Source organism: Kineococcus sp. GCM10028916 (genome assembly GCF_042674865.1).
Classification (GTDB): domain Bacteria; phylum Actinomycetota; class Actinomycetes; order Actinomycetales; family Kineococcaceae; genus Kineococcus.
The window spans coordinates 114,858-172,244 of the sequence record NZ_JBHTFM010000013.1; the positions used below are offsets into that span (position 1 = coordinate 114,858).

The 57,387-nt window shown below is 72.6% G+C and carries 56 protein-coding genes (2 of these 56 running past the window's edge); 12 read left to right on the top strand and 44 right to left on the bottom strand.

What is annotated here, in order from left to right; genetic code table 11:
- The 19 genes from ACFQ46_RS11970 to smc form a co-directional block, all read right to left on the bottom strand.
- Positions 1-1,462 carry the 5' portion of a YifB family Mg chelatase-like AAA ATPase gene (locus ACFQ46_RS11970; RefSeq protein ID WP_380259709.1) on the bottom strand. The gene continues 92 nt to the left of window position 1, outside the view, so 1,462 of the gene's 1,554 nt are visible here — the first part of the coding sequence; its start codon is at positions 1,460-1,462; its stop codon lies beyond the left edge, outside the window.
- Entirely contained in the window at positions 1,462-1,821 is a 360-nt protein-coding gene (locus ACFQ46_RS11975; protein ID WP_380259710.1) for a YraN family protein, read from the bottom strand. The genes ACFQ46_RS11970 and ACFQ46_RS11975 overlap by 1 nt, the downstream gene beginning before the upstream one ends.
- Before the next feature lie 248 nt (positions 1,822-2,069).
- Positions 2,070-2,396 (bottom strand): DUF2469 domain-containing protein, encoded by a 327-nt coding sequence (locus tag ACFQ46_RS11980; protein ID WP_011981967.1) that lies wholly within the window; start codon positions 2,394-2,396, stop codon positions 2,070-2,072.
- Between the two features lie 7 nt (positions 2,397-2,403).
- A complete protein-coding gene (locus ACFQ46_RS11985; RefSeq protein WP_380259711.1) occupies positions 2,404-3,195 on the bottom strand; it encodes a ribonuclease HII in 792 nt (263 codons plus the stop codon).
- On the bottom strand, positions 3,192-3,935 hold the full coding sequence (lepB, locus tag ACFQ46_RS11990) for a signal peptidase I (RefSeq protein ID WP_380259712.1): 744 nt from the start codon (positions 3,933-3,935) through the stop codon (positions 3,192-3,194). The genes ACFQ46_RS11985 and lepB (ACFQ46_RS11990) overlap by 4 nt, the downstream gene beginning before the upstream one ends.
- The gene (lepB, locus tag ACFQ46_RS11995) at positions 3,932-4,591 is read right to left on the bottom strand and encodes a signal peptidase I (RefSeq protein WP_380259713.1); all 660 of its coding nucleotides are present in this window, start codon (positions 4,589-4,591) and stop codon (positions 3,932-3,934) included. The genes lepB (ACFQ46_RS11990) and lepB (ACFQ46_RS11995) overlap by 4 nt, the downstream gene beginning before the upstream one ends.
- Before the next feature lie 151 nt (positions 4,592-4,742).
- Complete coding sequence (rplS, locus tag ACFQ46_RS12000) at positions 4,743-5,096, bottom strand: 50S ribosomal protein L19 (RefSeq protein ID WP_011981971.1); 354 nt, start codon at positions 5,094-5,096, stop codon at positions 4,743-4,745.
- A gap of 134 nt (positions 5,097-5,230) precedes the next feature.
- Positions 5,231-6,070 (bottom strand): tRNA (guanosine(37)-N1)-methyltransferase TrmD, encoded by an 840-nt coding sequence (trmD, locus tag ACFQ46_RS12005; protein ID WP_380259714.1) that lies wholly within the window; start codon positions 6,068-6,070, stop codon positions 5,231-5,233.
- The gene (rimM, locus tag ACFQ46_RS12010) at positions 6,067-6,591 is read right to left on the bottom strand and encodes a ribosome maturation factor RimM (protein WP_380259715.1); all 525 of its coding nucleotides are present in this window, start codon (positions 6,589-6,591) and stop codon (positions 6,067-6,069) included. Before rimM ends, trmD begins: the two co-directional genes overlap by 4 nt.
- A gap of 90 nt (positions 6,592-6,681) precedes the next feature.
- Complete coding sequence (locus ACFQ46_RS12015) at positions 6,682-6,921, bottom strand: RNA-binding protein (protein ID WP_328292070.1); 240 nt, start codon at positions 6,919-6,921, stop codon at positions 6,682-6,684.
- A gap of 4 nt (positions 6,922-6,925) precedes the next feature.
- Positions 6,926-7,324 carry a 30S ribosomal protein S16 gene (gene rpsP, locus ACFQ46_RS12020; RefSeq protein ID WP_328292071.1) on the bottom strand — a complete coding sequence of 133 codons (399 nt, stop codon included), beginning with the start codon at positions 7,322-7,324 and terminating at the stop codon, positions 6,926-6,928.
- A gap of 139 nt (positions 7,325-7,463) precedes the next feature.
- A complete protein-coding gene (locus ACFQ46_RS12025; protein ID WP_380259716.1) occupies positions 7,464-8,534 on the bottom strand; it encodes an amidohydrolase family protein in 1,071 nt (356 codons plus the stop codon).
- Positions 8,531-10,096, bottom strand: coding sequence for a signal recognition particle protein (ffh, locus tag ACFQ46_RS12030; protein WP_380259717.1), 1,566 nt, complete (start codon positions 10,094-10,096; stop codon positions 8,531-8,533). Before ffh ends, ACFQ46_RS12025 begins: the two co-directional genes overlap by 4 nt.
- A gap of 22 nt (positions 10,097-10,118) precedes the next feature.
- Positions 10,119-12,482, bottom strand: coding sequence for a [protein-PII] uridylyltransferase (locus ACFQ46_RS12035; protein WP_380259830.1), 2,364 nt, complete (start codon positions 12,480-12,482; stop codon positions 10,119-10,121).
- A gap of 69 nt (positions 12,483-12,551) precedes the next feature.
- Positions 12,552-12,890 carry a P-II family nitrogen regulator gene (locus tag ACFQ46_RS12040; protein ID WP_328292074.1) on the bottom strand — a complete coding sequence of 113 codons (339 nt, stop codon included), beginning with the start codon at positions 12,888-12,890 and terminating at the stop codon, positions 12,552-12,554.
- The gene (locus tag ACFQ46_RS12045; RefSeq protein WP_380259718.1) at positions 12,887-14,224 is read right to left on the bottom strand and encodes an ammonium transporter; all 1,338 of its coding nucleotides are present in this window, start codon (positions 14,222-14,224) and stop codon (positions 12,887-12,889) included. Before ACFQ46_RS12045 ends, ACFQ46_RS12040 begins: the two co-directional genes overlap by 4 nt.
- 225 nt (positions 14,225-14,449) lie before the next feature.
- Positions 14,450-15,622: a signal recognition particle-docking protein FtsY gene (ftsY, locus tag ACFQ46_RS12050; RefSeq protein ID WP_380259719.1), complete on the bottom strand. Its 1,173-nt coding sequence runs from the start codon at positions 15,620-15,622 to the stop codon at positions 14,450-14,452.
- A gap of 37 nt (positions 15,623-15,659) precedes the next feature.
- On the bottom strand, positions 15,660-15,905 hold the full coding sequence (locus ACFQ46_RS12055; RefSeq protein ID WP_380259720.1) for a hypothetical protein: 246 nt from the start codon (positions 15,903-15,905) through the stop codon (positions 15,660-15,662).
- Between the two features lie 113 nt (positions 15,906-16,018).
- Positions 16,019-19,603 (bottom strand): chromosome segregation protein SMC, encoded by a 3,585-nt coding sequence (smc, locus tag ACFQ46_RS12060; protein ID WP_380259721.1) that lies wholly within the window; start codon positions 19,601-19,603, stop codon positions 16,019-16,021.
- Between the two features lie 378 nt (positions 19,604-19,981).
- On the opposite strand from smc, the gene ACFQ46_RS12065 reads away from it, so the two are divergent.
- On the top strand, positions 19,982-21,160 hold the full coding sequence (locus ACFQ46_RS12065; protein WP_380259831.1) for a multidrug effflux MFS transporter: 1,179 nt from the start codon (positions 19,982-19,984) through the stop codon (positions 21,158-21,160).
- Here ACFQ46_RS12065 and ACFQ46_RS12070 read toward each other — a convergent pair.
- From ACFQ46_RS12070 to ACFQ46_RS12100, 7 genes are all read right to left on the bottom strand, one after another.
- Positions 21,157-21,435 (bottom strand): acylphosphatase, encoded by a 279-nt coding sequence (locus ACFQ46_RS12070; protein WP_380259722.1) that lies wholly within the window; start codon positions 21,433-21,435, stop codon positions 21,157-21,159. The genes ACFQ46_RS12065 and ACFQ46_RS12070 overlap by 4 nt on opposite strands.
- Positions 21,436-21,474: 39 nt before the next feature.
- Positions 21,475-21,861, bottom strand: a complete 387-nt coding sequence (locus tag ACFQ46_RS12075) for a hypothetical protein (RefSeq protein ID WP_380259723.1) — start codon at positions 21,859-21,861, stop codon at positions 21,475-21,477.
- Between the two features lie 121 nt (positions 21,862-21,982).
- Positions 21,983-22,813 carry a D-alanyl-D-alanine carboxypeptidase family protein gene (locus ACFQ46_RS12080; RefSeq protein WP_380259724.1) on the bottom strand — a complete coding sequence of 277 codons (831 nt, stop codon included), beginning with the start codon at positions 22,811-22,813 and terminating at the stop codon, positions 21,983-21,985.
- 88 nt (positions 22,814-22,901) lie between these two features.
- Positions 22,902-25,151, bottom strand: coding sequence for a family 78 glycoside hydrolase catalytic domain (locus ACFQ46_RS12085; protein WP_380259725.1), 2,250 nt, complete (start codon positions 25,149-25,151; stop codon positions 22,902-22,904).
- 39 nt (positions 25,152-25,190) lie between these two features.
- Positions 25,191-26,030, bottom strand: coding sequence for a carbohydrate ABC transporter permease (locus ACFQ46_RS12090; protein WP_380259726.1), 840 nt, complete (start codon positions 26,028-26,030; stop codon positions 25,191-25,193).
- Positions 26,027-26,956, bottom strand: a complete 930-nt coding sequence (locus tag ACFQ46_RS12095; protein ID WP_380259727.1) for a carbohydrate ABC transporter permease — start codon at positions 26,954-26,956, stop codon at positions 26,027-26,029. Before ACFQ46_RS12095 ends, ACFQ46_RS12090 begins: the two co-directional genes overlap by 4 nt.
- Before the next feature lie 81 nt (positions 26,957-27,037).
- On the bottom strand, positions 27,038-28,375 hold the full coding sequence (locus tag ACFQ46_RS12100; RefSeq protein ID WP_380259728.1) for an ABC transporter substrate-binding protein: 1,338 nt from the start codon (positions 28,373-28,375) through the stop codon (positions 27,038-27,040).
- Between the two features lie 294 nt (positions 28,376-28,669).
- Here ACFQ46_RS12100 and rhaI point away from each other — a divergent pair, with 294 nt between their 5' ends.
- From rhaI to ACFQ46_RS12120, 4 genes are read left to right on the top strand one after another with little or no spacing between them, the layout of a single operon-like run.
- A complete protein-coding gene (gene rhaI / locus ACFQ46_RS12105; protein WP_380259729.1) occupies positions 28,670-29,833 on the top strand; it encodes an L-rhamnose isomerase in 1,164 nt (387 codons plus the stop codon).
- Positions 29,830-31,875, top strand: a complete 2,046-nt coding sequence (locus ACFQ46_RS12110; RefSeq protein ID WP_380259730.1) for a bifunctional aldolase/short-chain dehydrogenase — start codon at positions 29,830-29,832, stop codon at positions 31,873-31,875. The genes rhaI and ACFQ46_RS12110 overlap by 4 nt, the downstream gene beginning before the upstream one ends.
- 11 nt (positions 31,876-31,886) lie before the next feature.
- Entirely contained in the window at positions 31,887-33,320 is a 1,434-nt protein-coding gene (locus ACFQ46_RS12115; protein ID WP_380259731.1) for a rhamnulokinase family protein, read from the top strand.
- Positions 33,317-34,552 (top strand): alpha-hydroxy-acid oxidizing protein, encoded by a 1,236-nt coding sequence (locus tag ACFQ46_RS12120; RefSeq protein WP_380259732.1) that lies wholly within the window; start codon positions 33,317-33,319, stop codon positions 34,550-34,552. Before ACFQ46_RS12115 ends, ACFQ46_RS12120 begins: the two co-directional genes overlap by 4 nt.
- Here the strand turns inward: ACFQ46_RS12120 and ACFQ46_RS12125 are convergent.
- Complete coding sequence (locus tag ACFQ46_RS12125; RefSeq protein WP_380259733.1) at positions 34,512-34,862, bottom strand: ArsR/SmtB family transcription factor; 351 nt, start codon at positions 34,860-34,862, stop codon at positions 34,512-34,514. The genes ACFQ46_RS12120 and ACFQ46_RS12125 overlap by 41 nt on opposite strands.
- 101 nt (positions 34,863-34,963) lie before the next feature.
- Here ACFQ46_RS12125 and ACFQ46_RS12130 point away from each other — a divergent pair, with 101 nt between their 5' ends.
- A complete protein-coding gene (locus ACFQ46_RS12130) occupies positions 34,964-35,629 on the top strand; it encodes an NAD(P)H-binding protein (RefSeq protein WP_380259734.1) in 666 nt (221 codons plus the stop codon).
- Positions 35,626-36,456, top strand: a complete 831-nt coding sequence (locus ACFQ46_RS12135; RefSeq protein ID WP_380259735.1) for a sulfite exporter TauE/SafE family protein — start codon at positions 35,626-35,628, stop codon at positions 36,454-36,456. The genes ACFQ46_RS12130 and ACFQ46_RS12135 overlap by 4 nt, the downstream gene beginning before the upstream one ends.
- Positions 36,457-36,472: 16 nt before the next feature.
- On the opposite strand, the gene aspS is transcribed toward ACFQ46_RS12135, so the two are convergent.
- On the bottom strand, positions 36,473-37,738 hold the full coding sequence (aspS, locus tag ACFQ46_RS12140; protein ID WP_380259736.1) for an aspartate--tRNA(Asn) ligase: 1,266 nt from the start codon (positions 37,736-37,738) through the stop codon (positions 36,473-36,475).
- A 185-nt stretch (positions 37,739-37,923) separates the two neighbouring features.
- Positions 37,924-38,361: a MarR family winged helix-turn-helix transcriptional regulator gene (locus ACFQ46_RS12145; RefSeq protein ID WP_380259737.1), complete on the bottom strand. Its 438-nt coding sequence runs from the start codon at positions 38,359-38,361 to the stop codon at positions 37,924-37,926.
- A 46-nt stretch (positions 38,362-38,407) separates the two neighbouring features.
- Between ACFQ46_RS12145 and ACFQ46_RS12150 the strand changes: the two genes are divergently transcribed.
- Positions 38,408-39,217: an alpha/beta fold hydrolase gene (locus ACFQ46_RS12150; RefSeq protein ID WP_380259738.1), complete on the top strand. Its 810-nt coding sequence runs from the start codon at positions 38,408-38,410 to the stop codon at positions 39,215-39,217.
- Here ACFQ46_RS12150 and ACFQ46_RS12155 read toward each other — a convergent pair.
- Positions 39,172-40,638: an NCS2 family permease gene (locus ACFQ46_RS12155; RefSeq protein WP_328292095.1), complete on the bottom strand. Its 1,467-nt coding sequence runs from the start codon at positions 40,636-40,638 to the stop codon at positions 39,172-39,174. The two genes, ACFQ46_RS12150 and ACFQ46_RS12155, sit on opposite strands and share 46 nt — an antisense overlap.
- Before the next feature lie 49 nt (positions 40,639-40,687).
- Positions 40,688-41,977, bottom strand: a complete 1,290-nt coding sequence (locus ACFQ46_RS12160; protein ID WP_380161525.1) for an ROK family protein — start codon at positions 41,975-41,977, stop codon at positions 40,688-40,690.
- A 167-nt stretch (positions 41,978-42,144) separates the two neighbouring features.
- Here ACFQ46_RS12160 and ACFQ46_RS12165 point away from each other — a divergent pair, with 167 nt between their 5' ends.
- From ACFQ46_RS12165 to ACFQ46_RS12175, 3 genes are read left to right on the top strand one after another with little or no spacing between them, the layout of a single operon-like run.
- A complete protein-coding gene (locus ACFQ46_RS12165; RefSeq protein ID WP_380259739.1) occupies positions 42,145-43,509 on the top strand; it encodes an extracellular solute-binding protein in 1,365 nt (454 codons plus the stop codon).
- A 28-nt stretch (positions 43,510-43,537) separates the two neighbouring features.
- A complete protein-coding gene (locus ACFQ46_RS12170) occupies positions 43,538-44,464 on the top strand; it encodes a carbohydrate ABC transporter permease (protein ID WP_380259740.1) in 927 nt (308 codons plus the stop codon).
- A 5-nt stretch (positions 44,465-44,469) separates the two neighbouring features.
- The gene (locus tag ACFQ46_RS12175; protein ID WP_380259741.1) at positions 44,470-45,366 is read left to right on the top strand and encodes a carbohydrate ABC transporter permease; all 897 of its coding nucleotides are present in this window, start codon (positions 44,470-44,472) and stop codon (positions 45,364-45,366) included.
- Positions 45,367-45,427: 61 nt separating this feature from the next.
- On the opposite strand, the gene ACFQ46_RS12180 is transcribed toward ACFQ46_RS12175, so the two are convergent.
- On the bottom strand, positions 45,428-45,931 hold the full coding sequence (locus tag ACFQ46_RS12180; RefSeq protein ID WP_380259742.1) for a winged helix-turn-helix transcriptional regulator: 504 nt from the start codon (positions 45,929-45,931) through the stop codon (positions 45,428-45,430).
- A 99-nt stretch (positions 45,932-46,030) separates the two neighbouring features.
- On the opposite strand from ACFQ46_RS12180, the gene ACFQ46_RS12185 reads away from it, so the two are divergent.
- Positions 46,031-46,666: an isochorismatase family cysteine hydrolase gene (locus tag ACFQ46_RS12185; RefSeq protein WP_380259743.1), complete on the top strand. Its 636-nt coding sequence runs from the start codon at positions 46,031-46,033 to the stop codon at positions 46,664-46,666.
- Between the two features lie 32 nt (positions 46,667-46,698).
- On the opposite strand, the gene ACFQ46_RS12190 is transcribed toward ACFQ46_RS12185, so the two are convergent.
- From ACFQ46_RS12190 to ACFQ46_RS12245, 12 genes are all read right to left on the bottom strand, one after another.
- Positions 46,699-47,337, bottom strand: a complete 639-nt coding sequence (locus ACFQ46_RS12190; protein ID WP_380259744.1) for an HAD-IA family hydrolase — start codon at positions 47,335-47,337, stop codon at positions 46,699-46,701.
- On the bottom strand, positions 47,334-48,260 hold the full coding sequence (gene mutM, locus ACFQ46_RS12195) for a bifunctional DNA-formamidopyrimidine glycosylase/DNA-(apurinic or apyrimidinic site) lyase (protein ID WP_380259745.1): 927 nt from the start codon (positions 48,258-48,260) through the stop codon (positions 47,334-47,336). Before mutM ends, ACFQ46_RS12190 begins: the two co-directional genes overlap by 4 nt.
- 4 nt (positions 48,261-48,264) lie before the next feature.
- Positions 48,265-48,939 (bottom strand): ribonuclease III, encoded by a 675-nt coding sequence (gene rnc / locus ACFQ46_RS12200; RefSeq protein ID WP_328292102.1) that lies wholly within the window; start codon positions 48,937-48,939, stop codon positions 48,265-48,267.
- A gap of 76 nt (positions 48,940-49,015) precedes the next feature.
- The gene (gene rpmF / locus ACFQ46_RS12205) at positions 49,016-49,219 is read right to left on the bottom strand and encodes a 50S ribosomal protein L32 (RefSeq protein WP_328292103.1); all 204 of its coding nucleotides are present in this window, start codon (positions 49,217-49,219) and stop codon (positions 49,016-49,018) included.
- A gap of 2 nt (positions 49,220-49,221) precedes the next feature.
- Positions 49,222-49,815, bottom strand: a complete 594-nt coding sequence (locus ACFQ46_RS12210) for a YceD family protein (RefSeq protein ID WP_380259746.1) — start codon at positions 49,813-49,815, stop codon at positions 49,222-49,224.
- Positions 49,816-49,936: 121 nt separating this feature from the next.
- Positions 49,937-50,461, bottom strand: coding sequence for a hypothetical protein (locus ACFQ46_RS12215; protein WP_380259747.1), 525 nt, complete (start codon positions 50,459-50,461; stop codon positions 49,937-49,939).
- A gap of 41 nt (positions 50,462-50,502) precedes the next feature.
- Positions 50,503-51,018, bottom strand: a complete 516-nt coding sequence (coaD, locus tag ACFQ46_RS12220; RefSeq protein WP_380259748.1) for a pantetheine-phosphate adenylyltransferase — start codon at positions 51,016-51,018, stop codon at positions 50,503-50,505.
- 10 nt (positions 51,019-51,028) lie between these two features.
- Positions 51,029-51,586: a 16S rRNA (guanine(966)-N(2))-methyltransferase RsmD gene (gene rsmD / locus ACFQ46_RS12225; protein WP_380259832.1), complete on the bottom strand. Its 558-nt coding sequence runs from the start codon at positions 51,584-51,586 to the stop codon at positions 51,029-51,031.
- Between the two features lie 10 nt (positions 51,587-51,596).
- A complete protein-coding gene (locus ACFQ46_RS12230) occupies positions 51,597-53,252 on the bottom strand; it encodes a DUF6297 family protein (RefSeq protein WP_380259749.1) in 1,656 nt (551 codons plus the stop codon).
- A complete protein-coding gene (locus tag ACFQ46_RS12235) occupies positions 53,249-53,971 on the bottom strand; it encodes an ATP-binding cassette domain-containing protein (RefSeq protein WP_380259750.1) in 723 nt (240 codons plus the stop codon). The genes ACFQ46_RS12230 and ACFQ46_RS12235 overlap by 4 nt, the downstream gene beginning before the upstream one ends.
- Positions 53,968-56,256, bottom strand: a complete 2,289-nt coding sequence (locus ACFQ46_RS12240) for an ATP-dependent DNA helicase RecG (RefSeq protein WP_380259751.1) — start codon at positions 56,254-56,256, stop codon at positions 53,968-53,970. Before ACFQ46_RS12240 ends, ACFQ46_RS12235 begins: the two co-directional genes overlap by 4 nt.
- Before the next feature lie 9 nt (positions 56,257-56,265).
- Positions 56,266-57,387 carry the 3' portion of a GGDEF domain-containing protein gene (locus ACFQ46_RS12245; protein ID WP_380259752.1) on the bottom strand. 21 nt of this gene lie beyond the right edge of the window, so 1,122 of the gene's 1,143 nt are visible here — the last part of the coding sequence; its start codon lies beyond the right edge, outside the window; the stop codon is at positions 56,266-56,268.

The following is a 57,387-nucleotide window of genomic DNA, read 5'->3' on the forward strand; positions in this document are numbered from 1 at the left end:
CGACGGTCCACGCGACGCGCAGCACACGGTCGACCCCGCGCAGGGTGAGGACTCCGCGGTCCAGGGCGCGGTCGAGGTCGGAGGTCACGGCGGGGGGCAGCCGCAGGGGGCCCCGCAGCAGCGGGCCGCGCAGTTCGCCGTTGGTGGCGACGTCGTGACGGCGCAACCGCTCCGCCTGGACGGCGCGCGCGGCGGCGACCCGGGCGGCGACGACGGCACTGGACTCCCCGGGGCGGGCGTCGGCCACCTCGGCCCGGGTGACGGCCTGCACCTGCAGCTGCACGTCGACGCGGTCCAGCAGCGGGCCGGAGAGCTTCGCGGCGTAGCGGCGGCGGGCCTGTGAGCTGCACGTGCAGTCCAGGCCCTTGCCGGTGCTGCGCCCGCAGGGACAGGGGTTGGCCGCCAGCACGAGCTGGAACCGGGCGGGGTAGCGGGCGGCACCGCGGGTGCGGTGCAGGACGAGCTCGCCCTGCTCCAGCGGCTGGCGCAGGGCGTCGAGGACGCGGGCCTCGAACTCCGGGGCCTCGTCGAGGAAGAGGACCCCGCGGTGGGCGCGGGACACCGCACCGGGCCGCGGGATCCCGCTGCCGCCGCCGACGACGGAGGCCACCGACGCCGTGTGGTGGGGGTCCTCGTAGGGCGGGCGGGTGATGAGCGCCGTCCCGGCCCGACCACGCAGGGTGCCGGCGACGGAGTGCACGGCGGTGACCTCGAGGGCGGCCTCCTCGTCGAGGTCGGGCAGCAGCCCCGGAAGACGGGCCGCGAGCATCGTCTTGCCCGCTCCCGGGGGACCGTTCATCAGCAGGTGGTGAGCGCCGGCCGCGGCGACCTCCAGCCCGAACCGCGCCTCGGGCTGGCCGACGACGTCGGCGAGGTCGAGGACGCCCCCGGGACGTCGCGGTGCGGGAGGCGTGAACGCCCGCGGCGCGTCCGGGAGTTCCAGGGCCGGGTCGCCGCGGTAGTCGGCGACGAGTTCGGCCAGCCACCGGACCCCGCGGACGCTGATCCCGGGGACGAGGGCGGCCTCCTCGGCCGTGGCCTCGGGGACGACGACGCGCCTGACCCCGGCGCGGGCGGCGGCGAGCACCGCGGGCAGCACGCCGTCGACGGCGCGGACGCTGCCGTCCAGGCCGAGTTCCCCGAGGTGGACGACCTCTGCGGAGGGTTCCGACGGCAGGACCCCGGCCGCGGTGAGCGTGGCCACCGCGACGGCGAGGTCGAACCCGCTGCCGGTCTTGGGCAGCGTCGCCGGTGAGAGGTTGACGGTGATCCGTTGCTGGGGCAGCGGGAACCCGGAGTTCGCCGCGGCCGCGCGGACGCGGTCCTTGGCCTCGTGCAGCGACGCGTCGGGCAACCCCACGAGCACGAAGGCCGGCAGCCCGGTGGAGATGTCGGCCTCGACCTCGACGAGGTGGCCGTCGAGGCCGACCAGGCCCACGGCGAGGGAGCGCGCGAGGGCCATCAGGACACCCCGCGGACGTGCTGGACCCGGGCCGGTCCCCGCGGCGGCAGGGTGACCGCGACGACGTCGAGGCGCACCTGCCCCGGGTGGACGCCGGGGTGGGCCTTGAGCCACTCCCCGAGGAGGCCGCGCAGGCGGGCGACCTTGTCGGGGGTGACGGCCTCCAGGGCCGTGCCGGCGCTCTCGCTGCGGCGGGTCTTGACCTCGCACACGACGAGGCAGTCCCCGTCCCGCGCCACCAGGTCGATCTCGCCGAGCCGGCACCGCCAGTTGCTCTCGAGGACCGTCATCCCGGCCTCGGTCAACCGCCGGGCGGCCACCCGTTCCCCGTACTGCCCCACGGCGTCCTTCGCGCGCACGTGCACCACCTCCGGCGAGAAGGGTGCGTGCCGGGGAGGGCGGGCGTGGGCCGGGCAGGACGACGGTGTGGACAACGTCGGCGCGGGGCGTCCTGTGGAGACGGCGACGTCGGCGACCGTCGCGTCGGGAGCTGGGACGCGCCCCGACGACCCCCCGGCAGCGGAGCGCGTCCCACCGGTCCATCGGCACGGGCGGCAGAAGTGTTACGGATCGGACCATCCACCGCGCGGATGGGCGGTCCCGCGCCTCAGCGGTCGCGCAGCTCCGGGGTGTCCGGCACCTCGATGTCGCGCTTCTGCAGCTCCTCGACGTTGACGTCCTTGAACGTCACCACCCGCACGTCGCGCACGAACCGGGCCGGACGGTAGACGTCCCACACCCACGCGTCGTGCAGGGTGACCTCGAAGTACGTCTCGCCGTCGGCCGTCCGCACCTGCAGGTCGACCGAGTTCGCGAGGTAGAAGCGACGTTCGGTCTCGACCACGTAGGAGAAGAGCGACACGACGTCCCGGTACTCGCGGTAGAGCTGAAGCTCCATCTCGGTCTCGTAGTTCTCGAGGTCCTCGGCGCTCACGGGACCATCATGCCTTCCGCGACAGCGTGGTGTCGGAGGTGAGGTCCGAGAGCGCGTCCTGCGCGTCGGCCTGCGCGGGCACGACGGCCCCGAGACCGGGCAGGCGCCAGCTCCGGCGGTGCTGCTCGCAGCTGCCGTGGACGACGAGCGCCTCGAGGTGGTCCGGTGCGCTGTAGCCCTTGTTGCCGGCCCAGCCGTAGTGCGGGAAGTCCTCGTGGCGCGCGGTCATCATCGCGTCCCGGGTCGTCTTGGCCAGGACGCTGGCCCCGGCCACGGCCGCGCACGACACATCGGCCTTGATGCGGGTGGTCACGGGTGGCGCCGCGCAGGGCAGCAGCGTGGACGGGCCTTCGAGCTCGTCGAAGAGCGACGGGTCGCGGGGGTCGCTCAGCCAGTCGTGGTTGCCGTCGAGGATCACCAGGTCCGGCAGCACCGGCAGCTGGGCCAGCGCGCGGCGCCCGGCGAGGCGCAGGGCGGCGATGATGCCGATGGCGTCGATCTCGTCCGGCTCGGCGTGCCCGACGGCCGAGGCGACCGCCCAGCGGGCGACCTTGGGGGCCAGGACCTCGCGGACGGCGGGGCTGAGCAGCTTGGAGTCGCGCAGCCCGGTGGGTGCGGTGCGCGTCTGCGCGTCGACCACGAGCACTCCGACGCTGACCGGCCCGGCCAGCGAACCGCGGCCCACCTCGTCCATCCCGGCGACGAGCGTGCGCCCCTCGCGCAGGAACTGACGCTCCAGGCGCAGCGACGGCGGGACCGAGGACGACGGTCGGCGCGGCCGGGGCGCGGTGGGGCTCACGTCGTGCCCCGCTCGCCGCTGACCTGGTCGAAGTCTGACGGGGTGGAGAGCCACGTCCAGTGCGAGAGGGGCCAGACGACGGCGTAGGCGCGGCCGACGACGAGGTCGATCGGCACGAAGCCGTCGTAGGGCTTGTCCTGGTTGTAGCGGGAGTCGGCCGACTCGGCGCGGTTGTCCCCCATCACCCACAGGTCACCGGCGGGCACGGTGACGTCGCACGTGGTCTCCAGCGGCGACGTCGAGGACACGTACGGCTCCTCGACCGCGGTCCCGTTGACCGTGACGGTGCCGTCGGGGGCGCACACCACGCGGTCCCCGGGCAGGCCGACGACCCGCTTGATGAGGTGGTCGTCGGACTCCTCGGGGAGCAGGCCGACGAACGTCAGGGCCTTCGCGACGGCGGTGCCGACCGGCCCGCGCGGGGTGGGGGCCGTCTCGCTCAGCCAGCCGCCGGGGTCGGCGAAGACCACGACGTCACCGCGGTGCAGGTCGAAGGGCCCCGGGGTCAGCTTGCTGACGATGACCCGGTCGCCGATGTCGAGGGTCGTCTCCATCGACTGCGAGGGGATGAAGAAGGCCTGCAGCAGGAAGGTCTTGACGACGAGGGAGACCACGAGGGCCACCGCCACGACCAGGACGACCTCCTTGACCGCGGCGAGCACCCCACCGACCGCGGAACGCCGCGGCGGGGTCCGCACGGACCTCGTCGTCCCCTCCTCGGCGTCGCGTTCCCCGGTCACCGGCCGCTCACCCGCTCGACCGTGCCGAGGGAGCCGAACGGCCAGGTGACCGCGACCACGCGCCCGATGACGTCGTCGACGGAGACCGTCCCGCCGCCGGGCGAGCCGAGGTGCGAGCGGGAGTCGACGGAGTCGCTGCGGTGGTCACCCATCAACCACAGCCTGCCCTCGGGGACCTCGATGTCGAAGGGGAGCTCGCTGGGCGCGTCCCCCGGGTAGAGGTACGGCTCCTCGAGCGGGACACCGTTGACCAGCAGCCGGCCCTGCGCGTCGCAACAGGTGATGCGGTCCCCCGGCAGCCCGATGACGCGTTTGACGTAGTCGGACTCCCCGGGCCGGAACCCGAGCAGCCCCGCGGCGGCCGCGCCGACGGCGGCCAGGCCCTCGGGGTCCGACGGCGCGTCGTTGAAGGTCCCGGTGCCGTCGAAGACGACGACGTCACCGCGCTGGACGTCCGCCGCGTCGACGCGCCAGACCAGGACCCGTTCCCCCGGTTCCAGGGTGGACCGCATCGAGTCGGAGGGGATCGAGAACGTCTGCACCAGGAACGTGCGCACCAGCAGGACGAGCAGCAGGGCGATGGCCAGCACGAGGACGGCCCGACCTCCCCGGGAGCGCTGCCGCCCGCTCGTCTGGGGCGGCTGGGTGGTCGTCACGGAACTCCTGCCTGGCGGGGTCGTCACCGCGGGTCGCAGGGGTCAGCGAGGCGGCTGGGCGATTGTAGTCAGCCGTGACGGGGCCCCGCCCCGAACGACACGAGCCGGGCCCCGCGAGAGCGGGACCCGGCTCGGGTGCTTGCTGCTGAGGTCAGCCGCGGGGCTCGCGACGTTCCTTGATCTTGGCGGCCTTGCCGCGCAGGTCGCGCAGGTAGTAGAGCTTGGCGCGCTTCACGTCACCGCGGGTCACGACCTCGATCTTGTCGATGATCGGGGTGTGCAGCGGGAACGTGCGCTCCACGCCGACGCCGAAGCTGACCTTGCGGACGGTGAAGGCCTCACGGATGCCGCCGCCGGTGCGACGGATGACGATGCCCTTGAAGACCTGGACGCGGGAGCGGTTGCCCTCGACGACCTTGACGTGGACGTTGAGGGTGTCGCCGGCGCGGAAGTCCGGGACGTCGGTGCGCAGGCTGGCCGCGTCGACGTTGTCGAGCAGGTTCATGGTGGTACTCACTTCCCCTGGTGACGCCACAGGTCATCGCTACAGGCATCTGGTCCCGTGACGGGTGCTCCGGCGGGGCTCGCCCCCTGTGGCAGGCGCACCCTCCACTGCCCGAGGGCAGCAGTCACCGGCCGTCACGGCTCGTTGGTGTCGGCCCAGTCTGCCACAGCGGCGGGCTCGACCTGGAATCCGTGCTCGCCGGGGGTCCAGCCGAGCTCGGCGAGGACGGCGAGGTCGCGCCGGTCGCAGCGCGCGGGGTCGAGGCGGGCCAGCACGTCGGGACGGCGGGTCGCGGTGCGGCGCAGGGCCTGATCGCGTCGCCAGCGGTCGACCGCGCCGTGGTTGCCGCCCGCCAGGACCGCCGGCACGTCAAGCCCCCGCCACGAGGCGGGTTTGGTGTAGGCGGGGTGCTCCAGCAGCCCGTCGTGCTCGGGGGCGTGGCTCTCCTCGGTCAGGCTGGCGGCGTTGCCGATGACCCCGGGCAGCAGCCGGGCCACGGCCTCGGTGATCGCCAGGACGGCGACCTCGCCACCGTTGAGGACGTAGTCGCCCAGGGAGACCTCGCGCACCCGGATGCGGGTGCCGTAGTGCTCCACGACCCGCGCGTCGATGCCCTCGTAGCGGCCGCAGGCGAAGACGAGCCACGGCTCGGCGGCGAGCTCGACGGCCGCGCGCTGGCTGAACACCTCCCCCACCGGTGAGGGGACGACGAGGACGGGTCCGCGTGGGTCGGCGCCCTCCGGCGGGTCGGCGAGGATCGCGTCGAGCGCCTCGCCCCACGGCTCGGGCTTCATCAGCAGACCGGCGCCGCCGCCGTAGGGCGGTGCGTCGACGGTGCGGTGCCGGTCGTGGGTGTGCTCGCGCAGGTCGTGGACCCGGACGTCGAGCAGACCCTCCGCCTGCGCCTTGCCGATGAGGGACAGCTGCAGCGGCTGCAGGTACTCCCCGAAGATCGTGACGACGTCGAGCCTCACTCCTCGGGCTCCCCCGGGAGCTCGACGAACAACCCGCCCGGCGGGGACAGCAGGACCTTGCCGCGCTTCACGTCGACCTTGGGGACGAGCGCGGTGACGAAGGGGACCAGGACGTCGCGGCCGTCGGTCCCGGTGACGACGAGGACGTCCTGCGCACCGCCGGTGAGCAGGTCCTTGACCGTGCCCAGCGGGGTGCCGGTCATGGTCACCGCGGCGAGACCCTGCAGCTGGTGGGGGTACCAGGCGTCGTCCTCGGGGTCGGCCTCGTCCTCGAGGTCGACGACGAGACGGGTGTTGCGCAGACCCTCCGACCCGGTCCGGCCCTCGACCTCGGCGAAGGTCAGCAGCAGGGTGCCGTTGTGCCAGCGCGCGGTCTCGACCGTCAGCGGCCCGCGGTCGGGGTCCGTGCGCAGGACCGCACCGGGCGCGAACCGGGTGTCCGGGTCGTCGGTGCGGACCTCGACGGTCACCTCACCGCGGACACCGTGCGGTCGCCCGATGCGGGCGACGACGTACTCCACGTCTGCTCCTGACTCGTAGGGAGGCTCGGGGGGAAAGCAGCAGCGCCGGGGTCGCCCAAGGCGACCCCGGCGCTGCGGGTGGTGCTCAGCTCAGCGCTTGTCCACGTCGACGAGGTCGACGCGGACCGGCTTGCCGCCGGCCAGCGCACCGATGACGGTGCGCAGGGCCTTGGCCGTTCGACCGGCCCGGCCGATGACCCGGCCGAGGTCGTCGGGGTGCACGCGAACTTCGAGCAACGCACCGCGAGACAACGTCTTCGACGTCACCTTCACGTCGTCCGGGTGCCCGACGATGCCGCGCACCAGGTGCTCGAGAGCGTCCGCGAGCACGGGCTCAGGACTCTTCGGCCGGGGTCTCGGCAGCGGCGGCGGGCGCCTCGGCCGGGGTCTCGACGACCTTCGCGGTGCCGCCGCCGGGGATGCGCGGGGGCTTCGTGTTCGGGGTCGGGACGCGGTAGGTGCCCTCGGCGCCCGGCAGGCCCTTGAACTTCTGCCAGTCACCGGTGACCTTGAGCAGCGCCGCGACCTGCTCGGTCGGCTGGGCGCCGACGCTGAGCCAGTACTGGACGCGCTCGGACTTGATCTCGATGGTCGAGGGGTCGGTCATCGGGTTGTACAGCCCGATCTCCTCGATCGAGCGACCGTCGCGCTTGTTGCGCGAGTCGGCGATGACGACGCGGTAGAACGGCGCGCGGATCTGGCCCATGCGCTTGAGGCGAATCTTGACAGCCACGGTGTGGGGTGTCTCCCGGTTCTGGTGTGTTGAGCGGAACCCCTCGGTGTGGGGACGCCGAGCGGTGCAACTCATGGACGCGTAGGTCCCGGGTGAGAGGGTCCCTGGACGAACGAGTGCACCGCCATTGTGCCAGAGGTCAGGCGACGAGCCGACCGCGCAGCACGACCCGCGGTCGGCGCAGCACCCCGAGGTCGGCCCGCGGGTCCCCCTCCAGCACCAGGAGATCGGCGCTCGCGCCCTCGACGAGGGAGTCGTGCCCGAGCCAGGAACGCGCCGACCACGTCGCCGCGTCCAGCGCCGCGGTCCGCGACAACCCGGCCGCGACGAGTTCGTGCAGTTCGTCGACGATCAGCCCGTGCGGCAGGACGCTGCCCGCGTCGGTCCCGGCGAAGAGCGGCACCCCCGCCTCGTGCAGTGCGGCGACGTTGTCGTGGCGCCGGGCGTGCAGCGCGCGCACGTGGGCCGCGTAGCGGGGGAACTTCTCGGCCCCGCGGTCGGCGATCCCGGGGAACGTCGCGATGTTCACCAACGTCGGCACCACGGCCACCCCGGCGGCCGCGACCCGGGCCAGGAGGTCCGGCGGGAGCCCCGTCCCGTGCTCGATCCCGTCGACCCCCGCGTCGAGCAGGTCCTCGACGCCGTCCTCACCGAACTGGTGGACCGTGACCCGAGCACCCAGCGCGTGGGCGGCGGCGACCCCCGCGGCCAGCACGTCGGCCGGCCAGCAGGGCGCGAGGTCACCCGTGGAACGGTCGATCCAGTCCCCGACGAGCTTGACCCAGCCGTCGCCGCGCCGGGCCTCGACCCGCACGTGCTCGACGAGGTCTTCGGGTTCGATCTCGTGGGCCAGCCCGCGCAGGTAGCGGCGGGTGCGGGCCAGGTGCCGGCCGGCGCGGACGATGCGCGGCAGGTCCTCGCGGTCGTCGATCCAGCGGGTCTCCGACGCCGAGCCGGCGTCGCGCAGCAGCAGCGCGCCGACGGCCCGGTCGGCGAGGGCCTGGGCTTCGCTGACCTCGTCGGGAACCTGCCCGTGCGGCCCGATCCCGACGTGGCAGTGCGCGTCGACCATCCCGGGGAGGACCCACCCGCGGACGGTCGTCGTGACCCCGGAGGGCTTCGAGAAGGTCAGCCGGCCGCCTACGACCCAGGCCTGTCCGACCACCTCGTCCGGGCCGATCAGGATCGGCCCGGTGAGGTGGAGGGTCACTGGCCGAGGTACTTGTCGAACCCCTTCGGCAGGTTCAGGTCGGCGGGGTCGAAACCCTTCTCCGGGTCCGGCGTCCCGAACGCGGACCCGGGCGCGCTGACCGCCTTGGTGGCGGCCTCCTGCTCCTGCTGGGCGCGCTTGGCGGGGTTGCCGCTCTTGCCCTTCTTGCCCTTGGCCGCGGCGACGCGGGCCTTCTGCTTCTTGGAGGCGCCACCGCCACCCATGCCCGGCATCCCGGGGATGCCCGTCCCGCCGGCCATGCCGTTGCGCAGCGAGCGCATCATCTTCTGCGCCTGGCCGAACCGTTCGAGCATGTCGTTGACCGAGGAGGTCGTCTGCCCGCACCCGGCGGCCACGCGGGCGCGACGCGAACCGTTCATGATCTTCGGCTGACGTCGTTCCAGCGGGGTCATCGAGCGCACCATGGCCTCGATGCGGTCGAACTCGCGCTCGTCGAAGGCGTCGAGCTGCTGACGCATCTGCGCCATCCCCGGCAGCATCCCGAGCATCTTCTTCAGCGACCCCATGTTGCGGACCGCGTTGAGCTGCTGGAGGAAGTCGTCGAGGGTGAAGTCCTCGTCGGCGGCGAACTTGGCCGCCATCGCCTGCGCCTGGTCGGCGTCGAAGGCCTTCTCGGCCTGCTCGATGAGGCTGAGGACGTCGCCCATGTCCAGGATGCGCGAGGCCATCCGGTCGGGGTGGAACATCTCGAAGTCGTCGAGCTTCTCGCCGGTGGAGGCGAACATGACGGGCTGGCCGGTGACCTGACGCACCGACAGCGCGGCACCACCGCGGGCGTCACCGTCGAGCTTGGTGAGCACGACCCCGTCGAAGCCGACCCCGTCGCGGAACGCCTCGGCGGTGGCGACGGCGTCCTGGCCGACCATCGCGTCGAGGACGAAGAGGACCTCGTCGGGGTTGACCGCGGCCCGGATGTCGATGGCCTGCTGCATCATCTCGGCGTCCACACCGGTGCGGCCCGCGGTGTCGACGACGACCACGTCGTAGTGGTGGTGGTTCGCGTGCTCGAGCCCCTGGCGGGCCACCGAGACCGGGTCGCCGACGCCGTTGCCGGGTTCGGGCGCGAAGACGTCGACGCCCGCGCGCTCACCGGTGATCTGCAGCTGGTTGACGGCGTTGGGGCGCTGCAGGTCGCAGGCCACGAGCAGCGGGCGGTTGCCGTTCTGCTTGAGGTAGCGGCCGAGCTTGCCGGCCAGCGTCGTCTTCCCCGCGCCCTGCAGCCCCGCGAGCATGATCACGGTGGGCGGGTTCTTGGAGAACCGCAGCCGGCGCGTCTCGCCGCCGAGGATGGCGATGAGCTCCTCGTTGACGATCTTGACGACCTGCTGGGCCGGGTTGAGGTTCTGCTGCACCTCCAGGCCGAGGGCGCGTTCGCGGATGCGGGAGGTGAACTCCCGCACGACGGGCAGCGCGACGTCGGCGTCGAGCAGCGCCCGGCGGATCTCCCGCACGGTCGCGTCGACGTCGGCCTCGGTGAGGCGCCCCTTGCCGCGCAGCGACTTGAACGTGGCGGTGAGACGGTCGGAGAGCGTGGCGAACACGCCCACAGCCTAACGGGCGGATCTAGCCCGGGACCTCCGCCGCGTCGGACAGCGCCCGGATCGCGATGGCCACCCGCGGCGGCGAGAGCCGTTCACCGGAGGCCTCGGCCAGGTAGAGCACGTCGACGGCCTGCGCGGCGTAGGTCGCGACGTGGGCGGAACGGATGTCGATCTGCTCCCCCGCCAGCGCCCGCCCGAGGGCGTGCAGCAGTCCGGGCCGGTCCGCGGCCCGGATCTCCAGCACCGTGGCCCGTTCGGAGGCCCCGGGGAGGATCACGATCCGCGGGTGCGCGACGAGCGAGCGCACCCCGCCGGCCGGTTTCGGGGTCTGCGCGTCGCGGGCGGCGAGCCGGTCCAGGAGCGTGACGTCCCCGCCGACGATCCGGTCCAGGCTCTGGCGCAGCAGGACCGCCGACGGCGGGTCGCCGCTGGGCGACTCCACCCACCAGGAGTCCACGGCCACGCCCTCCAGCGTCCGCACGAGCGCCGAGCGGACGAGGAAGCGGTGCCCGGCGAGCAGGCCGGCGAGGTCGGCGAAGACCCCCGTCCGGTCCGGGGTGACGACGGTGACGACGAAGAACCCGTCGACCTCGCGCACGGTGACCCGGGTCTCCCCGTCGCGCGCGACGGCGGCGGCGAGCGCCTGCTCGGCCTCGTCGAAGGGCGCCGGACCGGGCGCCTCCTCCCCCGAGAGGCTCTTGCGGGCGCGGGCGACGAGGTCGTCGACGAGGCGGGCCCGCCACGGCGACCAGGCCGCGGGCCCCGCGGCCCGCGCGTCGGCCTCGGTGAGCGCCCGCAGCAGCTTGAGGGTCTCGGCCTTGCCGTCGACGGCGGCCACGAGGGCCGCGACGGTCTGCGGGTCGTCGGGGTCGCGTCGGGTGGAGAGGTCGACGAGCGTGAGGTGCTCGGCGACGAGCCGCTCGACGACCGAGGCGTCCTCGGCGTCGAGCCCGACGCGTTCGGCGACGGCCCGGGCCAGCGGCGCGCCGCGGCGGGAGTGGTCCTGGACCCCGGGCAGCTTGCCGAGGTCGTGGGTGAGCGCCGCGAGCAGCAGCAGGTCGGGTCGCTCGACCTCGCGCAGGAAGGGCTGGGCCGCGACGGCGGTCTCGATGAGGTGGCGGTCGACGGTCCAGCGGTGGACGGCGTTGCGCTGCGGGCGGTTGCGGATCGCCGTCCACTGCGGGATCCACGCCTCGACGAGCCCGACCATGTCGAGCGACTCCCACACCGGCACCTGCGCGGAACCGGCGGCGAGCAGTTCGAGCATCGCCTCCCGGGCCGAGGCCGGCCACGGGACGGGCAGCGGCGGGCAGGTGGTGACGAGGTGCTCCAGCGTCACCGGGGACAGCGGCAGCCCGACGCGGACGGCGGTCGCGGCGGCGCGCAGCGGCAGGACGGCGTCGTCGGCGGGGCTGACCCCCGCGCCGAGGACGACCTCGCCGTCGTGCTCGACGAGTCCGTGGCCCAGCGAACGCAGCCGGGGACGTCGGCCGGTGGCCCGGAAGCGGCGGGTCGGCATGGACTGGCGGGCCCGGCGGGTCGTGACGTCGACGGCCGCGGAGATGGTCCGGGCGGCCTGCGCGACGGCGGCCAGCAGCAGGTCGGCGTCGGCGTAGCCGCAGACGACGGCGGTGGCGTCCTGCTCGGGCAGGATCAGCCGGTCGCCGGGGCGACCCGAGGAGGTCTGCAGTCCGTCGCGGATGTCGAGCAGGACGGTGTGGGCCTCGTCGACCGCGCCGTGCGGGCGGTCGGTGAGCCAGCTGGCGGCCAGCGCGCGCAGGGTGATGGCGTCGCGCAGACCGCCGCGGGCCTCCTTGAGGTCCGGCTCGAGGAGGTAGGCCAGCTCGCCGAAGCGCGCGGCGCGTTCGGCGAGGCCGTCGAGGATCTGGGGCAGGCGCCGGCGGGCGCCGCCGCGCCAGTCGTCGAGCAGGTGCCCGCGGGTGCGGGCCACGAGTCCGCCGTCGCCGGCGATGACGCGCAGGTCGAGCAGTCCGGTGCCGGCGGCGAGGTCCGCGGCGGCGACCTCGCGGCACTCCTTGGCGGTGCGCACGGAGTGGTCCAGGCGCAGCCCCTGGTCCCACAGCGGGTACCAGACGCGGTCCGCGAGGGCGGCCACGTCGCCCCGCGGGAGGCGACGACCGTCGTGCAGCAGCACGAGGTCGACGTCGCTGGCGGGGCCGCAGTCGCCCCGGGCCAGCGAACCGACGCAGGCCAGGGCGACCCCGGAGGAGTCGTCGAGCAGTTCGGGCGCGTCCTGGGCCAGGGGGGCCAGGGCGTCCGCCCACACGTCGCGCAGCCGGGACTCCACGAGCTCGACGAGCTCGGCGCGACGGTGCGGGCCGGGTCTGCCCGCCCGCACCGCCAGCGCGAGTCGCTCGGTGCGCAGGTCGGCGCTAACGCCGACCTGCCCGAGACGGGTTCATCAGGTGGTTCCTCCGTGCCGCTGGGTCAGGGGTCAGAGCGCGTCGGGGCCGTGTTCGCCGGTGCGCACGCGCACGACGTCCTCGACGTGCTGGGTCCAGACCTTGCCGTCACCGATGCGCCCGGTCTGGGCGCTCTTGACGACGACCTCGACGATGTCGGCGATGTCGACGTCGTCGACGAGGACCTCGACGCGGACCTTGGGCACGAGGTCGACGGTGTACTCGGCCCCGCGGTAGACCTCGGTGTGACCCCGCTGGCGGCCGAACCCGGACGCCTCCGAGATCGTGAGGCCCTGGATCCCGTAGGACTCCAACGCGGCCTTCACGTCGTCGAGCTTGTGCGGCTTGATGATGGCGGTCAGGAGCTTCATGCGGAGACCTCCGAGGATCCGGTGGAGGAGTGGCGGGCGTCGGTGGGGCTGGAGGGCGAGCCGATGACCCGGCCACCTCCCGCGGTGAGGGTGCCCCAGTCGTAGGCGGACTCGGCGTGGACGACGGTGTCGATGCCCGTGACCTCGTCCTCCTCGTCGATGCGGAAGCCCATCGTCTTGTTGATGACCGTACCGATGATCCAGGTGACGACGAAGGAGAAGACCATGACGATGACGGCGGCGTAGAACTGCTTCCACAGCTGGCCACCCCCGCCGCCGTAGAGCAGGCCGTCGACCCCGGCGGGCGCGTCGGCGGTGGCGAAGAAGCCGATGGAGATCGTGCCCCAGAGGCCACCGACGAGGTGGACGCCGACGACGTCGAGGGAGTCGTCGAAGCCGAGCTTGAACTTCAGGCCGACCGCCAGGGCGCACAGCGCACCGGCGATGACGCCGACGACGATCGAGGTCACCGGGTTCAGCGCGGAGCAGGCGGGGGTGATGGCGACGAGGCCGGCGACGGCACCCGAGGCCCCACCGAGGGAGGTCGCGTGGCCGTCGCGGACCTTCTCGGTGAGCAGCCAGCCGAGGATGGCGGCGCAGGTGGCGGCGAGGGTGTTGACCCACGCGACCGCCGCGGTGCCGTTGGCGGCGGTGGCCGACCCGGCGTTGAAGCCGAACCAGCCGAACCACAGCAGACCGGCGCCGAGCATGACCAGGGGCAGGTTGTGCGGGCGCATCGGGTCGCGACCGAACCCGCGGCGCTTGCCGAGGACGATGGCGAGGGCCAGGCCCGCGGCACCGGCGTTGATGTGGATGGCGGTACCACCGGCGAAGTCGATGACCCCGTGGCTCGCGATCCAGCCGCCGGTGGCGGAGACCACGTCGTCGAAGGCGAACACCCAGTGCGCGACGGGGAAGTAGACGATCGTGGCCCAGACCCCGGCGAAGACCATCCAGGCGCCGAACTTGGCGCGGTCGGCGATCGCCCCCGAGATCAGGGCGACGGCGATGATGGCGAAGACGGACTGGAAGGCGACGAAGGCCATGGCCGGCAGGGTGCCGACGAGGTGGTCGGCGCCGAGGAGGCCGTTGAGGCCGAAGTACTCGAACGGGTCACCGAGCAGGCCGCCGCCGACGTCGTTGCCGAAGGCCATCGAGAAGCCGTAGAGCACCCAGAGGACCCCGATCAGGGCCATGGCGCCGAAGCTCATCATCATCATGTTCAGGACGCTCTTCGCGCGGACCATGCCGCCGTAGAAGAGCGCGAGACCGGGGGTCATCAGCAGCACGAGGGCCGCGGACGTGAGGACCCAGGCGGTGTCACCGGTATCCATGGGCAACAAGGCCTTCCACGAGGCCGGCGGAGCCGGCGGGGAGCAGGGACGGCCGCTTCGCAGCGGCTGGGAGCGGCTCCACCGTGACGTTCCCGCGTTACAGACCTTCGCGCGTCGTGTTTCGGGCACGTGACGAGGGCGGGGCCGGTGTGAACATCGCGTTACGCGGACGTCCCCGGTCGCCCCTCGTCACCCCACCGTGACCGCGCTGTCACCGGTTCACGATCAGGACAGGATCGCGTCCACGAACGCCTCGGGGTCGAAGGGCGCGAGGTCGTCCGCGCCCTCCCCCAGCCCGATGAGCTTGACCGGCACGTCGAGCGAGCGCTGGACCGCGACGACGATGCCGCCCTTGGCCGTCCCGTCCAGCTTGGTCAGCACGATGCCCGTCACGTCGACGACCTCGGAGAAGACCGCCGCCTGGCGCAGGCCGTTCTGCCCGGTGGTCGCGTCGAGGACGAGCAGGACCTCGTCGACCGGTCCGTGCCGCTCGACGACGCGCTTGACCTTCCCGAGCTCGTCCATCAGCCCGACCTTGTTCTGCAGTCGGCCGGCGGTGTCGACGATCACCACGTCCGCCTCGGTGTCGATGCCCTGCTTGACGGCGTCGAAGGCGACGGAGGCGGGGTCGGCGCCGTCCTTGTCCGAGCGCACGGTCGGGACCCCGACGCGGTCGCCCCACGTCGCGAGCTGCTCGGCCGCGGCGGCGCGGAAGGTGTCGGCGGCGCCGAGGACGACGTCCTTGTCCTCGGCGACGAGCACGCGGGCGAGCTTGCCGACGGTGGTCGTCTTCCCGGTGCCGTTGACCCCCACGACCATGATCACGGCCGGGCGGCCGTCGTGCCGGGTGGTCTTGAGGCTGCGGTCGACGTCGGTGCCCACGGCCTTCAGCAGTTCCGCGCGCAGCATCTCGCGCAGCGCGGCGGGTTCGCGGGTGCCGAGCACCTTCACGCGCTCGCGCAGGGCGTCGACGATCTCCGTCGTCGGGCCGAAGCCGATGTCGGCGACCAGGAGGGTCTCCTCGACCTCTTCCCAGGTCGCCTCGTCCAGGGTGTCGCGCGAGAGCAGCGCCAGCAGCCCCTGGCCGAGGGCGGAGTTGGAACGGGAGAGGCGTTCGCGCAGGCGGACGAGCCGGCCGAGGGCCGGCTCGGGCGTCTCGACGAGCGGCCCGTCGGGGAGGTCGACGGTGTCGACCGCGCGGGAGGGGGAATCCCGAGGGAACTCGGCGTCGTCACCGACCCCGGGGAGCGGTTCGTCCTCGTCCAGGCCCGGCTGGCGACCGGGGCGCGGCGGGAGCGAGCGTCGCCGGCTGCGCGGACGGACGAGGCCCACGACCGCCCCCACGCCCCCGAGGGCGATGACGACGACCAGGCCGATGATGACTTCCCAGGTGTCCACGAGCGTCGATCCTCCCAGACGCCGGGGCCACCACCCGTCAGCGCGCTCGGGCCGTGCGGCGTTCCTCGCCCTGGTGACGGCGCTGGGCCTCCAGCCGTTCGGCGACCCGGAGGGCGACGCGTTCCCGGTGGTGGCGCACGACGGGCAGCACGCGACCCGCCCAGGCGTCGATGCGGGCGATGAGCCGGCTCCCGCGTCGGCGCATCGTCGGCGCGGCCACCGAGAGCAGCACCACGAGAGCGAGCCCCACGGTCAGGGCGAACGTCACGAGCAGAGTCGTCACCACGAGAGCACCACCACCCGGATCTTCACCCGCCCAGCGTGCCCCGTGCGTCACGCCCGCACCACTCCACGCGCGCAACGTTGCCGCCCCGTGACCAGATGCTCACCGGGGCGTCACCGGACGGAGACCTGGGCGGGTGCGGGCTCGCGCATCCGCTGACTGACCACGGTGCTGATCCCGTCGCCGCGCATCGTCACGCCGTACAGGGCGTCGGCGATCTGCATCGTCCGCTTCTGGTGGGTGATGATGATCAGCTGGCTGGAGGCCCGCAGTTCCTCGAAGAGCGTGATGAGCCGCGAGAGGTTCGCGTCGTCGAGCGCGGCCTCCACCTCGTCGAGGACGTAGAAGGGGCTGGGGCGCGCCCGGAAGATCGAGACCAGCATCGCGACCGCGGCGAGCGAGCGCTCACCCCCGGAGAGCAGCGACAACCGCTTGACCTTCTTGCCGGCCGGGCGGGCCTCGACCTCGATGCCGGTGGTCAGCATGTTCGAGGGATCGGTGAGGACCAAGCGGCCCTCACCCCCGGGGAAGAGGCGGGGGAACACCTGCTCGTACTGCTCGGCGACCTCGGCGAAGGCCTCGGAGAAGACGCGTTCGACGCGTTCGTCGACCTCCTTGACGATGTCGAGCAGGTCCTTGCGCGAGTTCTTGAGGTCGTCGGACTGGGTGACGAGGAACTGGTGGCGTTCCTCCATCGCCGCGTACTCCTCGAGCGCGAGCGGGTTGACCTGCCCGAGCTGGGAGAGCGCGCGTTCGGCGCTGCGGCGGCGCTTCTCCTGCTCGGAGCGGACGTAGGGGCGCGGTGCGGGTTCCGTCTCGGGTTCGGGGTCCCCGGGGGCCGGAGACGACGGCGGGACGAGCTGGTCGGGGCCGAACTCCTGCACGAGGACGTCGGGGTCGGTGCCGAGCTCCTCCAGCGAGCGCTGGCGCAGCTGGTCGATCTTCCAGCGCTGCTGGGCGCGGGCGACCTCGTCGGCGTGGCGGGAGTCACCCAGCCGCTGCTGCTCGTCCTTCAGCGACCCGACGGTCCGCCGGGCGCCGGTGACCTCCTCCTCGAACCTCGCCCGCGCGGCCTCCGCGGCGGTGCGCAGGGTCGCGGCCTCGGCGGCGGAGGTCTCCCAGACCACCAGCGCCCTGGCCGCCCCCTCGCGCACGCGGGTGGCGACGCGGGACTGCTCCGCGCGCCGGGCACGGCGGGCGGCGGCGCGTTCGCGGGCCGCGACCTCCTCCCTGGCCTGCCGTTCGAGGCCGTCGGCCCGCCCGGCCAGCGCGCGGGCGCGTTCCTCGGTGGTGCGCAGGGTGAGGCGGGCCTCGGTCTCCGTCGCACCGAACCCGCGGGCGACCTCGGCGAGGCGGTCGCGTTCGTCGGTGGTGACGTCACCGTCGTCCTCGGGGGCCGCCGAGGCGGCCTCGAAGCGTTCGGTGAGCTCGGCGAGTTCGGCCCGGTCGCCCGCGAGGCGTTCGACGACCTGCGCCCGCGTCGCGCGGAGGCGGTCCGCTTCCGCCGCCGCCGATCGCACGGCGGAGCCGAGCTGGCCCAGTTGTTCCGCGACCGCGTTCATCCGGGCGTCGGAGTCGTGCAGGCGGTCCAGGGTGGCCTCGACCCGTTCGGTCGCGGTGCCCCGGTCGCGCTGCGCCTGCTGGAGCGCGAACTGCGCCCGCTGGGCGCGGTGCTCGGCGGCCGAGAGCGCGTCGGTCGCCTCGTCGACGGCGGCCTGCACCTGCAGCAGGCTCGGGGCCGACCGCGATCCCCCGGCGGCGAGGTGCGCGCCGAGGACGTCGCCGTCGCGGGTGACGGCGACGAGGTCGGGGTGGGACTCCGCGATCCGTTGCGCCGCAGCGAGGTCGTCGACGACGACGACGTCGCCGAGCAGCCGGACCAGCGCGGGGTGCAGGTCGGCCGGCGCGGTGACCAGGGTCATCGCGGGTTCTGCACCCGGCACCGTCACGGCGTCCCAGTCGGACGAACCGGTGGAGGCGACGAGCATCCCGGCCCGGCCGGCGTCGTCGTCCTTGAGGTGGGCGATGGCCCGTGCCGCGTCCGCGGGGGTCGAGACGGCGACGGCGTCGGCGGCGGACCCGAGGGCCGCCGAGATCGCCTGCTCGTAGCCGTTCCGGACGCCCAGCAGCGCGGCGACCGAGCCCAGCACCCCGGAGACGGCCGACCCGGCGGCGAGCAGCGCCCCGGTCCCGTCCTTGCGGGAGAGCCCGATCTCGAGCGCCTCCTTGCGGGCCGCCCAGGTCGCCCGCTCGCGTTCGGCGGCCGACAGCTCCGTGCGGGCGCTCTCGTGCGCGGCCTCCGCGGTCTCCAGCTGCTCGGCGGCGCGCTCGTACTCGGCGTCGAGACCTTCCTCGCCCTCCTCGACCCCGGCGACCTGGGTCTCCAGCGCCGCGAACTCGGTCTGGGCGCGTTCGCGGCGACGGTCCGCGTCGGCGAGGGAGCCGGAGAGCCGTTCCAGCTCGGACTCGGCGGCCTCGACGCGGCTGGTGCGGGCGGCGACCTGGCCGCCGAGGCGGGCCAGTCCCTCCCGGCGGTCGGCGGCGGCGCGCAGGGCGGCCGCGACCCGCTGGTCCTCGGCCCGGGCGGCCGCGTCGGCCTCGGCCCGGGCGGCGAGCACCACGTCGAGGGCGGCGCGGTGGGTGGCGACCTGCGCGGTGAGCTCGGCCTCCTCGGCCCGGACGCGGTCGGCGGAGGCCTGCAGCTCCTCCGGGTCGCGCCGTCCGGTCTGCTCCTCGGGTTCGGTCGCGAGCAGCCGGAGTCGTTCCGCCGCCAGCGCCTGCACCCCCCTGAGCCGTTCCGCGAGCGACTGCAGCCGGTGGTGGGTCTCGACGGCGCGCGCGAGGTCCGGGGCGGCGGCCGCGGCGGCCTTCTCGGCGGCGTCGAGGCGCTGCGCCGCCTCGGTCAGGTCAGCCTCGACCTGGGCCTGGCGCGCCTTCAGCGCCGCCTCGTCCTGCTCGTCGCGCCGCAGCGAGCTGCTCGCCTGCACGATGTCGTCCGCCAGCAGCCGCAGCCGCGAGTCGCGCAGGTCCGCCTGCACGACCTGGGCCCGCCGCGCCGCCTCGGCCTGACGCCCCAGCGGCTTCAGCTGACGACGGATCTCGCTCACGAGGTCGGCCACGCGCGTGAGGTTGGCCTCCATGGCGTCGAGCTTGCGCAACGCCTTCTCCTTGCGGCGGCGGTGCTTGAGGACCCCCGCGGCCTCCTCGATGAAGGCGCGGCGTTCCTCCGGCGAGGCGTGCAGGACCCCGTCGATCTGGCCCTGGCCGACGATGACGTGCATCTCGCGACCGATGCCGGAGTCGGAGAGCAGCTCCTGGACGTCGAGGAGACGGCAGGTCTGGCCGTTGATCGCGTACTCGGAACCGCCCGTGCGGAACATCGTCCGGGTGATCGTGACCTCGGCGAACTCGATCGGCAACGCCCCGTCGCTGTTGTCGATCGTCAGGCTGACCTCGGCGCGGCCGAGGGCGGAGCGCCCCTCCGGGCCGGTCGTGCCGGCGAAGATGACGTCCTCCATCTTGCCGCCGCGCAGGCTCTTCGCGCTGGACTCCCCCATCACCCAGGTCAGGGCGTCCAGCACGTTGGACTTCCCCGACCCGTTCGGGCCGACCACGCAGGTGATCCCCGGCTGCAGTCGCAGCGTCGTCGCGGAGGCGAACGACTTGAACCCCTTGAGGGTGAGGGTCTTCAGGTGCACAGGGCAGGAGCCTAACGAGGCGGGCTCCGTGATCCGCGCAGGCGAACGTCGCGCGCGGCGGACCCGCCGGTGGTCATCACGACCCGGAATGACCGAAACCACGACACGCTCGGTACTCGATGCGTGACCGGGTGCCGATGTAGAACGGTGGAACACCGTCGCACACCGCGCACTCCCGGAAGGACCTCTGTGCCGACCCGCCCCACCGGCGAGCAGCGAACCAGCCGCCTCACCCGCAGTCCTCGCCCCGCCTCCCGCAACCTCCTCCGCGGCCTCCCCGCCCGGGTCCTGCCCGCACCCCGCCGGGCCCCGTCGGTGCTCGCCGGCCGGGTCGGCGACCCGAACGGCGGCGCCCAGGGCCAGGAGGTCCCGCTCAAGCTGCTCGTGACGCTGGCGCTGCTGTGCGCGATCGGGCCGTTCGCCGTCGACATGTACCTGCCGACGTTCCCCGACCTCGCGGGCGACCTGTCCACCAGCGCGGCCCGGGTCCAGCTGACGCTCACCACCTTCATGCTCGGCATGGCCGCCGGGCAGCTCGTGCTCGGTCCGCTCTCCGACCGGCTCGGCCGTCGGAGGCTGCTGCTGGCCGGCTCGGCCGTGACGTTCCTCGCCGGGATCGTCTGCGCCCTGACGCCCTCCATCGGTGTCCTCGTGCTCGCCCGCCTCGTCCAGGGGCTGGCGGGGGCGGCCGGGCTCGTCATCGGCCGCGCGGTCGTCGCCGACCTCGCCACCGGGCGCGCCGCCGCCCGCGCGTTCTCGACCCTCGGCGTCATCGGCGGCGTCGCCCCCGTGGTCGCGCCCCTGCTCGGAGGGCTCATCGCGGGCCACGGCGGCTGGCGCGGGATCTTCGGGGTCACCGCCCTCGCCGCGCTGGCGATGGTGGTCGCCGCGTACTTCCTCGTGCCCGAGACCCTTCCCCGCGAGCGCCGCCACGCCGGCGGGGTCCGCGACGTCGTGGTCACCGCGAAGGCCGTGCTGTCGCGCCGCGGCTACGTCGGCTACGTCGGGACCCTCGTCCTGGTCTTCGGGACGGTCTTCTCCTACGTCTCCGCCTCGCCGTTCGTCCTGCAGAACGTCGTCGGGCTCTCCGCCGGGACGTACTCGCTGGTGTTCGCGACCAACGCCCTCGGCATCGCCGCGGGCGGCGCCGCCTCGACCCGCCTGCTGCGCCGCCACGGCCCGTCCCAGATCCTGGCCGCCGGCGTGCTGATCCAGGTCGTCTGCGCCGCGGGGTTGTTCACGACCGTGCTCGCCTTCGACGCCTGGACGCCGGCCGTGCTCGTGCTGCTGTGGTTCACCGTGTTCAGCTGCGGTCTGGTCTTCGGCAACGCCACGGCGCTCGCGGCCGACGAGGTGCGCTTCGCCTCCGGCACCGGGTCGGCGCTGCAGGGTGCGTTGCAGTTCACCATCGGTGCGCTGGTCTCCCCCGTGGTCGGGTTGGCCGGGGAGCACTCCGCGGTCCCGATGGTGACGACGATGCTGGGCTGCACCGGCGCCGCGGCGCTGATGCTGCTCCTCGTCGCGAAGCCGGCCCGACGGGCCCACGCCGACGCTTAACGCGTCTCGAACCCCTCGACGCCCTCGGCGGGTCCCCAGTGGTCGATGACCCGGGTGACCCGCCCGGGGCGTTCGTGCGTGGAGGGGTCGGCGCGCAGCCGGGACAGCAGCGACTTCAGGGCCGGACGATCGCCCTCCGCGAGGACCTCGACCCGTCCGTCCGGGGTGTTCGTCGCGGATCCGCTCAGCCCGAATTCGCCGGCCTGACGCTGCACCCAGCACCGGAACCCGACGCCCTGGACGGAACCGGTCACCAGGGCTGTGAGTCGCTCCACCCCGTCACCGTACGACGCCACCTACGACGACCCGACCGCTCAGGCGGCCGGGTCCTGCTCACCGCGGGACTGCTCCTTGGCGGGTTCGTCGTTCTCGTGCTGGCGCTGGTGCTGCACGGGCATCGCCCGGGTGAGCATCTCGGCGAGCCGCCAGGCCTCGGAGCGGTTCAGGTGCAGACCCATCTCCCGGTGGCTGCCGAGGCCGGAGTAGATGGCGACGCCGGCCAGGTTCGGTTCGGAGCCGTCGTCCTCGATGACGCTCAGGCAGAGCCAGGGCTTGATCCCGGGCCGGAAGTGCGCGAGCCGCATCGGCGGGACGTCGCGTTCCCCGATCAGGTAGGGCACGAGCATCCGCACGTAGGAGAGGTCGTAGACCTCGGCGCGCCCGTCGGCGCGCAGGATGACGTCGTTGCCCTTGATGCTCACGGACTCTGCCGCGGTCGCTCCTAGCTGCACCGACCCAGTCCAGTGCATGCCGTGCGTGAACGCACCCCGAGCGGTGTCCCGATCTCGAACCGCGAGACGTGGAACCCGGCGGTCCAGGGGTTCACGCGTAGGTCGTACCGCCGGAGACGCCGAAGAACTCCTCCATCGTCGTGACCCCCTTGGCCGCCATCTGCGCGACGAGGTCGGCCCCCACCCAGCGCCAGTGCCAGGGTTCGGGCGCATAGCCGGTGACGTCGGTCTTGTCGTCGGGGTAGCGCCGGAGGAAGCCGAACCGGCCGGCGTTGGCGACGAGCCAGTCGTACTCGGGCGTCTGGCCGAAGCAGTTCTCCAGGAGGCACCCGGGCCGGCTGCTGCCGCTGAAGTCGACGGCGAGGCCGGTCTGGTGCTCGCTGTAGCCGGGACGGGCGGAGACGCTCTCGGCGCTCTCCACGCCGTCGCGGGCGACGGCGTTGTCGTGGACGTCCTGCTGGTGGGCCAGTGAGCGGAACCCGCTGGTGACCCCGAGGGACACCGCGGCCGACTTCGCCGCCGCCAGCAGCCCCTCCAGGTCGGCCGCGATCGTGCTCGCGACCTCCTTGCCGCCGACGACGGCGGTCTCCGGGGCGTAGTCGTGCGGGGCGATCGGGTGCTGCTTGTTCACGATGACCCACGGGCTGCCGGCCTCGGTGAGGGAGTGCGCGGGCGGGGCCGCGGGCGGGGCGGGCTGCGCGACCGCGTCGTGGACGGCGGGGTCCCCGCCGGCCACTCCCGCGACGCCGGGTGAGTCGTCGGCTCCCCCGGCCCGCGTCGCGACGACCCCGATGCTCGTCCCGGCGGCGACGACCCCCACGAGCAGCGTCCGACGGGCCACGACGGCGCGGTGGCTGTAGCGACGCCGGCCGTCGGGCAGGACGTCGGGCGCGAAGGGGGACCGCCCGCTGCCTCGAGTCATGGGGCGATCCTTCCAGCCGCGACGGACACGGCCCGGTACGGCGCGCGGGTGATCACGCCGTACCGGGCCGTTCGTCACGCTCTGCGTCTCAGGCGGTCACCGTGTGCTCACCGGCCGTGAGTTCCTGCTCGGTCCCGTTCGGCAGCCGCAGCAGCGCGGTCGTCCCGGCCGGCACCGTGACGTCGACGGTGAGCCCGCTCGGTTCGTCGCGCCAGTGGACCGCGAGGCGGCCGTGCGGGGTCTCCAGCGCACCCCGCGCCCACGCGAGGCCACCGCCGGGCTGCGGGGCGATGAGCGAGCGGGCGTAGCCGGGCTCCAGCGGGGACAGACCCGCCACCACCCGGTGCATCCAGTCGGCCACGGCCCCCAGGGCGTAGTGGTTGAAGCTCGTCATCTGCCCCGGGTTGATCGTCCCGTCGGGCAGCATCGAGTCCCAGCGTTCCCAGACCGTCGTCGCCCCCATGGTCACCGGGTAGAGCCAGGACGGGCAGCCCTCCTCCAGCAGCAGCCGGTAGGCCTCCTCCAGGTGGCCGGTCGCGGTGAGGGCGTCGGTCACGTAGGGGGTTCCCGCGAACCCCGTGGAGACGCGGTAGCCGGCCTCGGCCACGACCTCGGCGAGCCGGTCGCCCGCCTTCGCCCGCACGTCACCCTCGAGCAGCCCGAAGTCGATGGCCAGGGCGTAGACCGTCGCGCAGTCGGAACGGACCCGGCCGTCGGCCTCGACGTAGTGCTCGGTGAACGCGGTGCGCAGGCGGTCGGCCAGCGCGCCGAACTCCGCCACGTCCTCCGGCTTCCCGAGGACCTCCGCGATCCGGGCGAGCGTCCGGGCGCTGCGGTGGGCGGCGGCCGTCGACACCACGCCCTTGTCCGCCTTGGCCGCGGCCGGGTCGTCCGGCGGTGCGTCCGGGTCCAGCCAGTCGGCGAACTGGAACCCGGTGTCCCAGAGGTCGGTCGGGGACAGCAGGGACTCCACGCGGCGCACGTGGGCGACCGCGGCGGGGTAGGCCTCGGCCAGCGCCGCCTCGTCGCCGTAGGCCTGGTAGAGCGACCACGGCAGCCAGACCGCGACGTCGGACCAGAACGACGTCGAGTCGGGCGTGCCCCGCACCTCCTTGATGGGCGACCACTTCAGCACGTCCGGGACGACGTAGGGCGTGATGCCGTGGTTGTGGGCCTGCTCGGCGTCGAGGTCGCGCAACCAGTCCTGCAGGAACGTCGACACGTCGAAGAGGTAGGCGGCGCTGGGGCCGAACACCGCGAGGTCGCCGGTCCAGCCGAGCCGTTCGTCGCGCTGCGGGCAGTCGGTGGGGACGTCGAGGAAGTTCCCCTTCTGGCCCCAGACGACGTTGCGGTGGAGCTGGTTGACGAGTTCGTGGGAGCACTCGAACTCGCCCGTGCGGCGCAGTTCGGAGTGCACGACGACGGCTTCGAGGTCGGTCACGTCGAGGACCCCGGGCCAGCCCCCGACCTCGGCGTAGCGGAACCCGTGGAACGTGAACGTGGGTTCGAAGGTGTCGCGCCCGCCGGAGAGGACGAACCGGTCGGTCGCTTCGGCGGTGCGCAGCGGACGCACGCCGAGCTCGCCGTGCTCGAGGACCTCGGCGTGCCGGACGGTGATGGTCGAACCCGCCTCGCCCTGCACCGTGAAGCGCAACCAGCCGACGAGGTTCTGGCCGAAGTCGACGAGGGTCTGCCCGCTCGGCGACGTCGTCACCGCGACGGGTCGGACCACCTCCTGCCGACGCACGGGTGGCCCGAGGTGCTCGGTGAGCCGTCCGGTGTCGAACTCCGCGACGTGCACCCCGCTCCACCCGTCGGCGGGGCCGTCGAGCGCGGCCCAGCGGGGTTCCCGCCGCCGGGCGTCGATCGTCTGACCGTCGTAGATCTCGTCGGCCAGCACCGCCGAGGACCGCGCCTGCCAGTCGGCGCCGGTCGCGACGACCTGTTCGTGGCCGTCCGCGAAGGTCACCTCGAGCTGCGCGAAACCGCCGACGTCCTTCGAGTACAACCCGCTCTTGCCGCTCCACGCGAGGCGCCCGACGGCCCACCCGTTGCCCAGCGCCAGGCCGAGGACGTGGTCCCCCGCGGTGAGGCGCGACGTCACGTCGTGGCTGACGTAGCGCAACCGCCACTCGTAGCTGCTCCAGCCCGGGGTGAGGACGTCCTCGCCCACGGGTTCACCGTCGAGCTGGGGTTCCACCACCCCAAGGGCACTGACGTGCAGGACGGCCGAGGTCACCTCCCCGTGGCCCTCGTCGAGGGTGAAGCGCGTGCGCAACAACGGAGCCTGGTCGACCTCGTCGGCGACGATCATCGCCGCCTGCCAGCGTGGGGTCATGGGGGTGCTTCCTCCTGCGGTGCGACGGTGGGGGCGGGTTCAGCCCTTGACGGCGCCGGACGTCATGCCGGCGACGATCTGACGGTTGAAGAACAGGTACATGAGCAACGGCGGGATGGTGATGAGCAGGATGTCCATGAACAGCAGGTTGTAGCTGGTGCTCGTCTGGCTCTGGAAGTTGAACAACGTCAGCTGCACCGTGGCGTTGGCGTCCCCGGGCAGGAAGTACAGCGGGTTGGTGAAGTCGTTGAACACGTTCACGGACTGGACGACGATCACCGTCACCGTCACCGGACGGAGCAACGGCAGGATCACCCGGAAGAACAGCCGCAACGGACCCGCGCCGTCGAGGACGGCCGCCTCGTCGAGTTCCCTCGGGATGCCGGAGATGAAGGCGCGGAACAGCAGGACGGTGAAGGACAGACCGAACGCGACCTCGACGAAGATCAGGCCGGGCAGCGTGCCGAACACCCCGATCTTCTGCAGGACCCAGATGGTCGGGACCACCGCGGGCGGGATGATCAGCCCGGACAGCACGAGGAAGTTGATCAGGGGGGTCAGCCGGCTCGCGCGGCGCTGCAGGACGAACGCCACCATGGCGCCGAGGACCACCATGATCGTGACGCTGGCGACCGTGAGGATCGTGGAGTTGATGAACGCGATGACCAGGATGTAGTCCCGCGTCTGCAGGACCGTGACGAGGTTCTGCCAGAGCTGGAAGTTCTCCGGCAGCGAGAAGTCGAAGAGCGAGGCCTGCTGCGCGTCCTTGACCGCGGTGAGCACGATGAAGGCGAACGGCACCAGGAACACGACGATGCTGGCGAGGACGGCGAACCCGCCGACGCCCCAGCGCAGGAGGACGGAGCGGTTGCCGTTCACAGCTGCACCTCCTTCCGGGCGAGCCAGCGGGTCAACGGCACCACGATGGCGGTCACGAGCAGGAACAGGATGACGTTGCCCGCGGTGGAGAGGCCGTAGAACCCGGCCTGGTACTGCTTGTAGATGACCGAGGCGATGACGTCGGAGGTGAAACCCGGGCCACCGCGCGTCATGGCCCAGATGAGGTCGAAGGACCGGAGACCGCCGATGAGCGAGAGCGTGATGACGGTCGAGGTCGCCGGCCAGGAGAGCGGCAGGATGATGCTGCGGAACATCGTCCACGGACCGGCACCGTCGACGCGGGCGGCCTCGTAGTACTCCTTCGGGATGGAGACGATGCCGGCCATGTAGATGACGGTCGCGAGCCCGACGCCCTTCCACACGTCGACGAGGGCGACGGAGAACAGGGCCAGGGACGGGTCGGTCAGCCACCCCGGCCCGTCGATGCCGATCGAGGCGAGCGTGGAGTTGATGACCCCGCGTTGCGGGTTCATCAGGGCGGTGAAGGTGATCCCGATCCCCACGGTGCTGACGAGGACGGGGAAGAAGACCACAGAACGCAGGTAGCCGCGCCCGATGATCTGGGAGGTGAGCAGGATGCCCAGGCCGAGACCGAGCACGACCTTCGCCCCGGACGTGAGCACCGCGTAGACGAAGGTGTTCACCAGCCCCGTGGTGAGCGCGGGTTCGCGGAAGAACTGCACGAAGTTGTCGAAACCGATGAACTCGCTGGTGAAGATCGTCCAGCGCGTCAGGCTGAAGTAGAACGAGGCGAACGTCGGCACCAGGAACAGGATCGCGTAGACGACCGCCGCGGGCAGGTAGAACCAGTTCGGGTAGGGACTCCGCACCCTGCTCGTGGCGTCGTGGCCACGCTCTCGGCGCGAGCCCGTGCCGGGACGCGTCGCGGGAACTGTCGTCGACATGCTACCGATCTCCTTGTCCAGGTCCGGTGCGTCCGCCGCGTCCGGCGGAGCGGACGCACCGGGCGTGCCGGGAAACGCCGATCACCAACCCTCCAGGCCCAGCTGCTGGGCCTGCTTCTCCACGTCCTGGTCGTAGACGGCCGCGGCGTCGGCGGCCGGGCGGATGCCCGAGCCCACCTCGACCGTCAGCTGCTCGAGGTTCGGTCCCTTGACCGGGGAGAGGAACTCCAGGGCCGGGGACTGCTTGTCGTCGTCGAAGTAGGCCTGCACGTCCTTGGTCACCTGCGGGACGTCCGCGGGGAGTTCGCACCCCTCGACCAGGTAGGGACCGGTGGGCGGGGACGCCGAGGTCTGCGCCTCGCAGCCCTCGGGGCTGGCGACGAAGGCGAGCAGCTTCTTCGCCGCGTCCAGCTTGTCGCCCTCGGTGGTCTTGGGGATGTAGAGGGCGTTGGGGTACCAGGCCGTCAGGCCGTTGGTCGCCGCGTCGTCACCGGGGAGTGCGAAGAACCCGACGTTCTGGGCCGCCTCGGGCGCCGCCGTGGTCAGGGTGAGGATCTGGTTGGAGAGGATGGGGTACATCGCCCCCTCCCCCGCCGCCAGCTGCCGCATGCCGTCGGCCAGCTCGTCGGAGGCGAAGCTCGTGTTCTCGAGGCCCTTGTCGTGCACCTCCTGCAGGTGGTCGAAACCCTTCATGGCCACGGGGTCGGTGGCGTACTTGGCCTTGTTCGCCGTGTACTCCTCCGCCCAGTTCGGCTCGGTCGCCGCGACGTTGTGGAAGTCGCCCAGCACGAAGAGCTGCGAGGTCCAGGTCTCGCCGTAGGTCTGGATGACCGGAGCGACGCCGGCGGCCTTGATGGCCTCCGCGTTGGAGACGAACTGGGCCCAGGTCGTGGGCACCTGCAGTCCCAGCCGGGCGTAGACGTCGCGGTTGTACATGACACCGCCGCCGAAGGCCGTGCCGTACGGCACGCCGTAGACCGCGTCGTCGGCGGTCACCTGCTGCTTGAAGGTGTCGTCGAGGCTGCCGACGTAGGACTCGTCGGTGATGGGGACGAGGTTCCTCGTCGGCGCGATCTGCTGGAAGAGCGAGCCGGAGTTGTAGTCGAAGACGTCGTTCATGCTGCTGGTCTGCAGCCGGGTCTTGGTCAGGTTGTCGCCCTCGGAGCCGGCGGGGCGGCCTTCGATCTTGACCGTGACGTCGGGGTTGGCGGCCTCGAAGGCGTCGACGACGGCCTTGGCGTTGGCCTGGGCCGTCTCGTCGCTGCCGGTCAGCCAGGTGATCTCCACCCCACCGCCGGAGGAGTCGTCCGAGGAACCGAGACTCCCCGCGCTGCACGCGGTCAGGGGCGTCATGATCAGGACCGCCGACAGGGCGAGCGCCCGACGCAGGGGCCGGACGCGGTGCGTAGTGCGTGTCATGGACGTCTCCTCTTCGAGACCTGCTAGCCGGCGGCAGTGCCGGCACCTCACCGCCTGACACGATTCAAAGCGGCACCCTGAGTTTGCGGATCGAGGGGGTCCTCGTCAAGTTCCTCCCAGGTCTCCTTTTCAGAACGTTCTCGCAGGTCAGCCCGGAATGCGCTTACCGGACGACCTCGAGCCAGATCGACCGCGACGACCACCGTGACCCCGCACGCGCCGCGACCCGGAGTGCTTGTGAAACGTGTCAAAGTCCCGCTATCGTGACCGGACCCCCGATGGAGTGGAGTCCCCATGAACGAGACACAGGTCCTCGCCGCCCTGCGCGAGCAGACGATCGAACTCCCCAGCTGGGCGTTCGGGAACTCCGGCACCCGCTTCAAGGTGTTCGGCACCCCCGGAACCCCCCGCGACCCCTTCGAGAAGCTGAGCGACGCCGCCCAGGTGCACCGCTACACGGGCATCGCCCCCCGCGTCTCCCTGCACATCCCCTGGGACCTCGTCGACGACTACGGCAAGCTCGCCGCCCACGCCGCCGACCTCGGCGTCACGATCGGCATGATCAACTCCAACCTCTTCCAGGACGACGAGTACAAGCTCGGCTCCCTCACCCACACCGACCCGAAGGTGCGCGCCAAGGCCGTCGCCCACCACGCGCAGTGCATCGACGTCATGCGGGCCACCGGGTCCAAGGAACTCAAGCTGTGGCTGCCGGACGGCACCAACTACCCCGGCCAGGACGACCTGCGGGACCGCCAGGACCGCCTCGCGGAGTCCCTGCAGCAGATCTACGCCCTCCTCGACGACGACCACCGCCTCGTCCTGGAGTACAAGTTCTTCGAACCCGCCTTCTACTCCACCGACGTCCCCGACTGGGGCACCTCGCTGCTGCACTGCCTCGCACTCGGCGAGAGGGCCAAGGTCGTGCTGGACACCGGGCACCACGCCCCGGGCACCAACATCGAGTTCATCGTCGTCCAGCTGCTGCGCCAGGGCCGCCTCGGCGCGTTCGACTTCAACTCCCGCTTCTACGCCGACGACGACCTCATGGCCGGCGCCGCGGACCCGTTCCAGCTGTTCCGGATCATGTACGAGATCGTCCGCTCCGACGCCCTGCGCCCTGACTCGGGCGTGAACTTCATGCTCGACCAGTGCCACAACGTCGAGGACAAGATCCCCGGCCAGATCCGTTCCGTCACCAACGTCCAGCAGGCCACCGCCAAGGCCCTGCTCGTCGACCGCGACGCGCTGCGCACCGCCCAGCAGGCCGGCGACGTCCTCGCCGCCAACGACGTGTTCATGGACGCCTACCACACCGACGTCCGCCCCCTCCTCGCCGGACTGCGCGAGGAGATGGGCCTGGACCCGGACCCGATGGCCGCGTTCAAGGCCTCGGGCTACCTCGCACGGATCGCCGCCGATCGCATCGGGGGCCAGCAGGCTGGATGGGGAGCATGAGTTCTGCAGGACGGACCACGGTCGAGGAACTGATCGCCCGCTCGAACACCCTGGGGGCCGACCCGCGGTTCACCAACTACGCCGGCGGGAACACCTCCGCCAAGGGCAGCGCCACCGACCCCGTCACCGGCACCGACGTGGAACTGCTGTGGGTCAAGGGATCCGGCGGTGACCTCGGAACGCTCACCGAGCAGGGCCTCGCCGTCCTGCGCCTGGACCGCGTCCGCGCCCTGAAGGACGTCTACCCCGGGGTGGACCGCGAGGACGAGGTGGTCGCCGCGTTCGACTACTGCCTGCACGGCAAGGGCGGCGCCGCCCCTTCCATCGACACCGCGATGCACGCCCTGGTCGACGCCGCCCACGTCGACCACCTCCACCCCGACGCCGGCATCGCCCTGGCCTGCGCCGCCGACGGGGAGAAGCTGACCGAACAGGTCTACGGCGACAAGGTCGTCTGGGTCCCGTGGCGGCGTCCGGGGTTTCAGCTCGGCCTCGACATCGCCGCGATCAAGGACGCCAACCCCCGGGCCGTGGGCACGATCCTCGGTGGGCACGGCATCACCGCCTGGGGCGACACCTCCGCGCAGGCCGAGGCGAACTCCCGCTGGATCATCGAGACCGCCGAGGCGTTCCTGGCGCAGAACTCCCGCCCGCAGCCCTTCGGCCCCGTGCTGCCCGGCCACGAGGCCCTGGAACCCGCAGCGCGCCGGGCCCGGGCCGCCGCCCTGGCGCCGGTGATCCGCGGGATCGCCTCCCGCGACAAACCCCAGGTCGGTCACTTCAGCGACGCCGACGTGGTCCTGGACTTCCTCTCCCGCACCGAGCACCCCCGCCTGGCCGCGCTCGGCACGTCCTGCCCGGACCACTTCCTGCGCACCAAGGTGAAACCCCTCGTCCTCGACCTGCCCCCGAGCACCGACCTCGAGACCGCGATCGCGCGGTTGCAGGAACTGCACGAGGACTACCGGGCCGACTACCAGGCCTACTACGACCGCCACGCCGACGAGCACTCCCCCGCCCTGCGCGGGGCCGACCCGCTCGTCGTCCTCGTCCCCGGGGTCGGGATGTTCTCCTACGGCAAGGACGCCCAGACCGCCCGCGTCGCGGGCGAGTTCTACGTCAACGCCATCAACGTCATGCGGGGCGCCGAAGGCGTCTCCAGCTACGCACCCATCGACGAGGCGGAGAAGTTCCGCATCGAGTACTGGGCCCTGGAGGAGGCCAAGCTCCAGCGGATGCCGAAGCCGAAACCCCTGGCCACCCGCATCGCCCTGGTCACCGGTGCCGCCTCCGGCATCGGCAAGGCCATCGCCACCCGCCTGGCCGCCGAGGGCGCCTGCGTCGTCATCGCCGACCTGGACCTGGCCAAGGCCCAGGCCGCGGCAGCGGAACTCGGGAGCACCGACGTCGCGGTCGGCGTCGCGGCCGACGTCTCCGACCCCGACGCCGTGAAGGCCGCGGTCGATCAGGCCGTCCTGGCCTTCGGCGGCCTCGACCTCGTCGTGAACAACGCAGGGTTGTCGATCTCGAAGCCGTTGCTGGAGACCACCGAGAAGGACTGGGACCTGCAGCACGCCGTCATGGCCAAGGGTTCCTTCCTGGTCGCCCAGGCCGCGGCCCGCGTCCTCATCGCCCAGGGCCTCGGTGGGGACATCGTCTACATCGCCTCCAAGAACTCCGTCTTCGCCGGTCCGAACAACATCGCCTACTCCGCGGTGAAGGCGGACCAGGCCCACCAGGTCCGCCTCCTCGCCGCGGAACTCGGTGAGCACGGCATCAAGGTGAACGGCGTGAACCCCGACGGGGTCGTCCGCGGGTCGGGCATCTTCGCCGGCGGGTGGGGCGCCTCGCGCGCCAAGACCTACGGCATCGCCGAGGACGACCTCGGGAAGTTCTACGCCCAGCGCACCCTGCTCAAGCGCGAGGTCCTCCCCGAGCACGTCGCCAACGCGGTGTTCGTCCTCACCGCCGGCGAACTCAGCCACACGACCGGTCTGCACGTCCCCGTCGACGCCGGCGTCGCCGCCGCGTTCCTCCGATAGGAGCCCGAACGATGTCCGTCCACATCGCGGTGGACCTCGGCGCCTCGAGCGGCCGGGTGATGCTCGGCACGGCCGCGCCCGGCGTGCTCCACCTGGAGGAGCTGCACCGCTTCCCCAACGGCCCGATCCCGGTCAACGGCGGGCTGGTCACCGACGCCGTCGGCCTGTGGCAGCAGGTCCTCGTCGGTCTGCGCGCCGTCGCCCGCACGAACCCCGGGGCGAGCACCGTGGCGCTCGACACCTGGGCCGTCGACTACGGCCTGCTGGCGCCCGACGGGACGCTGCTGGGGACCCCCCGGCACTACCGCGACCCCCGGACCGAAGGGGTCGCCGAGCGTGTCCTGGCCCGGGTTCCCGGGGCGGAGCTCTACCGGCGCAACGGTCTGCAGCACCTGCCGTTCACGACGATCTACCAGCTGATCGCCGAGGCGGACGGGCCGCTGCTGGGCGCGGCGTCCGACGCGTTGCTGCTCCCGGACCTCTTCGGGTTCTGGCTGTCCGGCGTCCGCGGCGCGGAGGCCACCAACGTCTCGACGACGGGCCTGGCCGACGTCGCGACCGGACGCTGGGCCGACGACCTCGTGGACCTCGCCGGGCTCGCGCGGACGCTGCTGCCGCCCGTGCACGATCCGGGAACCGTCCTGGGGACCCTGCGTCCCGACGTGCTCGACGCCACGGGACTGGACCCCGCGACCCGCCTCGTGGCGGTCGGTTCGCACGACACGGCCTCGGCCGTGGTCGCCGTCCCGGCCGCGGACGAGGACTTCGCCTACGTCGCCTGCGGGACGTGGGGCCTGGTCGGCGTCGAACTCGGGCAGCCCGTCGTCTCGGCGGAGTCGTTCGCGGCGAACTTCACCAACGAACGCGGCGTGGACGACAGGATCCGCTACCTGCGCAACGTCATGGGCCTGTGGGTCCTGCAGCAGTGCGTCGCCGAGTGGTCCGCACGGGACCGGGTCGACCTGGGCGAGCTCCTCGCCGCCGCGGCGGAGGTCCCCCCGGGCGGACCGGTGATCGACATCGACGACGCCCGGTTCCTGGCCCCCGGACCGATGGTCGAGCGGGTCGTCGCGGCGGTGGCGGAGTCCGGTCGCCGTCCTCCGGGGGAACCCGCCGAGGTCGTGCGCTGCGTGCTGGAGAGCCTGGCCGACGCCTTCGCCCGCACCGTCGCCGACGCGGTCCGGTTGTCCGGCCACCCCGTGCGCGTCGTCCACCTCGTCGGCGGGGGGGCCCGCAACGCCCTGCTCTGCCGCCTCACCGCGAACGCCTGCGGACTGCCGGTCGTCGCGGGGCCCGTGGAGGCCACCGCCCTGGGCAACGTCCTGGTCCAGGCCCGCGCGGCCGGGGACCTGTCCGGGTCCCTGGAGGCACTGCGGTCCCTGGTGCGCCAGACTGCCGACCTCACCACCTACGCCCCGGATCGCACCACCGCAGGAGTGTCGTGAAACGTCAGGTCCCCAACGCCCGCGAGATCCTGGAGCTGGTCAGCTTCAAGAAGCCGGAGCTGAACGGCAGGAAGCGCCGCCTCGAGTCCGCGCTCACCATCGAGGACCTGCGCCACATCGCCAAGCGCCGGACCCCGCGCGCCGCCTTCGACTACACCGACGGTTCCGCCGAGGGCGAGATCTCCCTCGCCCGCGCCCGCCAGGCGTTCTCCGACGTGGAGTTCCACCCCTCGATCCTGCACGACGTCTCCACGGTCGACACCTCCACCACGATCTTCGGCGGCCCCTCGGCCCTGCCCTTCGGCATCGCCCCCACCGGCTTCACCCGCCTCATGCAGACCGAGGGCGAGACCGCCGGAGCCGGCGCCGCCGGGGCGGCCGGCATCCCCTTCACCCTCTCCACCCTGGGCACCACCTCCATCGAGCACGTGAAGGCCGCCAACCCCACGGGCCGCAACTGGTTCCAGCTCTACGTCATGCGCCAGCGCGAGATCTCCTACGGCCTCGTCGAACGCGCCGCGAAGGCCGGTTTCGACACCCTCATGTTCACCGTCGACACCCCCATCGCCGGAGCCCGCCTGCGCGACAAGCGCAACGGCTTCTCCATCCCGCCCCAGCTCACCGCCTCCACCATCCTCGACACGATGACCCGGCCCTGGTGGTGGTTCGACTTCCTCACCACCACCAAGCTCGAGTTCGCCTCCCTCACCGAGACCGGCGGCACCGTGGGGGAACTCCTCGACTACGCGATGGACCCCTCCATCGACTACGGCGACCTCGAGACCATCCGCGGCATGTGGCCCGGGAAGCTCGTCATCAAGGGCGTCCAGAACGTCGCGGACGCCAAGAAGCTCGTCGACCTCGGCGTGGACGGGATCATCCTGTCCAACCACGGAGGGCGCCAGCTCGACCGCGCCCCCATCCCCTTCCACCTCCTGCCCGAGGTGGTCCGCGAGGTCGGCCACCACACCGAGGTCGTCATCGACACCGGCATCATGAACGGAGCCGACGTCGTCGCCTCCCTCGCGATGGGCGCGAAGTTCACCCTCGTCGGGCGCGCCTACCTCTACGGCCTCATGGCCGGTGGACGTCAGGGCGTCGACCGCGCGATCCAGATCCTCACCGAGCAGGTCGTGCGGACGATGAAGCTCCTCGAGGTCGCCGACGTCTCCGAGCTCGGACCCCAGCACGTCACCCAGCTGGAGCGACTCGTCCCCCGCGCCCGCCCGTGAGGGTCGCCGCGTGGGCGTCGACCACGGCCTGGAGCAGTCCCGGGAAGCGTTCGTCCAGGTCGGCGCGGCGCAGGGTGTTGAGGATGGCCGTTCCGCGGTAGCGCTGGTCGATGACGCCGGCCTCCCGCAGGACCCTGAAGTGGTGCGTCGAGGTCGACCTGGTCACGGGGAGGTCGAACGCGATGCAGGCCTGGTCGTCGTGCCCCCCGGCCAGCTGCGCCACGATGCGCCGCCGGACGGGGTCGGCCAGGGCCGCCAGCACGGCGTCGAGGGAGAACCGCTCCTTCTCGGGGTGCTCCAGGGTCCGCACTCTCGCTCCTCTCCGTTCCGCAGGCGGGTGCTACGGTCTTCGTCGTACTACGACAACCATCGTACGACGCCGGGGACCCCGCCCGGCTGGAGGAGGTTCCCGTGAAGGTGTTCCAGATCGGTGCCGCCGGCGGCGTCGGGCGTCGACTCAGCGCCCTGCTCGTCGCCCGGGGCGTCGAGGTCAGCGGGATGCACCGCGCCGGGGCGCAGGCCGCCACCATCGCCGAACAGGGTGCGACCCCCGTCGCCGGCGACCTCGTCGCCGACAGCGTGGACGAGCTCGCCGCGAAGCTGGCCGGGCACGACGCCGTGGTGTTCAGCGCCGGCGCCCACGGGACGGGCGCGGACCAGACCAGCGCCATCGACGGCGAGGGAGTGGTCAAGGCCGCCGCCGCCGCCGCACAGGCCGGGGTGTCCCGGTTCCTGCTGGTCTCGGTGTTCCCCGAGGCCGGGCGCGGGGGCGATCTCGGTGAGGGGTTCGAGCACTACGTGCGGGTCAAGAAGGACGCCGACGCGCACCTCGCCGCCACCGACCTCGACTGGCTGATCGTGCGCCCCGGAACCCTGGTGGACTCCCCCGGGACGGGCACGGTCGCCGCGCGGGCAGCCCTGGAGTACGGGGACGTGCCGCGCGACGACGTGGCCGGGTTCCTCGACGCGGCCCTGGCCGAACCCCGGCTGAACCGCTCCGTCGTGGAACTCACCGCCGGTCCCACCCCGGTCGCCGACGCCGTCGCCGCGCTGATCCCCCGGGCCGCTCGTCGGTGATCGCTTCGTCGGCGTCCGCGGCGGTCCTCTTCCCGCCCGACCTCGCCGTCCCGACCCTCCTGCTGCTCCTCCTGGCCGCCTTCGCGGCGGGCTGGGTGGACGCCGTGGTCGGCGGCGGGGGCCTCCTGCAGCTCCCGGCCCTGCTGCTCGTCCCCGGTCTCGCCCCCGTCCAGGCCCTGGCCACGAACAAGCTCGGCTCGATCTTCGGGACCTCCACCAGTGCCCTGACGTACTACCGGCGGGCCCGGCCCGACCTGCGGACAGCCCTGCCGATGGCGGCGGTCGCCCTCGTGGGCAGTTTCGGCGGCGCCTCGATCGCCGCGGCCCTACCGGTCGCGGTGTTCAAACCCGTCATCGTCGTCGCCCTGGTCACCGTGGCGACCATCACCCTGCTGCGGCCGACCCTGGGCGGGACGACGTCGCTGCGCTTCTCCGGGCACGCGCACTACCGCGCCGCCGTCGCGGTGGGCCTGGCCATCGGGGTCTACGACGGCGTCCTGGGCCCGGGAACCGGGACGTTCCTGGTCATCGCGATGGTCAGCCTCCTCGGCTACGACTTCCTGCAGGCCAGCGCCAAGGCGAAGATCGTGAACTTCGCCACCAACCTCGGGGCCCTGCTCTTCTTCGTCCCGCACGGATCGGTCGTCTGGGGACTGGCCCTGCTCCTGGGCGCGGCCAACGTGGGCGGCAGCTACCTCGGCTCACGGATGGCCATCGCCAGCGGCACCCGCTTCATCCGCACCGTCTTCCTGGTGGTGGTCGCGGCGCTCATCGTGAAGGTGGGCCACGACGTGTGGGTCGAGAACCTCCGCCCGCTCCTCGACTGAACCGCCGCCGCCACCCTCACGGGGTGAGGCGGTGCAGGTCGCGGGGGAACAGGGTCGTGCGCCGGACGTTGTCCGCTCCCGTGAGCTGCGCCGTCCAGCGTTCGAGGCCGATCGCGAAACCCCCGTGCGGGGGCATGCCGTGCCGGAAGGCCGCGAGGTACCCCTCGTGCTCGGCGGGGTCCTCCCCGCGCGCGGCCAGGGCCCGCTCGTAGTCGCCGATCTCGTGGAGGCGCTGTCCCCCCGTGACCAGCTCCAGACCCCGGAACAGCAGGTCGAAGGAGTTCGTCCAGCGCGGGTCGTCCGGCTGCGGGTGGGTGTAGAACGGGCGCTTCGCCGCGGGGTAGCCCTCGACGGCCAGGAAATCGCTGCCGTACTCACGCAGCGCCCAGCGCCCGAGTCCCCGTTCGTGCTCGGGGGCCAAGTCGGGTTCGTCGGGGTCGGCCCCCACGAGGCGCAGGGCGTCGCGGAAGTGCACGACGGGGACCTCCACCGGCAGCGACGGGAGCTCCACGTCGCTCACGGACGCGACAGCGGCCAGCATCCCGCTGAGGACGTCGTGCAGCACGGCCAGCACGTCCCGGTGGTCGGTGATGAACCCGAATTCGGCGTCGAGGGAGGTGTACTGGGCGAGGTGGCGGACGGTGTCGTGCGGTTCTGCCCGGAACACCGGTCCCGTCTCGTAGACCCGTTCGAAGGCGCCGACCATGGTCTGCTTGAAGAACTGCGGCGACTGCGCCAGGTAGGCCGGACGGCCGAAGTAGTCCAGCTCGAACACGTTGGCGCCCGACTCCGTCGCGGTGGCGGTGAGCTTCGGGGTGGCGATCTCGGTGAACCCCAGACCGTCCAGCGTGCTGCGGAACCCCCGCAGCGACGCCGCAGAGACCTGCCACAGCGCCTGCCGCGCAAGGTGTCTCCAGGTGGTCGCGGCGTGGTCCAGCAGCGTGGGCAACGCGGCATCGAGCTGGGGTCGCCACAACTCCACGGGCGGGGTCACCGCCGCTGCCCCCAGCGGGGAGATCGACGGCGAGGTCACCTCGAAACCCCCGGGGGCCTGCGAGTTGGCCGTGACGGTCCCCTCTACCCGGACGACGGTCTCCTCGGGCACAGCGTCGAGTCCGCTGCGGGCGGCCGCGTCGGTGACGACCACCTGGGACAGCCCGGTCCGGTCGCGCAGCACGAGGAAGCTCACGGTCGCGAGCCGTCGGCGGCGGTGGACCCAGCCTTCCAGCCGGACGGGTCGTCCGACCTGCGACGGGAGCTCACGGTTCAGGGTTCGTTGCACGGGCACCTCCGGGAGTTCCTACCCCGGGAGGTGTGGGCGATCGGGTTGCTCGCTGTGCCACCACACCTTCACCGACCCGGAACGGGCCGGCCTCACGGCCCGGTGACGGGGACCACCCGACGCGGCTCGGGGTTCGTCACACCCGTCGACGTCGCGCGCCACCCACTGTAGGCAGCCCGACCCGCTCACGTCGAGGGAGAAGTCGAGGGAGAACCCGGCTCCAGCGCGCGCAGCAGCAACCGGTGCAACGTCGCCCGGTCACGGTCGGACAACCCGCCGAACGACTCCTCGAGGACCTCGTCGAGCAGGGCACCCCCCGCCGCCCGCACCTGCTCGCCCGCGGCGGTGAGGCGGTGCCGGACCGCCCGGCCGGGCCCTTCGACCCGCTCCAGGAGTTCGCGCTCGATCATGCGCCGGGCCAGCTCGCCCATCGACTGGTCGGTCTGGAAGGTGAGGACCGCGAGCCGGTGCAGCGAGGCCTCGGGTTCGGCGTCGAGGTGTCGCAGCACGTCCCACTGGACGAGGGAGACCCCGAGCGTGGCCAACTGCCGGTTCGCGTCCCGGTGGTGGCGCCACTGCAGCCGTTTGACGGCCAGCCCGACGTCCTGCAACGAAGGTTCCACGTCCCCAGGGTAGCGGATCCAAGGAACCTGATCTAAGGTTCCTTATATGACCCTCATCGACGTCACCCTCGACACCACCACCGTGCACGTGACCTGCACCGACCAGGGCCGCGGTCGCCCCGTCCTGCTGCTGCACGGCGGCGGCGGTCCCCTCACCGTCAGCGCCTGGGCGCACCGGCTGGCCGCCGCCGCGGACGTCCGGGTGATCGTCCCGACCCACCCGGGTTTCGAGGGGACGCCCCGCCCGGAGACCCTGAGCTCGCCCCGGGACCTCGCCCGGCTCTACGCCGGCCTGCTGGAGTCCCTCGACCTGAACGACGTCACGGTCGTCGGCAACTCGCTCGGCGGCTGGATCGCGGCGGAACTCGGGCTGCTCGACACCACCCGGGTCGGTCGTCAGGTCCTCGTGGACGCCGTCGGGATCGAGGTCCCCGGCCACCCCGTCGCCGACTTCTTCGCCCTCACCCCGCAGCAGGTCGCCCAGCGCAGCTACGCCGACCCCGCGACGTTCGGCCTCGACCCCGCCACGCTCCCCGCCGAGCGGCTCGCGGCGATGGCGGGCAACCGCGCCACCCTGCAGGTCTACGGCGGCACGGCCATGACCGACCCGACCCTCGCCGGCCGGCTGGCGGCCACCGTCCGCCCGACCCTCGTCGTCTGGGGCGAGGCGGACCGCATCGGGGACCCCGACTACGGCCGCGCCTACGCCGCGGCGCTCCCCGGGGCCGGGTTCGTCCTGCTCCCCGGGGCGGGCCACCTCCCGCAGATCGAGACCCCGGACGTCCTCGTCGACGTCGTCCGGGAGTTCCTTCAGGAGACCCCGAGGGCTTCCTTCAGCGGGTCGATGGCGAAGTAGACGAGGAACAGCACCGCGACGACCCACAGCACCGGGTGCACCAGCCGGGCCTTGCCCTTGGCCACCTTGAGCACCACGAAGGCGATGAACCCGGCCCCGATGCCGGCGCTGATGGAGTAGGTGAAGGGCATCAGGACGATCGTCAGGAACGCCGGCAGCGCGATCTCCAGGTCCGACCAGTCGATGCCCTTGACCTGGGTCATCATGAGGAAACCCACGACGACGAGCGCGGGGGTCGCCGCCTCGTAGGGGACGATCGACACCACGGGGGCCAGGAACGTCGCCAGCAGGAACGCCACCCCGGTGACCACGCTCGCGAGGCCCGTGCGCGCGCCCTCACCGACCCCCGTCGCCGACTCGATGAAGCTCGTGTTGCTGGAGACCCCGCCCGCACCACCGGCGGCCGCGGCGATCGAGTCGACGACGAGGATCCGGCGCATCCGCGGCGGGTTCCCGTCCGCGTCCAGCAGGTCCCCCTCGGCCCCGATGGCGACGACGGTCCCCATGGTGTCGAAGAAGTCGGCGAGCAGGAGCGTGAAGACCAGCAGCAGGACGCTGACCACGCCGATGACCCGGAACGAGCCCAGCAACGAGAACTGCCCGAGCGTCGAGAAGTCCGGGGTGGAGATCCACCGGTCGGGCAGCTCCGGGACGTTCAGCCCCCACGCCCGCGCGTTCACGACGGAACCGTCGGCGCCGGTGCGCGGCCCGAGCTTCGCCACGCCCTCCACGACGACCGCGAGGACGGTCGCCACGACGATCCCGGCGAGGATCGCACCCCGGACGCCGCGGACCATCAGGACGATCGTCAGCAGGAGCCCGACGACGAACACCAGGGTCGGCCAGCCGGCCAGGAACCCGCCGATGCCGAGTTCCAGGGGGGTGCCGCTGCCGGCCCGGACGAAGCCGGAGTCGACGAGCCCGACGATCGTGATGAACAACCCGATCCCCACGCTGATGGCGATCTTCATCTGCGCCGGGACGGCCCGGAACACCGCCTCCCGCAGACCCGTGAGCACCAGGACGAGGATCACCAGGCCCTCGATGACCACGAGCCCCATGGCGTCGGCCCAGGTCATCCTCGGCAGGCTGGCCACGCCGAAGGCCAGGAACGCGTTCAGCCCCAGCCCGGTCGCCAGCGCGAGCGGGTAGTTCGCGACCGCACCCATCAGCAGGGTCACGACCCCGGCCACGAGGGCCGTTCCCGCGGCGACGGCGGCCAGGTCGGGACTGCTGCCACCGCCCAGGAAGCCCCCGGTCCCGTCCGGCTGCGTCCCGATGATCAGCGGGTTCAGGACGATGATGTAGGCCATCGTGAAGAAGGTCGCGAGACCACCGCGGACCTCGCGTCCGACGGTGGAGCCCCGGGCGCTGATCTCGAACCAGCGGTCGAGGGCGGACGGGACAGGGGCGTGCGACATGCGGGACCTCGGGGTCGACGGGGCGGAACCCGGGCGATCCTGCCAGAGCTCAGTGCACCGGGGCGACCGGCGAGATCACCAGCGCCCGGACCGGGGCGTGGACCCCGGCCCAGGTCGAGGACAGCGACTCGTGCAGGACGGCGCTCGCCGCCCCGAGGGCCCCGGCCTGCTCCCCCGCCTCCCCCAGCCGCACGCCGACGGGGTGGACCTCGCGCGTCATGGCCGCACCCAGCCGGGCTGACAACGCGACCCGCAGCCGCTCACCCGTTCGGCGCAACCCCGCACCGCCGAGGACGACCTCGCTCACGTCGAGGACGTTCACCACCCCGAGCACCACCCGCGCGATGTCGTCGGCCGCCGCGTCGAGCACCTCCGCGGCGACGGTGTCCCCCGCGCCCGCCCGGGTGCCCAGCACGTCGTGGTCGTCCAGGACGGTCCGCTCGGCGAGGCGCAACCCGGCCGCCCGCGCCGCCCGGGGGCCGACCCGCTCCACGTAGCGGCGCACCACGGCGGCCGGTGCGGCGACGGCCTCGAGGCAGCCGACGGAGCCGCAGGGACACGGCGGGCCGGCCGGGTCGGCGACGACGTGGCCGATCTCGCCCGCGTTGCCGGACTCCCCGTGCAGCACCTCGTCGCGCAGCACCAGACCGCCGCCGATCCCCGCCCCGACGTGGACGTAGAGGAAGCTGCGCCCAGTGCGGCGCGAACGCCACAGGTCCCCGACCGCGGCGGCGGTCGCGTCGTTCTCCACCAGGACGGGCAACCCGGTGGCCCGCAGGAGCAGGTCGGCGATGGCGACCCCGCGCCACCCAGGGAGGTTGATCGCCGAACTGCGCACCGGTCCGGCGAAGTCCAGGGGCCCGGGGACGGCGACACCGACCCCGCGGACCCCCACCGCACCCGTGGTGTCGATCAACCGGCGGACGAGGCCGGCCGCGTGGGCCACCACGAGTTCCACGGGGGCCTCCGGATCGGGCAGGGGTTCGCGGTCGACCCCGACCACCACCCCGGACAGGTCCAGCAGCACGGCGTCGACGTGCTCGCGCTCGAACTGGACGCCCACGGCCAGCGCGGCCCCCGGGCGCACCGACAGGGCCGTGCGCGGCTTGCCCGCCCCGCGCACCGCCCCCGGGCCCGTACCGGGGCGCAGCAGGGCCACCCCCTCCTGGACCAGACCGCGCTCCACCAGGCGCCGGACGATGTTCGAGACCGTCTGCAGCGTCAGCCCGCTCGCGCCGGCCAGGTCCGTGCGGGACGTGCCGGGGTGGCGCCGGATGCCGTCGAGCACCACCGCCTGGTTGTAGTCGCCCACCCAGGGCAGGTTCGTGCCACGTCGCACCACGCCTCCTCGCGCTCGGCGACCCCCTTGGGATCGTTCCCAGAATCATGCGTCCGATCCGTTGACACGGTCAATCCACTGGATTTACTTTCCTGACACGGAACGGCGCACCGGAGCTCCACCGGCCGGCGCGCACCACATCGGACACCGCCACGAGGGAGTGGGTTGTGCGTCGTCGTAACTTCCTGACAGCTACCGGCCTGGGCGCCGGCACCCTGCTCGGAACCGCAGCCTGTGGTGGCGGTTCCCAGTCCGGAGACGACTCCGGGGGCAAGGGGATCAAGGTCGCCTACCAGCAGTGGGGCTCGGGCACGGTGATGAAGGACTACCTCACCGGCGTCAAGGCCGCCTACGAGAAGGCGAACGCGGGCAAGACCATGGAGCTGCAGCCCATCGTCGCCTCCGAGAACGACTACTACACGAAGCTCCAGCTGATGATGCGCTCGCCGCGCACGTCGCCCGACATCGTGTACGAGGACACCTTCCTCATCAACTCCGACATCACTGCCGGGTACCTGCAGCCGCTGGACAGCTACCTGGACGAGTGGGAGGAGTGGGACCAGTTCCAGGACGTCGCCAAGGGGGCCGCGAAGGCCGCCGACGGCAAGACCTACGGGGTTCCGGACGGCACCGACACCCGTGCGCTCTGGTACAACAAGAAGCTCTTCGCGCAGGCCGGCCTGCCCGAGACGTGGACGCCGGGCAGCTGGGACGACATCCTCACCGCCGCCCGCCAGATCAAGGCGAAACTGCCGAACGTCACGCCGATCAACGTCTACGCCGGCAAGGCCGCCGGTGAGGCCGCGTCGATGCAGGGTTTCGAGATGATCTTCTACGGGACGGGTTCGACGCTCTACGACGCGGACAAGGACAAGTGGAACGTGGGGAGCTCGGAGTTCAAGGACTCCCTCACCTTCCTCAAGACCCTCTTCGACGAGAAGCTCGCCCCGGACCCCACGATCGCCCTCGACGCCCAGGTCGGCACCCGGGTCCAGGAGGAGTTCCTGCCCGGCAGCACGCTGGCCATGGACCTCGACGGTTCGTGGGTCTCCAGCACCTGGCTGGACACCGGCGGCGCGCCGTGGAAGGAGTGGAACGACACCATGGGCCAGGCGCCGATGCCGACGCGGGACGGTTCGGGCGAGGGCAGCATCAGCATGTCCGGTGGCTGGACCTGGGCCATGACCAAGAACGCGTCCAACCCCGAGGACGCCTGGAAGGTCATCTCGACGCTCACGTCGTTCGAGAACAACCTGAAGTACAACATCAACTCCGCGGCCGTCGCCGTGCGCAAGGACGTCGCCGCGGACGCCGACTACACCGGTTCCAACCCCACGCTGGAGTTCTTCTCCAGCCTGGTGCCGGTCACGCAGTACCGCCCGCAGAACACCGACTACCCGCGGGTGTCCAACGAGATCCAGGTCGCGATGGAAGCCGTCGTCACCGGCCAGGCCAGCGTCGAGGACGCCGCGAAGGCGTACGACGAGGCGGTCAAGGGGATCGTCGGCGAGGACAAGACCGCGACGCTCTGAGCGTCGTCCCGAGCAGGAAGGAGGTCCCGTGGCCACCATCACCCGTCCGAACCCGGGAACACCCGGAGGGCCTGAACTCCGGCGCAGGACCCACCCGATCTCGGTGGACATCGCCCGGGCCCTCCCCCTGACGCCGGCGGTCCTGCTGCTGCTGGTGTTCCTGGCCGGCCCGATCCTGTGGTGCATCTACGCCGCGTTCACCAACACGGCGCTCACCGGCGCGGGATCGGGCAACACCCAGTTCGTCGGCCTGGACAACTTCCGGGCCGCGTTCAGCAGTGACACGTTCCGCAACTCCGTCGTGCTGACCCTGGTCTTCACGTTCCTGTCGGCCGTCGTGGGGCAGAACCTCCTCGGCCTCGGTCTCGCGCTGCTGCAGAAGCGGTCCGCGAAGCCGGTCCGCACCCTGGTGGGCATCACCGTCATCGGCGCCTGGGTCATCCCCGAGGTCGTCGCCGGCTACGTCTGGTACGCGTTCCTCGCCAAGGACGGAACCCTCAACGAGATCCTCGGGACGCTGGGACTGGGCCAGAACTGGCTCTACACCCTGCCGATCATCGCGGTCTCCCTGGCCAACGTCTGGCGCGGGACGGCGTTCTCGATGCTCGTCTACAACGCCGCCCTCTCCGAGATCCCCCAGGAGATCGAGGAGGCCGCCGAGATGGACGGGGCGACCGGTTGGCGGCGTCTCCGCTGGGTCACGGTCCCGATGATCAAGCGCACCGTGACGACGAACCTCATGCTCATCACGTTGCAGACGCTGTCCGTGTTCGGCCTCATCTACACGATGACCCGAGGCGGTCCCGGCACCAAGAGCCAGACCCTGCCGCTCTACATGTACGAGCAGGCCTTCTCCTTCAGTCAGATCGGCTACGGCACCGCCATCGCGCTCGTCCTGCTCGCGGTCGGCGGCGTCTTCTCCATCATCTACATGCGCCTGCTGCGCGAGGACTGACGCCCATGACCACCGAAACCCCCACCCCTGCGCTCAGCACGACCAAGCTCACGGTCGGCTCGAACAAACCCGTCGGGCCCCGTACCCGGGTCGCGGTCGGCGTCATCAACCTCGTCACGGCCGTCCTCGGGATCATGTTCCTGGTCCCCCTGCTGTGGGTCGTCTTCGCCGCGTTCAACTCCCAGGCCGGCCTCAAGCTGGAGTGGCCGGGGTCGAACTTCAGCCTCGACAACTTCCGGGCCATCCTCACCCCGGAGACGACCTACCGGCCGATGTGGAACGGGCTGGTCCTCTGCGTGGGCTCGACGGTCATCGCTATTGCGGTGGCGACGCTCGCCGCCTACCCGCTGTCGCGGTTCAACACCCGCTACAAGCGCCCGTTCCTGCTGACCATCCTGTTCTCGACCGGTCTGCCGATCACGGCCATCATGGTTCCGGTCTACGGCCTGTTCGTGCAGCTCAACCTCATCGACACCATCAGCGGGACGGTCGCGTTCATGGCGACGACCGCGCTGCCGATGTCGATCTTCCTCATGAAGAACTTCATGGACGGCGTCCCGCTCACCCTCGAGGAAGCCGCCTGGACCGACGGCGCGAACTCGATGCAGACGCTGCGCCACATCGTGCTGCCGTTGATGTGGCCGGGGATGTCGGTCGTGACGATCTTCACGTTCATCGGCATGTGGGGGAACTTCTTCATCCCCTTCATCCTGCTGCTCTCCCCCGATCGACTGCCGGCCTCGGTGAGCATCTTCACCTTCTTCGGCCAGTACGGTTCGGTCCAGTGGGGCCAGCTCGCGGCCTACTCGATCCTCTACACGCTGCCGGTCGTCATCCTGTACGTGCTGCTCTCCCGCCGCCTCGGCGGGGCGTTCAACTTCGGTGGCGCGCTCAAGGGCTGACCCCACGACAGAGCCCCCGCACCTCTCGGTGCGGGGGCTTCCGCACGTCCGTGACGGTGGATCAGGGGGTGTGGCCGCCCTGCGTCTGCGACGGGTGGAGGGGGTGGGACGGGAGGTGGTCGAAAGCGACCTGCTCGACCGGAACGAGGACGTCGGGGTCCTCGACGAACCCGATACGGACCGGCACCGAGGAGGCCGACGAGTTCCGGGCCGTGGTGCTGCCGACCGTCGGCGGGACGAAGTCGTCGCCCCACTGCTGCAGGGCACCGAGGACGACCTTGAGCTGCGTGCCAGCCGGGGTCGGGTGGTAGCTCCGTCGGGACCTGGCGCCCGACTCCCGGTACTCCCGCCGTTCGAGCACCCCGGAGGCGACGAGGACATCGAGACGGTGGGTCAGGATGCTCGGCGACACACCCAGCGCCTGGACGAACTCCGCGAACCTGGTCCGTCCTTCGAGGAGCGACTCCCGCAGGATCAGGAACGACCACTTGTCACCGAAGATCCCGACGGCGCGCTCGATCGAGCAGAGCGCGTCCTCCGCGGGTGTCACCGGTTCTGCCGTCACGCCCCGGAGCCTACCTGACTTCGAGATGGACACCCAGCCTGACTATGGTTACCGTAGTCAGCATCCGGTCGTCCGGACCGGCCACCGAGAGGCACTCCGATGGACACGCCCACGTACGACCACACCCGCACCGCCCTGCTGATCGTCGACCCCTACAACGACTTCATGTCCGAGGGCGGCCAGGCGTACGAGCTCACCAAGCCGACCGCGGACTCGGTCGGGTTCTACGAGAACATGCGCAAGCTCGTACCCGCAGTGCGGAAGGCGGGTGTGCAGGTAGTCGTCGTCCCCCATCACCGTTCCGTCGCAGGCGACTTCGACGGCTGGCGCCACCTGACCGACTACCAGAAGGCCGGCGCCCAGAACATGACGTTCGAGGCCGGCACCTGGGGCGGGGAGTTCCACCCCGAGTTCGGCCCGCAGGACGGTGACCTGGTCGCGTACGAGCACTGGGCGCAGAACGGCTTCGTCAACACCGACCTCGACGCGATCCTGCGCCAACGGGACATCGACAAGATCGTCCTCGTCGGTTTCATCGCCAACTCCTGCGTCGAGGCCACGGCCCGCACCGGCATGGAGCTGGGATTCCACGTGACCCTCGTCCACGACGGCACCGCCGCGTTCAGCGAGGAGGGCATGCAGGCCGCCCGGGTCAACGGACCGACCTACGCCCACGCGATCCTCAGCACCGACGAGGTCATCGGCCTGGTCCAGACCCCGGTCGTCCCCGCCTGAGTGGTTCCGGACGCCGGTGCCCGGCACTCCGGCTAGGGGTGTTCGGGCGAGGCCCAGGTGAGGAGGTGCGGGCTCGCCTGCGACAGCGAACCCACGACGACGTGCGCGGCGGCCAGGTCCGCCGCCGGGTGCGACGTCGTCAGCGCGAGGACCCGCATCCCGGCGGCGCGTCCAGCCTCGATCCCGGCCGGGGCGTCCTCCACGACGAGGCAGTCCCCCGACGCCACGCCGAGGAGCTGCGCCGCCAGCAGGTAGCCCTCCGGGTGGGGTTTCCCCACCGCGACCGCGGACCCGTCCACCAGCACCGTCGGGACGGGCAGGGCGCCCGCCCGCAACCGTGCCCGCACCGTCCCGGCGTCGCCGGAGGTCACGATCGCCCAACTCTCGGCCGGGAGCGCGGCCAGCAGCGGCGCGGCGTCGGGGAACACCGGGAAGGCCCCGGGCAGTTCCTCCACGAACTCCCGCAGGCGGGTGTGCTCGGCCCCCGGGTCGAGGTGCGGGGCGACGGCGGCGATGGTGTCGACCGGACGGCGGGCGTGGGTCGCGGCGTGCACGAGAACGGGATCGAGCCCGTGCAGCGCGGACCAGCGGTCCCAGACGCTGCGGTAGCCCGCGTGGGAGTCCACCAGGACGCCGTCGGCGTCGAAGAGGACCGCCCGGGCGGGGCTCACCAGTGCGCTATGCGCGGCACCGGCTGGCACCCGGGGCAGGAGAACGACGACCGGTTCATGAACGCGTCACGACGCACCAGCGACCCGCACCGCGGGCACGGCCGTCCCAGCTGCCCGTAGACGGCCAGCGACCGGTCGAAGTACCCGCTCGCGCCGTTCACGTTGACGTACAACGAGTCGAAGCTCGTCCCGCCCGCGTCCAGCGCCGCGCTCATCACCTCGCGCAACCCGGCCAGCAGCGCGGCGGCCTGGGGCCGGGTGATGGACCGGGTCGGCCGGGCGTAGTGCAACTTCGCCCGCCATAGCGACTCGTCGGCGTAGATGTTGCCCACCCCCGAGACGAGGGTCTGGTCCAGCAGGGCCCGCTTCAACCCGGTCGTCTTCTCCCGCAGGCGCTGGGCGAAGAGGGCGTCGTCGAAGGCGGGGTCGAGGGGATCGCGGGCGATGTGCGCGACCGGAGCGGGCAGGAACCTCGACCACGAGGCGTCGGAGGACTCCCCCAGCCCACCCAGACCACCGTCGGGCGTCCCCACCAGCGGCACGACGGCGACCCCGCCGAACGTCCGCTGGTCGACGAAGCGCAGTTCCTCGCCGTCGTCGTCGAAGGTCCACACGGCGCGGAGGTGCTTCTCCGGCGGCGCGTCGGCGGCCTCGACGAGCAGCTGACCGCTCATCCCCAGGTGCACGACCATCGCCTCCTCGGCGTGACCGTCGGCGTCGGCGAGCGGCAACCAGAGGAACTTCCCGCGGCGCACGGCGTCGGCGACGACGAGGCCGTTGGTGCGGGCGGCGGCGTCCTCCGGCCCGGCGACGTGGCGACGGATCGCACGGGCGTTCAGGAACCTCGTGGTCGAGACCGTCCGTCCGAGCACCCACCGGGCCACCCCACGACGAACGACCTCGACCTCGGGGAGTTCGGGCACGAGATCAGTGCGCGGCGCGCTGCGCGGCCGCGGCCGTGGCCTCGCGCAACGCCTCGACGGCGGCCGAGGCCGCCTTCTGCTCGGCTTCCTTCTTGCTGCGTCCCTCGCCGTGCCCCAGCGCGGTACCCCCCACCACCGCGTCGGCGGTGAAGTTCTTCGCGTGGTCAGGGCCGGAGTCGGTGATGGCGTAGGACGGCACCCCGAGGCCCTCGGCCGCGGTGAGTTCCTGCAACGCCGTCTTCCAGTCCGTCCCGGCCCCGAGACGTTCGGAGGACTCCATGAGCGGCGAGGTCAGGCGCAGGACGAAGTCCTGCGCGCCGTCCATCCCGACCGAGAGGAACGCCGCCCCGATGACGGCCTCCATGGTGTCGGCCAGGATCGAGTTCTTGTCCCGGCCGCCGGTGCCGAGCTCGCCCTTGCCGAGACGCACGTGATCGCCCAGGTCGAGCCCGCGGGCGATGTCCGCGAGGGCGCGGGAATTCACGACAGCGGCCCGCAGCTTGGCGAGCCGGCCCTCGGAGACGTCGGCGTAGCGGGTGTAGAGCTCGTGGGTGACCACGAGCCCGAGCACCGAGTCCCCGAGGAACTCGAGGCGCTCGTTGGTCGGCAACCCACCCTTCTCGTACGCGTACGAGCGGTGGGTCAGCGCGAGTTCCAGGAGGTCGGCGTCGATCTCCACGCCCAGAGCAGCAGTCAGCCGGGCGGCGTCACCGACGCCGCCCGGCGTGACTGCGGGCGCCTGCTGAGCGGTCAGCTCAGAGGTCCTTGACCTTGCGGCCCTTGTACTCCAGGTACAGCGGGGTGCCGGCGGAGTCGGTGACGACCCGGGCGGTGTGCGGACGCGAGTACGCGACCTGGCCACGCACGTTGCTGCGGACCAGCGTCTCTTCGGTCGCCTTCCACTGCGAACGGCGGGCGCGGGTGTTGCTGCGGGACATCTTCCGCTTCGGGACTGCCACGATCAGCTCTTCTCTCTGGTTCCGGACGGGGAGTCGTCACTGCTCTCGAGCAGGGACTGCAAAGCGGCCCACCGGGGGTCCGCCGGTTCTTCGGTGAGCGGCGCCTGCTCGGAGACACCGATCTCGTAGTCCTGCTGGCAGGGGCCGTCGCACACGGGCTGGAACGGAAGCTCCAGCACGATCGCGTCACGGACCGCGGGTTCGAGGTCGACGAGCTCGCCCTGGGCGACCTCACGGATCTCGTCCTCGTCGTCCGCCTGTTCCAGCGGCTTCTTGCCGGGGTAGGCGAACAGCTCCTGCACCGTGACCTCGAGGTCCTGCGTCACCTCGGCGAGGCAACGACCGCACTCCCCGACGGCGGTGCCACGGACGGTGCCCGAGACGAGCACACCCTCCATGACGGATTCCATCCGCAGGTCGAGCTCGAGGTCAGCTCCCTCGGGGACACCGATGACGGCGATCCCGAGTTCGGCCGGTGCCGGGACGGTGCGCTGCAAGGTGCGCATCGTGCCGGGCCGACGGCCCAGGTCGTGCGTGGACAGCACGAGCGGAGCGTTCGGGTCCAGCTGACCTTCGTGCACCTTCTGCTTGCTCACGTCCACACCTCCGCTGGAACTCCATCGACACACCACAAGACCCCGTCGCTGGTGGCAGAACCACACGCGCCGAGGCCGCCCCCAAGGGTAACCGAGGGTGTGCCCTGCGACCCAATCGTGCTCAGGACGACGCGCTCTCGTCCTCGGAGGTCTCCGGCGACGTCGCGGTGGCCCCCCCGGGGACCTCGTCCTCGCCCCCGCGGACCTTCAGCCGGTCGCGTCCACGGTGGGCCTGCTGCTTGAGCCGGTCCAGCTCCTCCTCGAAGTCGGAGAGCTTGCGGTCGACCCACGCGTCGGCGTCGACCCGCAGGCGCTTGGCCTCGTCGCGGGCGGACAGGACGATGTGGTCGGCGCGTTCGCGCGAGGCCTTCGTGACGGCCTGCGCGTCCACGAGCTCCTCGGCCCGCTCGCGGGCCTCGGCGAGCACCTGGTCGGCGTCGGACCGGGCGGCCGCGAGGACCTCGTCGCGCTGGGCCAGCACGTCACCGGCCTGCTGGACCTCGGCCGGCAGCAGCCGGCGCACCTCCGAGACCAGGGCGAGCAGCTGCTCGCGGTCGACCATCACCGACGACGACAACGGGACCCCGCGCGCCCCCGACACGAGCGCGGCGAGCTCACCGAGCTTCTCGTGCACCTCCACAGCCACAGCCTTTCCGTTGCTTCTCAGCGTTCTCGGGGACGTCGTCCTCAGGGACGTCCCGGGTCCGCATTCTCCCCCAGCCGGGCGACCAACGCGGTGCGCACCGCCGCAGGCACCAGACCGGAGACGTCGCCGCCGTAGCGGGCGACCTCCTTGACCAGCGAGCTCGACACGTGCTGGACGCGCGGGTCCCCCACCAGGAACACCGTCTCCACGTCGGCCAGGTGCCGGTTCATCAGCGCCATCGGCAGCTCGTAGGCGTAGTCGCCGCCGCCGCGCAGGCCCTTCACCACGACCGGGGCGCCGAGGCGCCGGCAGTGGTCGACGAGGAGCCCGTCGGCGAACTCCTCGACGAGCACGCGCTCGGCCCGCGGGTCACCGGTCTCCTCCAGCGCGGCCCGCACGAGCTCCACCCGCTCCGGACCGCTGAACAGGCCACGCTTGGAGGGGTTCACCGCGACGCCGGCGTAGACGGTGTCGAACATCCCCGCCGCCCGCAGCAGGACGTCCACGTGCCCCAGGGTCACGGGGTCGAAACTGCCCGGGCACACGCAACGGCTCACGGGACCGACGCTAACAGCGCGCCGTCCACACGCTGGTCTCCCCGTACTTGCGCTGCCGCACGTCGCTGAACTCCCCCGGCCAGACCGGCTCGGCGGTGCGCGAGGACCGCTCGACCACGATCGTCGCCGCGGGGGCCAGCAGGGGCACGAGAGCGCCCAGCACGGTAGCCACCTCGCTCGACTCGACGGCGTAGGGGGGATCGAGGAACACCAGGTCCCAGCCGCCCTCGAGCGCGGCGCCGGGCGAGGCGAGGAACCTCTCCACCCGCTCGGCCACCACGGTGACCCCGGGCAGCCCGACCGCCGCGACGTTGGCCCGCGCGGTCTGGGCGGCCGCCCGCGCGGCCTCGACGAGGACGACCTGCGTCGCACCGCGACTGGCCGCCTCCAGCCCGAGCGCCCCGGAGCCGGCGTAGAGGTCGAGCACCCGGGCGCCCTCGAGGACGTCGGCGGCGTCGAGGGCCGAGAACACCGCCTCGCGGACCCGGTCGCTGGTCGGGCGGGTCGTCTCCCCCGGCGGGACCTTCAGCCGCCGTCCGCCGGCGGTCCCGGCGATGAGCCGGGTCACGAGGACCTGCTCACGAGATCTTCCGAGCACGGTGCGCGGCGTAGGCCCAGCCGATGCCGAACGCGGCCAGGGTCGCCGCGAGCTGGCCCAGCAGCAGCCAGTCGAAGGCGGCGCGCGAGAGCACGGCCAGCAGCACCGGCACGCTGACCAGGACCGCGAGGTCGGGACCGGTCGTCGTCGCGGCGGCCGCCCCGGGCGGCAACCCGCCCATCGCGGTGGAGATCACCGGGCCGGACAGGTCCGGGTCCGGCCGGACGGCGCCCCGCAGACCCGCGGCGGCGAACCCGGGCCCGGCAAGGGCCCCCAGCAGCGCCCAGGACCACCACGCCGTGCCCTGCGTCTCTCCGTGCAGCAGACCGGAGGTGGTCACCGCCAGCGGCACGGCGACCGCTCCCCACACCGCCATCAGCGCGGCGACGGGGATCCACCGGGCGAGGGCGATGTTCGTCGCCGAGATCGGCAGCGTGCGCGCGGCCGCCGGCGCCAGCGCGAGCCCGCGGGCCGGTTCGGACAGCGTCGTCGCCGCGGCGTACCCCGCGATCCAGATGAGCAGCGCCGCGACCGCGCGGTGCGCGGAGGTCCCCGCGGCCAGCACGAACGGCACGAGCGCGAGCACGCCGGCGGTCACCAACCGGCGGGGCTGGCGACGCAGCAGGACGAGGTCGGCGGCGATGACGGCCCGGACCGGACCCGTGACGCGCTCGAACCGGGCCCGGCGGCGCACCCGGCCACCGGAGTCCGCCGAGAGCGCGCGACCCATCTCGCGGATGTCGAACTGCAGGACCGAGGACGTCAGGCGTTCCAGCCGGGACGCACCGCGCCGCAGCGACGGCGAGGGGATCTCGCCCACCGACGACCACGCCGGGCGGCCGACCAGGACGAGGGCCACCAGCGCACCCACGCCGACGACGACCGCCGGGACGACGACGGTCCGCGGGTGCACCGCGTCCACCGAGATCCCCACCACGGCCGAGGCCGCCAGGGCCAGGACGAGCCCGACGCCGATCCCGTCGAGGACCCGCCCCACCCGCAGCAGCGCCTCGACCCCGGCGCCCACGGCCGGTCGCACGACGAGGGCGTAGCCCGCCGCGGCGACGCCCGCCCCGACGGCGAACCCGCCGAGCAGACCACCGGTGACGGTGCTGCCGCTGAGGTCGCCCGCCACCCCGAAGGCCACCGAGGAGCTCCACGCCGTGAACAGCCCGCCCGCGAGCGCCGTGCCCAGGGCCCGGTTGCGCACGACGGGCCGCAGCAGGTCGGCGCGCGGCACGGGCAGCGGGGTCCACCAGGTGGTGGGGGCGGTGGCGAGGCTGACGGGCCCGAGGCGGCACCAGGCGGCGAGGCCGAAGGCGATGACGCTGCAGGACAAGCCGACCGAGAGCAGGACGGCGGAGGTCTGGGGCAGCCAGCCCGGCCCGTCGCCGCTGGTGGCCAGGCCGCTGCGGAGGGCGTTGCGCAGTCCTCCGCTGCCCCCGAGCAGCAGCAGGAACGCGATGCCGACCTGCAGGACGACGGTGTAGGTGTCGGTGAAGGTGGCCCGCAGACCGCGGGCGGCCTTGGAGGGGGCGGCCTCGTCGAGGAGTTCACGGCGGGTCGGGTAGGGCTGGTCGGCGAGCGGCCCGACGAGCTCCGGCCAGGGTTCGACCTCGGGTTCGACGTCCGTCATCGCACGGGTTCGCTGACGATCCGCGCGGCCTCGTCGGCGTCCACGACACGGCACGCCGGAGCGACGTCGGGGTCGTCGATGACGACGGCGCGGGTCGCGAGGGCCCGGAGCAGGACGACGTCGTGGGTGGCGAGGACGAGGGCGGTCCCGGCGTCGCGTTCGGCGACGAGCCGTTCCGCGAGCGCCTCGCGCCCGGTGGGGTCGAGGCGCTGCTCGGGTTCGTCGAGCAGCAGGACGGAGCGGGGGCGGACGAGGGCGGCGGCGAGGAGGAGTCGCCGCTTCTGCCCGCTGGAGAGCGACCCGGGGAGCTGGTCGGCGGCACCGGTGAGGCGTTGCGCCTCGAGTTCGGCGTCGACGACGGAGACGACGTCGCGGACCCCGTGCCCGCGGGCGACGAGCTCGAGGTGCTCGGCCACGGAGAGTTCCGCGAACCAGGCGTCCTCGTCGAAGACGGAGGCGACCTCGCGGCGGAACTGCGCGGAGCGTTCGTCGACGGCCTGCCCCCGCAGGGTCACCTTGCCGCTCAACGGCTTCAGCAGACCGGCGACGGCGCGCAGGACGGTGGACTTGCCGGCGCCGTTGGCCCCGACGAGGCAGAGCGCCTCGCCCGCGGCGACGTCGACGGTGACGGGGGCGCACACGGGTTCGCCGTAGCCGACCCGCAGTCCCTCCAGGGCCAGGACGACCTGGCGGGCGGGACGGGGCTTCTTCTTGCTCACACGCGCTCCAGGAAGGCTTCGGTGTCCCCGCTGACCCGGGCCGCGACGGCCGCGGCGAGGGGGCGGGCTCGGGACAGGTCGGGGTCGGCGGCCACGAGGGTCACCGCGGCGGCGCGGGCGTGCGCGATGAGGTCGGCGTCGCGCAGGACCCCGAGCAGCTGCAGGGAGCTGCGCTCCCCGGACTGCGCGGCGCCCAGGACGTCGCCCTCGCGGCGCTGCTCGAGGTCGAGGCGGGCCAGTTCGAACCCGTCGCGGGTGCGGGCGAGGGCGGCGAGGCGTTGTCCGGCCGGGGACGCCTCGGAGGCGCCGGAGAGCAGCAGGCAGGTGCCGGGCAACCCGCCGCGGCCGATGCGCCCGCGCAGCTGGTGCAGCTGGGAGATGCCGAAGCGGTCGGCGTCGACGACGACCATGACGCTGGCGTTGGGCACGTCCACCCCGACCTCGACGACGGTCGTGGCGACGACGACGTCGAGCTCGCCGCCGGAGAACCGGCTCATGACGTCGTCCTTCTCGCCCGGGGTGAGCCGGCCGTGCAGGACCTCGGTGCGCAGACCCGCGGTCGCGGGGTGGTTGCGGACGATCTCGACGACCTGGCTGACGGCGGCCGCGGGCCGGGGTTTCGGCCGGCCCGGCCTGCCCCCCGGTGTCGAGCGCTGACCCCGGGGTTCGTCCTCGGGCGGTGGTTCCTCGAACTCCCCGGGTTCCCCCGGTTCCGGTGGGGTCCCGTCCTCGCCGCCCTCGTCGTCGGTGTCGATGCGGGCGCAGACGACGTAGGACTGGCGCCCGAGAGCGGCCTCCTCGGCGATCCGCTGCCAGGTCCGGTCGATCCAGGCGGGCTTGTCCTGGGGAACGACGACGGTCTGCACGTCGGCCCGGCCGGGCGGGAGTTCGGTGAGCACCGAGGTCTCGAGGTCGCCGAACAGCGTCATGGCCACGGTCCGCGGGATGGGGGTGGCGGTCATGACCAGCAGGTGCGGGACGCCGTTGCCCTTGGCCCGCAGCGCGTCGCGCTGTTCGACGCCGAAGCGGTGCTGCTCGTCGACGACGACCAGGCCGAGGTCGGCGAACTGGACGTGCTCCTGCAGCAGGGCGTGGGTCCCGATGACGATCCCGGCCTCCCCGCTCGCGGCGGCGAGCAGCGTCTCGCGGCGGGCCGCGGCGCCCATCGAGCCGGTGAGCAGGACCACCTTGGTGGCCCGGGGGTCCGCGTCGAAGGTCCCGGCCCCGGCGAGGTCGCCCAGCATCGCGGTGATGCTCCGCAGGTGCTGCGCCGCGAGCACCTCCGTCGGGGCCAGCAGCGCGGCCTGTCCCCCGCCGTCGACGACGGCGAGCATCGCGCGCAGCGCGACGAGGGTCTTGCCGGAGCCGACGTCACCCTGCAGCAGCCGCTGCATGGGGTGGGGTTTCGCGAGGTCGACCGCGAGTTCCTCGCCCACGAGGCGCTGGGAGCCGGTGAGCGGGAAGGGCAGCCGCTCGTCGAAGGCGGCGGCGATCCCGTCCGGGGAGGCCGTGCGGGCGATGGCCCGCTGGTGGGCGGTGGAGGCCCGGCGCAGGGCCAGCGCCGTCTGCAGGACGAAGGCCTCCTCGTAACGCAGCCGGTGCCGGCCGGCCTCGAGCTCGGCCTCGTCGCGGGGGGCGTGCACGGCCCGCAGCGCGGCGACGGGGTCGAGCAGGTCCGCGTCGGCGACGACCTCGGGCGGCAGGAACTCAGGCAGCTGGCCGTCGAGGCCGTCCAGGACCTGGGTGACGCACTGGCGGATCAGCCAGTTGGGGGCCGTCTTCGACGCCGGGTACAGCGGGATCGGACGGGCCACGGTGCCCGCGCCCTCGGCGGGGTCCTCGAGCACCTCGTAGTCGGGGTGGGAGAGCTGCCACACCTCCTGGAACTTCCCGACCTTGCCCGAGGCGAGGACGAGGCGGCCGGGGACGAGGTCGTCCTTCTGGTGCTGGAACTGCCCGGCGAACTTCGCGAAGAACGTCATGGTCAGGGTGTCGCGGCCGTCGCCCAGGGTCACGACCAGGCGCACGCCGTCCCGGGCGCGCATGCGCTGCGGGTCCCCGTAGTGGGTGACCTGGGCCAGGATCGTCGCGTTCTCGCCCTCGACGAGGTCGCGGATGGGGGTCAGCGAGCCGCGGTCGGCGTAGCGGCGCGGCAGGTGCCACAGCAGGTCCCGCACGGTCTCCAGCCCGAGGCCCTCGGACAGGAACTTGGCGGGGTTGGCCTTCTTGCTGTTGCCCTTCCCCCGCGGCAGCCGGCTGGACAGGGGTGCGTCCAGGTCGTCCACGCGGGCAGGTTACCGCCCGCTCCACCCCCCGTTGACGGCACCGACCGGCGGCGCGTCCACGACCCGGTCACGTCCGGCCCGCTTGGCGGTGTACAGCGCGGCGTCGGCCCGGGCGACGAGGTCCTCGGCGCTCTCCCCGACCTCCGCCCGGGCGATCCCGGCGCTGATCGAGAGCCGGTGGGAACGGTCCCCGGGGACGCTGGAGGCCCCCACCGCCCGGTGGAAGCGGTCGGCGACGGCCCGCAGGTCCCGCTCGGCACCGGCGTCCGGTCCGGAGTCGGGTCCGGAGCGGACCAGGACGACGGCGAACTCGTCCCCGCCGAGGCGCGCGACGACGTCCTCGGCCCGGCAGACCGCCCGCAGCTCGCCGGCCACGATCCGCAGGACGGCGTCGCCCGTGGGGTGACCGTGGGTGTCGTTGACCGCCTTGAAGGAGTCGACGTCCACGAGCAGCAACCCGTCGACGGTCCCCGCCTGCACGTGCGCGGCGAGCGCGCTGTCGTAGGCGCGGCGGGAGGTCAGTCCGGTGAGGGCGTCCTCGGCGGCCTGGGCGCGCAACGTCGCGGTCAGGCGCTCCTGGCGTTCCCCGGCCGTGGTGAGCAGCGCGGTGATCAGGCAGAACGTGACGAGGTGGGCCGGGCTGTCGCGGAAGATCCCGACGGTTCCCTCCTCGACGCCCATGAGGACGACGTCGGCGGCCACGGCCTGCGCGGTGAGCAACCAGGCGGCGAGGCGACGCAGGTGGAAGGCCGCGAACATCGCGGGCCAGCCCAGGTAGATCTGCCCCCCGAAGGAGGCGTCGTCGGTCCACAGGTCGAGCACCAGGACCATCAGCCCGGCCAGGCCCGCGAGCGCCGCCGGGGCCCAGCCGGGGGCTCGCCGAGGGGCCACGGCGAGGAACAGCCCACAGCACACGACGACGACGGCGAAGGTCCCCGTCACCACCCAGCCGCCCGGCCGGGTGCCCATCGTCTCCGGTGAGACGATGCCGTTGAGGATGGTGTAGAGGCTCGCCGCGGTGGTCATCACGCCGACGGCCCGGGCCGCTGGGACGTGGTCCCGGGCCGTCCACCAGGCGCGCCGGGGCGCGCCGGGGCGCGCGCAGACCGTCGGGTCGCTCGCGGTCCGGCG

Coding starts and splice junctions, on each gene's coding strand:
- rplS (WP_011981971.1), bottom strand. CDS start 5,096: ATGAACCTGCTCGACAACGTCGACGCGGCCAGCCTGCGCACCGACGTC.
- ACFQ46_RS12040 (WP_328292074.1), bottom strand. CDS start 12,890: ATGAAGCTCCTGACCGCCATCATCAAGCCGCACAAGCTCGACGACGTG.
- ACFQ46_RS12045 (WP_380259718.1), bottom strand. CDS start 14,224: ATGGATACCGGTGACACCGCCTGGGTCCTCACGTCCGCGGCCCTCGTG.
- ACFQ46_RS12080 (WP_380259724.1), bottom strand. CDS start 22,813: ATGACTCGAGGCAGCGGGCGGTCCCCCTTCGCGCCCGACGTCCTGCCC.
- ACFQ46_RS12085 (WP_380259725.1), bottom strand. CDS start 25,151: ATGACCCCACGCTGGCAGGCGGCGATGATCGTCGCCGACGAGGTCGAC.
- ACFQ46_RS12095 (WP_380259727.1), bottom strand. CDS start 26,956: ATGTCGACGACAGTTCCCGCGACGCGTCCCGGCACGGGCTCGCGCCGA.
- ACFQ46_RS12100 (WP_380259728.1), bottom strand. CDS start 28,375: ATGACACGCACTACGCACCGCGTCCGGCCCCTGCGTCGGGCGCTCGCC.
- rhaI (WP_380259729.1), top strand. CDS start 28,670: ATGAACGAGACACAGGTCCTCGCCGCCCTGCGCGAGCAGACGATCGAA.
- ACFQ46_RS12110 (WP_380259730.1), top strand. CDS start 29,830: ATGAGTTCTGCAGGACGGACCACGGTCGAGGAACTGATCGCCCGCTCG.
- ACFQ46_RS12115 (WP_380259731.1), top strand. CDS start 31,887: ATGTCCGTCCACATCGCGGTGGACCTCGGCGCCTCGAGCGGCCGGGTG.
- ACFQ46_RS12150 (WP_380259738.1), top strand. CDS start 38,408: ATGACCCTCATCGACGTCACCCTCGACACCACCACCGTGCACGTGACC.
- ACFQ46_RS12155 (WP_328292095.1), bottom strand. CDS start 40,638: ATGTCGCACGCCCCTGTCCCGTCCGCCCTCGACCGCTGGTTCGAGATC.
- ACFQ46_RS12175 (WP_380259741.1), top strand. CDS start 44,470: ATGACCACCGAAACCCCCACCCCTGCGCTCAGCACGACCAAGCTCACG.
- ACFQ46_RS12185 (WP_380259743.1), top strand. CDS start 46,031: ATGGACACGCCCACGTACGACCACACCCGCACCGCCCTGCTGATCGTC.
- ACFQ46_RS12230 (WP_380259749.1), bottom strand. CDS start 53,252: ATGACGGACGTCGAACCCGAGGTCGAACCCTGGCCGGAGCTCGTCGGG.